Raw genomic sequence first — 57,671 nt, 5'->3', positions numbered from 1 at the left:
TGAATAAATATACTGGCTGGATGGAACATTGTAATACGCATCGATATCAGGAAAATAGTAATAGTCCACATGGTCGTAACCTATAGGTCCCCAGACTGGTTGTGAGCCGATGTTGATACTTAAGTTAACCTGTGCTTTTGCATTGTTTATGCTGAATAATGAAACCATCAGAACCGCAGCAAATAATACTAACTTTTTCATAACTTTTTAAATTTAGGGTTTCTTTTGTGTGTTGATTATTGAAATAGACGGAAGCATTACATAGTAGTTTAATTGTGGCAATTCGTTTTAACATTCTTTAACTATATTTGCCAAAGCAATACATAAAAGGCACAATTTTAATATGGGTTTAGGTACAAACCAAAGCAATTACGAACTCGTTTCAGGACTGGAGATACACGTTCAGTTAAATACCAATACGAAAATATTCTCTTCAGATAGTGCTTCTTTTGGGGCTTTGCCTAACCAAAATATTTCAACCGTCTCGCTGGCTCTGCCCGGTGCGTTGCCAAAACTAAATAAAGAAGTTGTGGCAAAAGCCGTTAGGATTGGCCTTGCCTTGAACTGTACAATTAACCAAATCAATCATTTCGATAGGAAAAATTATTTCTATGCTGATTTACCAAAGGGATACCAAATTACGCAGGATAATCAACCCATTTGTGTGAATGGCTTTCTTGAAGTGGAAGTATCTGATGGTTCTACGAAGAAAATTGGTATCAACAGAATCCATTTAGAAGAAGACGCTGGCAAGAGTATTCATGACCAGGATGATCATTATTCATTAGTAGATTTAAACCGTGCCGGTGTTCCGTTAATTGAGATTGTTACCGAACCCGATATTCGCAGTGCTGAAGAAGCATCAGCTTTGCTGAGCGAAATTAGAAAACTGGTGCGCCATTTAAATGTAAGCGATGGAAACATGGAAGAGGGTAGTTTGCGTTGTGATGCAAATATTTCTATTCGCCCAAATGGTTCAACAGAATTTGGTACCCGTTGTGAAGTGAAAAACCTAAACTCTATGCGTAACGTACGTAGAGCAATGGATTTCGAATTTGGCAGACAAGTGGAAGTAATTTCAAACGGCGGAACAATTATTCAAAGTACACTGAATTTTGACGCTGATAGAGGGACAACCTCGCCAATGCGAACCAAAGAAGAAGCTAACGATTACCGTTATTTTTCTGATCCTGATTTGCAGCCAATTTATATTTCTGATGATTGGTTAGCAGAAATCACATCGGCTATGCCTGCTTTACCAAATGAAATTTCGAAGCAAATGGTTACAGAATTCGGTATTAGCAAAGCTGATGCAACGCTATTTGCAGAGGATTTAGATTTATTAGATTATTTCAATCAGGCTTTGCCATTGGTTAATACCAGGAAAACTTTAATTAACTGGCTAATTGGACCCATTAGAGCCGTACTGAGTGAAAAAGGTGTCGTTATTGCTGATTACAAAGTTAAACCTGAACAGTTAGCCGCCGCGATTAATTTGGTTGATGATAAAAAAATCACCCAGCAAATTGCTATTCAACAGTTATTGCCAGCAGTTGAAGGTACCGCAAATGCAGATGTTGTAAGCTTGGCACAATCATTAAACCTGTTAATTTCCGAAAATAGCGATGAATTAGGCGGTTTTATTGATGAGGTGTTAAACAAGTTTCCGGCACAGGTAGAAGCCTATAAAAAAGGTAAAAAGGGTGTATTGGGTTTATTTGTAGGTGAAGTGATGAAGCTGGCAAAAGGTAAGGCTGATGCCAAAAAATTAAATGAATTGATACTTGAAAAACTAAAATAATAATGAAATTAAAAAACTTAAGCCTGATCTTACTGATCGCAGTTGCGTTTACTGCCTGTAAACCAAAAGACAGCTTTAACATTGATGGAACTTTTAAAAATCCAGGTGCCGATAAGAAAGTTTATCTGTACGGAATGCAAAGTAGCCAGATGGTCGCTATTGATTCTACCAATTTATCTGAAAAAGGCGAGTTTAAATTTATTCGTAAAACACCATCTGTAGACTTTTTTAGGGTTTCCATTGGTAATCATGAATTTATGTTAATCGCCAAAAATGGCGATGATATTAAGCTGGAAGCTGATTTAGCTGATAAAACAATGGCTTATAAAATATCTGGCGCCAATGAAGTTGAAAAGTTATCAGAGCTAAATACAATCAGAAATAACTTCGCGAAGCAGGCAGAAAAACTGCAAGCCGATTTTGAAGCAAAGGTAGCGGAGCAACCTCAGAACAGGGCGCAGATTCTGGAAGATATGAGACCTCAGTATCAATCCTATATCAATCAGCTGAATACGCAGATTATCAAATTTGCAAAGGACAATAAAGGAACCTTGGCGAGTTTTTATGCAATGAACACGCTAAGTCCGCAAGAGTACGAGGCGGAATTGGTAAAGTTTGCCGATGAAGTTAAAGAGGAGATTAAAGGAAATGCTACCGTAGATACTTTTGTAAAGCAAATGGCTTTATTAAAAACAGTTCAGGTTGGGCAAGTTGCGTCTGATTTTACCATGAATACTGCAGATGGAAAAGCAATCAGCTTATCTGATTATAAAGGAAAGTATGTGTTGTTGGATTTTTGGGCATCCTGGTGCCAGCCTTGCCGTCAAGAAAACCCAAATGTGGTTAAAGCTTATAATCAGTACAAAACAAAGAATTTTGATATTTTAGGAATTTCTTTAGATACCGATAAAGCAGCCTGGTTGGGCGCAATAAAAGCTGATGGTTTAACGTGGTCGCACGTTTCGGAGCTGAAAGATTTCAACGGAGAAACCGTAAAAAAATACCAGGTTCAGGCTATCCCAACTTCTTATATTATCGATCCTAATGGTAAGATAGCAGCTAAAAATCTCCGTGGGGCAGAATTGGAAGCATTTTTAGCAAAAACGTTACGTTAAAAGAAACTCAATGTTAAACTAATTTAAGTCGTTAACAATTTCTTAACTTAGTCTTAACTAATAGTTACTTCAGAGACAGTACTTTCGTAACAAATATTTAACTATGAATAACGCAGGTCAGAAAATATTAATTGTTGATGATGAACCAGATATTCTGGAACTGATTGAGTATAATCTGAAAAAAGAAGGTTATCAGGTCTTTACCGCTTCTAACGGCCAGGAAGGGATTACGGTTGCTAAAAAAGTTCATCCGGATTTGATTATCCTTGACATCATGATGCCAAAGATGGATGGGATTGAGGCTTGTAGATTGATGAGAGCTATTCCTGAGTTCAAAAATACATTTATGGTTTTCTTAACGGCAAGAAGTGAAGAATACTCTGAAATCGCTGGTTTTAATGTAGGCGCTGATGATTACATTGCGAAGCCAATTAAGCCACGTGCTCTAGTTAGCCGTATCAATGCGATTTTAAGACGAAATACCGGAACGGAAGAAGTATCAGAAAACAAGTTAGAAATTGGTGATCTGGTGATCGATCGTGAAGCTTATTTGGTATTCCAGGGTGGAAACAAAGTGGTTTTGGCAAAAAAAGAATTTGAATTATTATATCTTTTAGCCTCAAAACCTGGCAAGGTTTATACTCGTGAATCTATCCTTAAAAACATTTGGGAAGATTCAGTTGTGGTGACTAACCGCACCATTGATGTACACATTCGTAAACTCCGCGAAAAGCTTGGCGAAACTTATGTATCAACCGTAAAAGGTGTGGGTTATAAGTTCGAGCTTTCTTAATAAAATATTAGCCTCATTTAAACACAGATTAACATAGCTTTTAGCTGTTGATTAATCTGTGTTTTTTTTTTCGCATCTGTAGTGAAGTCCTTAGGCTGTCCCGGATTTTCAGATCAACACTTTCAAGATAATAAGATCCCGAAATAAATTCAGGGTGACTTCACCCTTCAAAAATAAAAATCCGTATTTTTGTGCTTCATAAATAATTCTACAGTTTGAAGTACCCAAATTTTAAAGACCTTATCCTTTTCGAAGACAACGATTTTATCGTGATCAACAAACCTCCGTTTTTAGCTTCACTTGATGAAAGAGGCGGTTCTGGAGAAACCAATGTATTACGTTTGGCTAAACAATACAGTGATGATGCACAGGTTTGTCACCGATTAGATAAGGAAACATCTGGTGCTTTAATTATTGCGAAAAACCCAGAAGCTTACCGCCATGCCTCAATGCAATTTGAGCGCAGAAAGGTAAATAAAACCTACCATGCTGTAGTAGATGGACATGTCATCTTTGATCATTTACTGGTAGATTTACCTATCCTTAACGATGGAAACAAGAATGTAACCATTGACAGGGCAGAAGGCAAAAGAGCTGAGACCATTTTCGACTCATTAAAATACTACAAGCATTACACGCTGGTTGAATGTAAGCCAATAACCGGTAGAATGCACCAAATTCGGATCCACCTTGCTACTCAACGTGCTGCCATTGTTGGTGATGAAATGTATAAAGGAAAGCCTGTTTTCCTTTCTTCGATTAAACGTGGTTACAGATTATCAAAAGGAGAGGAAGAGCAACCGATTATGAAGCGTTTTGCTCTTCATGCAAAGCATTTGGTTTTTAAAGGATTAAATGATCAGGATATTGTAATCGACGCACCTTATCCTAAAGATTTTGCAACGTTGATTAAACAACTCGATAAGTTTGATGCTTAAATAAAAGCTTAATACCCATCGCCCTCAAGCTTTTTTATTACTTTTGGAATATTCGCCCTCTATTAAATTAAAATAGAATGTATATCCGTTTTGTAAATTACCTTGATACGATTAACCGCTACCGGAAATCGAAGATATCAAACCGTAATTTCCTGATTATTCTTGCAGTAGTTGTTGGAGTCTTAGCGGGCCTAGCTGCAGCTGCATTAAAGAGTTTAACACATCATATCGAAGAATTCCTCCAGTCAGATTGGCAATGGAAATACAAGTATTATCTATACCTGCTTTTCCCGATGATTGGAATATTTTTAACGGTACTTTACATCAAGTTTTTCATTCGGAAAAGTAAATTTGAAACAGGCCTAACACCGCTATTATATGCCATTTCAAAAAAATCGAGCAGGGTAGAGCCACACAATATTTATTCTCAGATCATTACTGCGGCAATTACCGTAGGTTTCGGTGGCTCAACCGGTTTGGAAGCGCCTATTGTAACCAGTGGTTCGGCTATTGGATCCAATCTGGGGCGATTTTTAGGTTTGTCTTATCGAGAAATTACCATGTTGGTAGCTTGTGGCGCAGCCGCTGGTATTGCTGGCGCATTTAACAGTCCTGTTGCCGGAATTGTATTTGCAATTGAAATTTTATTGCCAGAATTTACTATTCCAGCATTTATTCCGCTTTTGCTTTCTGCTGCAACTGCAGCGGTGGTAGCCAGGCTATTTTACACGCAACAATTATTCTTTCTGGTAACCGAAGGATGGAAAATAAATGCGCTTTTCTATTATGTGATCCTGGCATTACTAATTGGATTGTTTTCGATCTATTTTACAAAAGCAAATTATGCAGTAAAGGGCTTTTTTTACAAAATCAAGCATCCTTACACCAAAATAGTTGTTGGCGGATTGATGCTGGGTGCATTGGTGTTCCTTTTTCCTACACTTTACGGCGAAGGTTATATCACCATAAAAGGCCTGTTAAAAGGTGATTACTTAGCTGTAATCAACAACAGTATATTTTCTGATTACAGCACTGTTCCTGCTCTGGTAATACTGTTTACCGTGGTTACCATTTTTATGAAATCAATTGCTACTTTGGTTACCCTGGGAGCGGGAGGAAATGGCGGTACCTTTGCGCCCAGTTTAATTATGGGTGGATTGATCGGTTTTATTTTCGCCTATGTAGTTAATCTTTCCGGCATTACACACCTGGATGTTGCTAACTTTATCGTTGCAGGTATGGCTGCTGCCTTGGGTGCCATTATGCATGCGCCTTTAACGGGTATTTTTCTAATTGCCGAAATTACCGGGGGCTATATCCTGATGGTTCCTTTAATGATAACTACTGCCATTTCTTACGCGGTGAATAGAAGTGCGCAAAAGCATTCTATTTATACAAAGGTGCTTGCCGATAAAGGAGAATTGCTTTCACACGAAGACAAAGACACAACGGTATTAAGTCAGATGAAATTGAAATATTTAATCGAGAAAAACTATCCGACACTAGTGATGAATGATTTGATTTCCCAAAGAATGAATGAAATTGTTCAATCTCATAAAAACATCTGTGCCGTAACGGATGAACTTGGAGATTTTAAAGGCGTAATCTATGTTGAAGAAATTTTCAACGAGTTAATGCAAAACGAAAATAAAGATTTATTAATTGCATCGCACTTAGTTCAGCAGGCGCCAAATACCATTAATGAAAGCGATGATTTAAAATTAGTGCTGAAAAAGATGGAGCAAGAAAATGCCTGGATTCTACCGGTTATCAATAATGAAAACCAATACACAGGTTTCGTTTCGAAAACCGCTATTTTTAATAAATATAGGGCTTTGCTGATGAGGCAGAACGATTATATGGGGTAAGCCCCCCAACCCCCTAAAGGGGGCTTTGACTTTCAAGCGGTAATACAAAGCTTAGATGTATTACGCTGAACCAAGAAGTTGGAGCGAATCAAGGTAAACTTTTACGCTCCAACTTCTAAAATTAAAAAATAATAACTTTGGTATTAAAGCATCGCTTTTAATTCCCCGTTCAGGGGGCTAGGGGGTTATTCCGCTCTCTTCAACCCAAACTTCTCAATCTTACTGTATAAATGACTGCGTTGGATATCGATTTCATCAGCGGTTTTCGAAACGTTCCAATTATTTTTCTCGAGTTTGAATTTAATAAACTCTTTTTCTGCATGATCTTTATAATCCTGGAAGTTGTTAAAACTATCGAAAGATGATGACATGCCTGAACCTCCGGATGCGCCAGCAATTTGTGTGCTCGTTGCAGCGCCAATGTTTGTTCCGCCGCCTGGGTTGGCGAAGGCACGAACATCATTCTCAGTGATTACCTTATCACTTAAAATAATCAATCGCTCAATCATATTATGCAGCTCCCGAACGTTACCTGTCCAAGGTAGTGCTTGTAAAGCCGCCATCCCGCCATCGTTTATTTTTTTAACCGGCATGCCGTAATCGTTACAAATGCTTTCTAAAAAGTTTTGTGCGATTACCGGAATATCATCCGTACGCTCTGTTAAATGAGGAACGTGAATATTGATTACATTTAGTCGGTGGTACAAATCCATACGGAAATTACCATCTTCAATCTCTTTTAATAAATCCTTATTGGTCGCGGCCAAAACACGAACATTAACTTCAATTTCCTTTTCGCCACCAACACGTGATATTTTGTGCTCTTGCAAAGCACGAAGTACTTTTGCCTGGGCAGAAAGACTCATGTCGCCAATCTCATCTAAAAATAAAGTTCCGCCATTTGCCAATTCAAATTTACCAATGCGTTGTTTTACGGCTGATGTAAAGGAACCTTTTTCGTGACCAAATAATTCACTTTCAATTAATTCTGAAGGAATTGCTGCACAGTTCACCTCGATTAGAGGACTGTCTGCCCGGTTAGATTTTTCGTGTAACCAACGGGCTACCAACTCTTTACCGCTACCATTTGCACCTGTAATTAATACTCTGGCTTCAGTAGGGGCAACTCTTTCAATCGTTTCTTTAATTTTAGAAATACTTTCCGATTCACCCAAGATTTCGCGGGTTTTACTCGCTTTGCGCTTTAGAACCTTTGTTTCGGTAACTAAATTACCACGGTCTAAACCATTGCGAACGGTAATCAGCAAGCGGTTTAAATCTGGTGGTTTTGAGATAAAATCGAAAGCACCTTTTTTGCTGGCCTCAATTGCGGTTTCAACAGTACCATGACCAGAAATCATGATGAATGGTAAATCAGGCTTAATGATCTGTGCTTGTTCAAGCACCTCCATACCATCCATCTTATTCATCTTAATATCACAAAGAACAAGGTCGAAATTACCTTTTTTAATCATTTCGAGTCCATCGATACCATTGTCGATATCTTCAACATCATAGTTCTCGTATTCTAAGATTTCGCGTAGGGTACTTCTAATCGCCCGCTCGTCATCAATAATTAATAGTTTGGCCATTTAGTATTTGTTTATGCTTATTTGATATGCGAATATATTGTTTTTAAATTAATGTATAGTTTTTTATACAACGATTTCAGGCTATAAACGGGAAATCAACGAAAAGGTTTTATGAGATTTGAAATAATACAAGGGTTGGGCGCTAAGTTTATTTGTACAGGCATTTTTTTAATAAACCTGATGTGAACGGTATACTTTTTTGTTTGCAGCAACCTCGAATAGAATGTCATTCTGAGGCACGAAGAATCTGTTCCATAGGTTGCAGATGCTTTATACCTCAGCATGACAGCAATCGCAAAAAAAAGATATAGTAAGCAGCAGGGCTGAAATCAGCTAAGTATTACTGTTTTAGCTTTTCAAGAAAAGAAAAAAATGCAGGTCTATAAGCCGGGTTCTGTTTTCTAATTGCTTAGAACTTCTATCATTAATCCACTGCAAATGTTGCCATTTACCTCTAACGACCTACCCACTAACATCGGACGGGCAGCCCTACATGCGTTAGCCTATTTGGTCTTTCAACTCCCGGGGTTTACAAACCACTACAGTCGCCTGCAATGCTCGTGTGCTCTTACCACACGTTTTCACCCTTTCCCAACTTGCGTTAGGTGGTATATTTTCTGTTGCACTAATCCGTAATTCAGGTTTTCAATCCTAAATTCCTTTCCGTTAGAAAGCGAGATGCCCTGCGTTGCCCGGACTTTCCTCTCTCCCGATAATCGGGACAGCGATAGAACAACCTGCATTTTGCGCAAAGATGGATTTTTTTAACCACAAAAGACAAAAAACTGGGAGTTTTTTCTGCCTATTTGCAATTCTGCAGCTGAGTAGAAACTTTTGAATAGGGTACAAATCCCTGATGGTTTCCGAAGGAGTTGGTTACGAAAACCATCACCTGAGCAACATCAATATCAGCCAATTCAGGAAATCCAGGCATTTTCTCCTGATATGTTTTGCCGTGGATTACAATTTTTTCACTCGTTCCGTTTTTAATGATACAAGCTAAATTTTCTTGGTTGGTTTTTAAGAAAACAGAATCGGTTAGCGGAGGAGCAAGCTGACCTAAGCCTTCGCCGTTTTCGCCGTGGCAATTCTGGCATTTAGCTTTGTAAATATCTTTTCCGTTCGACATGTAATTTTGCAAATCAATCGTTTCCTGATTTTGACAGGAAATGATTACGGCTATAACTGAAAGAAGGAAAATAGAATTGATGATGTATTTGCGCATTGATGTGTTGCATTAAAGTATCGTCATTTCGAGCGGAATAAAATGGAGCCGAGAAATCTTTTTAGTTGGTTCAAAGATTTCTCCACTTCGGTCGAAATGACGATAATAATTAGTTTACTTTTTATACTCTGCCAATAAAACCGGAATATCTTTTTTTAATTGCTCTACCTGGTCTTCTTTTGTGCCATCATAAGCACCACGAATCCTTCTATCTTTATCAATTAAAACCAAATAACCCTGGTGGATGTAGCCATCTTTCGCTGTACTGTCCTCGCCAACGGCAACCAGATAATTCTTTTCGGCCAATGTATATACACTGTCTTTACTGCCATAAAGAAATTGCCATTTACCATTATCAACACCCAACTTTTGAGCATATTTTTTTAATACGGATGGTTTATCATACTTAAAATCGATCGTGTGCGAAACGAACATCACATCAGGATTAGTTTTAAAATCGTTGTAAACCGTCATTAAATTACGGTGCATGGTTGGGCAGATGGTGCTGCAAGATGTAAAGAAAAAATCGGCAACGTAAACTTTTCCATCTGTTGCCTTGTTGGTTGTTACCACACTATCCTGATTCAGGAATGACCAGTTTGGGATGGTTTGATAAACGGTATCAACTTTTTCAACACCAGCTGCGTCTTTTACGGTTTCTGCATAACGCTCGCCATAAAATGGAAGTTTTCTTTCTTGTTTACAGGCTGAAAATATGGTTACGGATAACATGCAAATTGCTATCGAAGAAATAATTTTATTCATGATTTTGTATTAAAGTGTAAATATACAACCTCTGTTTTGCAGATGGCAATTTTTAAGCTTTTATTGTTTTGATTAAATTTGGTTCCTGCAGATTGCACAGATTTTCGCTGATCTTTATTGTTACTCTGCGGAAATCTGCGAAATCAGCGGGGTAAACTACATGATCTAACGTTTATGGTGCATCATTTCCATTTTATCGGATGGCTTTACGTTGTAAATTCTCAAAACGGAATCTGAAGCTCTGGTTACTTTGATGTAGTCATCTTCAACAGCTCTGATTTTTACCATTTCCGATTTAAAATAATTCAGGTTTTCTTCTTCATTTTTACCATTGAAATCATTTTTGAAGGCATGCATCCAGTCCATCATGTTTTCATCAGCTTGATTTAGGCTAAGCACTAAATCTGCAATTTTTGCAGAATCATCAACAGATTTGATCTGACCAGATCTCAATATAGCGTCTAATTTTATTCTGTTATTGACTACCCTGGCTCCATCAATCATCAATTTATCATGAATATTGAGCACTTCTTTTTTTACTGCTTTAGCATCAGGTTCGGTTTTGCAGGCGCCAAGAAGAAATACGGTTAGGCAAAATGCAATTGTTATTATCTTTTTCATATTTGTTGTTTTAAAAATTATAAGTAATTCCGAGATAAACCTTTCCCGCACTCATGGGATGGTCGGTTTCAGCTTCCCAGATGTTCTTTTGAATTCCTGCGTTAAGTGCTACATTTTTATAAAAGATATCGGCACCAACGCCGCCCATCAAATTATTCATCACATGCTCGCCCGTTTTAATACCATTGTATTTTTCTCCGGCAGAATACTCGTAGAAAAATTGTGCTGATGGCATCATTTGAAGGTCTTTGCCGATGCTTTGCGTGTAAAAGATATTAAGGAAACTGGTGGTGCTGTTTGCGATTCCTTCATTACGATTGTTGGTGCCGTTAAATTTATATGAGGTATTTAAACTGGCGCCAAACTTGCCAAGGCCAACCATGTAATTCAGGTAAACAAAGCCATCGGTACTGCCGGTTCCTGCCTGCATTAATGAGGAATAACGAATGCCCTCGGTATTCTTGAAATCATTTTTCCCTGTAGCAACTTTAATTCCTGCGCCGGCAATAAGTTGTTGCCTGAAATTATCTTCCAGTTTTCTGAACAGATGGTAGCCTGCGTATACATTAATATCACCAACACCAGAAATTGATGAGGTGTATCCATTATAACGTTCGCTATTCGAAACGTAAGGAAGGATTGCATTGATCTCCAGCTTGTTGGTGATGAAATACTTTCCTCTTACTTCCAAAGAGCGATAAAGCTCATAATCTTCCGGGTTTCCGGCATGCCCGGTTATAGGGGCATTCTGTCTTCTTGCCGGAATGAAAAACTTTCCGCCATTTGGAAATAAAGAATGTGATTGACCTGCATAACCATTAAACGAACGGTAGCGATACAAAACACTGATGTTATTTCTGTTAAAATAAGGCGTTATTCCCATGAAGCATCCGCAAATATCACAGGCGAAAGTATTGCTACTGAGTATTACAAGTAACAACACCAAACACTTACGATTCACTAAATAATTTATTTTTGATAAACTCATTGTCTGTTAATGTTTTTAAAAATGATTTGATTTGCTCTTTTTCTATTGGGCTCAAAGGAATTTCATTTTTTAGTTGGGGATCTAAATTTGCTGATGCTTTTACACCAGAATTATAGTGTTCTAAAACTTCATCTAAACTGTAAAAGCGACCATCATGCATGTAAGGCCCGGTGTATTCGATATTACGTAATGTTGGTACTCGGAAAGTTCCAAAATCTGTTCCCACACCTGTAATGTGCGAACGGCCTTCATCAACACTAACTAAATCTAAACCATTGCTTCGGTAAGTAAAATCAGTAAAAAAGGGTTCTGTATGGCAGGAACTGCATTTATCTTTAAATAGTTTGTAACCAGCAAGTTCTGTTGCCGTAAATGAAACCCCGTTTTCCTTTCTTATAACCTGATCGTATTTTGAATTACCCGAAACCAGCACACCCATAAATTGTGTGATTGATTTTAGGATTTTTTGAGAATTGATTTCCGTTGAACCGAAGGCACTTTTGAAGAGTTCAGGATAGGGAGCCGTGCTTTTTAAAAGCGCAACAACTGTCTCCAGGTCAGTTCTCATTTCGCAGGCATCTGTAAAGGCATTGAGTGGCGATGTTTCGAGGTTTTTTACGCCGCCATCCCAGAAGAAAGCCTTTTGCCAGGCAAGATTAAAAAGCGGGGGTGCATTGCGCTTTCCCTGACAATTATCTACACCGTGACTCACCTTATGGTCTAGGTTCGCAAATGCTGCAAATTGTTGGTGGCAGCTGCCACATGAAACGCTTTTGTCTGCAGACAGGCGGGCATCGTAAAACAGCTTTTTTCCTAAAGCAAAACCTGCGTTAGTGAGTTTATTTTCTTCGAAATTGTATGCAGGTGCCGGGAAATTCGCCGGAATGGAGAAAGTAATATTTGTTTCCTCAGGCTTCAGTTCAGTTTCCTCTTTACTACAGGCATACATTAATGCAATGCTTAAAAAAAGCATTGCAAAAACGATTGATTTTCTCCGCATATTAGTTATGGATATGATCTAATCGGAATAAGCCTTTAGCATAGTTATTGGCTACAATTACTGAATTTGCACCACCCATCGTAAAATTCAACGAAGCAAAGCTTACATCACTTACGCCTGTAAATAGTGCGGCAGCATTAACAATAAAATGCATGTTGGGCTTGGCATCAGTTCTAATTCTCAAAGGATTAGCAGCGTTGATCTCCGTAGCATATGTTCTGATGGTATTATTCGGATCCACTACGCCGCCAATATGAAACGTCAAAAGGTTATTTGCCGCTGTAGATTGCGGTGAGGTTCCTTCCAGTTTCACAAAAATATAACCACTGTTCCATGTCCAGAACATTCCATTTATGGGGTCTAATGCGCCAGTTTGTGCGCCTGCAAAATTCCTCGCATAGTCCACGCCGATTGTGTATTCAATTTTGGTGTAATCACCTGTCGGAACATCATTTATGGTAACCAGTTTCGAGGCACTTTTTGATTCATCAATCAGAAAATAACTTTCGGGAATGAGATAGGTTGTACCATCAGCCTTGCTTAATTTGATATTGCTGACGTAATATTTGAAAACATTGATTTTAAAATCCTCACCTTTTGCGTTTTTGTAAGTTGCTGTATTCAAGGCTAAAGCAGCACCATTAACCTGATGTTCAAATTCCAAGGTGAAACTAGATTTTGTATTTGCAGAGATTTCATCTGCATCTTTTTTGCATGATGTGAAGAATATGATAGGGCACAGGAATGCCATTAAGTATTGTGATATTTTCATTTTTTTAAATCGAATAAGTGAAAAATTTTAGCTTCCAGCCATGGTTCGTATCTGCACGAAACATTTATAATTTCGTTTTCTGAAGAAACGAACCGTGGCATAGAAATGACTTGACCTGTCATTCTGAATGCAATGAAGAATCTGCAACCGAAAAGCACTGTCTAAATTAACCTCACTCATTCGCATGTGTGAAAATTTAAAATCAGTAATTAATAGTTTGGAGATTCGCTATGTTCTGAATGACAAAAAGCATCAAAGACTCTGAAACAGTTCAAAGTGACGAGTCGTAAATAAATAAAATTTACTTAAACCGTTTTCGGTGGATGAAAAATAGATACAGAAAGATCTTTTACGGGTTTTTCGAGATAACCGCTTTCTGATTTGATGATAAAGTAAGGGATGTAATGATTAATTGAGGCGATCTGAAATTTTGGTTCAGCTTCTACAATTCGTTTTAGATTTTCCTGTACCTGTTTGTTCTTACTGTCGAGGTCTTTTAGTTTTTTGGCTAAAAAACACTGTCCATCGCAATGCAGTTCAGGATGTTCTTTATTAATACAGAATACGCTGGTAATGTATTCTTTGTTCATTTTGTAGCCAGAATACACCACAAGTTGCATTGCTCCGTTTGAAATTGAGCAAATCACTAAAATATATATCAGTACTTTCTTGAACATTGTATTTGCTGCAAATGTACAAACGAAATTGATTGAAGCAAAGAAAAAGGATCTTTAAAACGGTTGATTGAAATCAACGGGAATAAATACTGAGCAGGATTGAATAAATGAAAATCGAGAAAGTCTCTGCGAATTGCTACTTTATTCATTGCCATCAATTTCAATTCACGAAATATTTATGACAAAAAAAATCCAGATGCGTAACTGCATCTGGATTCATCTTATTTAATCTTTAATCTGTGGCTAAAAAACATTAAGCCTGCAAATCAGCCATTACAGCTTTAATTTTCTCGCCTAATTCTTCATTAACTTTAGCAAAATCAGCACGATCTGCTAAAGGTGCATTAACGCTGCAATAAAACTTAATTTTCGGTTCTGTACCACTCGGACGAGCAGAAACGATACTTCCATCTTCAGTAATAAATTGCAAAACATCCGAAGTTGGATAATCTAATTTCATTACTTTTCCGGTTGCTAAATCAGTTTCCTGGCTCAGTTCATAATCTTTTAATACAGAAACTTTTGATCCGCCTAGCGTTGCAGGTGGGTTTTCGCGGAATTTCACCATCATCGCTTTAATTTCTTCAGCACCGGTTTTTCCTTTTTTAGTTAAAGAAACTAAGTCTTCCTTGTATAAACCGTACTCCACATACATATCCAGCAAGGCATTATATAAACTTGCGCCTTTATCTTTATAGTAAGCTGTCATCTCAGAAATAAAAGCAGCAGAAACTACCGCATCCTTATCACGAACTAAATCGCCAATTAAGTAGCCGTAACTTTCTTCTCCACCGCCAATAAAATATTTTTTACCTTCTAATTCAGTCATTAACTGACCAATGTATTTAAATCCTGTTAAGGTATTATAATAGGTAACATTTTTCTTTTTAGCAATTTCTTCAATCAGGTTTGATGTTACAATCGTTTTCACAATAAACTGATTTCCATCTAGTTTACCACTTTCTTCCCAGGCAGATAGAAGATAATTGATTAACAAACTTCCAGTTTGGTTACCGTTTAACAGCACCCACTCGCCGTTATTATCTTTCACGGCGATACCCACGCGGTCAGCATCAGGGTCAGTTGCCAAAACTAAATCAGCATCAATTTCTTTCGCTTTATTCATGGCTAAAGTCAATGCATCTTTTTCTTCCGGATTTGGATAAACAACCGTTGGGAAGTTTCCGTCAGGTTTACTTTGTTCCTCTACAATGGTTACATTGGTAAAGCCAAATTGCTCAAGCGCCTTCGGTACCAAAGTAATTCCCGTTCCGTGGATTGGAGAGTACACAATTTTTAAATCGTGTTGTCTTTTGATCGCATCTGGCGAGATCGACAGTGCTGTGATGCCATCTAAATAAAGTTTATCAACGGCTTCGCCAATTAACTCAACGTTTGCATCAACTCGATCAAACTTTACTTCGTCAATACTTTGAATTTTATTTACCTCATCAATCACCAGCTTATCATCGGGAGAAGTAAACTGGCCGCCATCGGCACCGTATGCTTTGTAACCGTTATATTCTTTTGGATTGTGTGATGCCGTTAACATTACACCACTTTTACAACCAAAATGGCGAACCGCAAAAGATAACTCTGGCGTTGGTCTTAATGCTTCAAAAAAGTAAACATGGATACCATTTGCCGAAAAAACATCAGCAGTAATTTTTGCAAAGTAATCCGAATTGTTTCTGCTGTCATGCGCAATCGCCACACTGATTTTTTCTCCCGGATATTTGTTGTTTAAATAATTGGCTAAGCCTTGTGTGGCAGTACCAATAGTATATTTATTAATACGGTTGGAACCCGCACCCATAATTCCGCGTAAACCACCTGTACCAAACTCTAAGCTTTTATAAAAAGCATCAGTAAGTTCGGTAGTCGAATTGTTATCTACTAAAGATTGGATTTCTGACTTCGTTTTTTCGTCGTAATTTCCGTTTAACCACTGATTTATTGTGGCTTGTGTCGATTGATCAATTGATTGCATTGAGCTGTATTTTTAATTTAATATCTGGTGTTGAACAAAATTTAATTCATCAAGTTTGGTTAAATTGAAATAATTTCAATCTCGCCCAAATTTTATTTTGTTGAGGATGTTGCTTTTAACTTGCTTTTGCTTATTTTCACGCCCCGATACAATAATAAAGAAAATCCAGTATTAAAAATTAGAGAATCACATTTTTATATTCTGGTCGGCATAATGAAAGGTGTGTTCTTTTTATTGTAGCTAGAAAAATAATTTAATTAGATGAAACCATTATGTTTTTAAGCCGCGTAATCGGCGAAAACTGATTGCTTCATCACAATTGAAAACAAACTATAACTTGATGAAAATTTTAAAATTTGGGGGTACTTCAGTAGGTAGTCCCGAGCGCATGACGAAGTTGTTGGATATCATTAATCCAAATGAAGAGCAGATTGTGGTTTTATCAGCAGTGTCTGGTACTACGAATAGCTTAGTGGAAATTTCAAATTATTTTTTAGCTGGAGATAAGAAGAAGGGAAGCGAGTGCGTCGAAAACCTATATCAAAAATATAAAGATTTTGTTGTTGAACTTTTGCCAGCTGCTGATTTTCAGGAAATGGGAAATGAGGTGATTGATTATCATTTCAGTTTCTTAGCCGTTCTTACAAACGATATTTTTACTTCAATTGAAGAAAAAGTGGTTTTGGCGCAAGGCGAATTGTTGTCCACCACATTATATCATATCTATTTAAAATCTATCGGTGTAGAGTCAGTTCTGTTGCCAGCCCTGGATTTCATGAAAACCGATGAAGATAATGAGCCAGACATCCCATTTACAACGAAACATTTAACACCATTATTAGATCAGCATAAAGGAAATAAGTTATTCATCACGCAGGGTTTTATTTGCCGCAATAGCTTTGGCGAGGTAGATAATTTACGTCGTGGAGGAAGTGACTATACTGCATCATTATTAGGCGCTGCAATTTTGGCCGAAGAAGTTCAGATTTGGACGGATATTGATGGGATGCATAATAATGATCCCCGTATTGTTAAGGGAACTAAACCAATTGCCCAATTATCATTCGATGAAGCGGCAGAGTTGGCATATTTCGGTGCTAAAATTTTACACCCTCAATCCGTTTTTCCAGCTCAGAAATATAAAATTCCGGTTCGTTTATTAAATACAATGGAGCCAACGGCTGCAGGAACTTTAATTACGCACAATAGCGAAAAAGGTAAGATTAAGTCTATTGCTGCTAAAGATGGCATCACCGCAATTCGTATTCAATCGAGCCGGATGTTATTGGCCTATGGTTTCTTGCGTCGTGTTTTTGAAGTTTTCGAACGTTATAAAACACCAATTGATATGATTACCACTTCAGAAGTGGCTGTATCATTAACCATTGATGAAACTGGAAATCTTCCGAAAATTATTGAGGAATTGGAAAGTTTTGGAACAGTTGAAGTGGACACGAATCACAGTATAGTTTGTGTAGTTGGTGATTTCGGTTCAGAAAAACATGGCTTTGCAAGCAGGGTTTTAGAGGGATTAAAGCATATTCCAATCCGCATGATTTCTTATGGTGGAAGTAATTATAATGTTTCACTTTTGATCCTTAGCGAATACAAAACCGAGGCACTAAGAAGTTTGCATAACCGATTATTCGAATAGCAGATAAAATGCGCCCAGGATTACCAGCAGGCCAATAATAAAATGAAAAGCTAAAAAGCTTGATGGTAACAACTCATTTTTATATTTCTTGTAGGAATTAAACAAACCCAAAGTGATAATCAAAATGATAAAAATGGCAGCTATTATTTTCATTTTCGTATAAATAAAAGGAATAATACAATTAGGAGCAGTACGATCGAAAATCGGATTTTTCCGTTGTATTGTTTTCGGGTAATTCTTCCATGCTTCAAATCAAGATAATTGCCCCAATAAATTAGCCCAAAGAATAAAATTAAAAATATAATAAGGAATTTGAACATGTTCGCCGATAAAGATATAGCAAAGTTTGACAATATAGAAACGCCTTTTTATTATTACGATACGGACTTATTGCAGAAAACTTTAAGCACTTGTGCCGAAGCTGCAAAACCATATCAATTTCACATTCACTATGCACTGAAAGCAAATTTTAACTCGGTTTTGCTTGAGCAGATCAAACAAATTGGCTTCGGAGCAGACTGCGTGAGCGCAGGAGAAGTACGAAGAGCAGTTGAAGTTGGTTTCGACAATAAGAAAATTGTTTTTGCCGGTGTTGGTAAATCTGATAAAGAAATAAACGAAGCTTTGGATTTTGATATTTTCTGCTTCAATGTAGAATCTATACAGGAATTGGAAGTTTTGAACGAGCTGGCAGCTGCCAAAGGCAAGATTGCACAGGTTGCCATTCGCATTAACCCAAACGTTGATGCGCATACGCATCATAACATTACTACGGGTTTAGATGAAAATAAATTCGGTATCAATTCATGGGATTTACCAGAGTGTGCCGAAGCTTTGAAAGCCTCTAAAAATTTAAAATTTATAGGAATTCACTTTCATATCGGCTCGCAGATTACCAATCTTGATGTTTACAAAAACCTTTGTGTTCGCGTAAACGAATTTTGTACCTGGTTTGAAGATAAAGGCTTTGTTGTTGAGGTTTTAAACGTAGGTGGAGGCCTAGGTATTGATTACCATCACCCAGACAACCAAATCCCTGACTTCGAATCTTATTTCAAAATATTTAAAGATTTTCTGGATGTAAAACCAAAACAAGAAGTTCATTTTGAGTTGGGAAGAGCATTGGTTGGGCAGTCAGCATCATTGATTACCAGAGCCTTGTATATCAAAAAGGGTAAAAAGAAAAATTTTGTGGTTCTAGATGCAGGAATGACTGAATTGATGCGCCCGGCTTTGTATCAGGCTTACCATAAAATAGAAAATTTAAGTCAACCCAAAATCGAAAACGGTAAATCCGAAATGGTTAAGTATGATATTGTTGGGCCAATTTGCGAAAGTACAGATTGCTTTGGTAAGGAAGTAGAGCAGCCAGAAACATTTAGGGGAGATATTTTTGCCATTCGCAGTGCCGGTGCTTATGGTGAAGTAATGGCTTCGAAATATAATTTAAGAGATGCCATCAGATCGGTATACAGTTCTGAAATCTAATTTTTTGAACAAACTAATAAAACCCGTAAGCGATTTATCACTTACGGGTTTTTAGTATTTGCCTTACTTTTTTCTAGATGTTATCAAAATTGGTCGCTGTTGCTAACGCTTTCCAATCTTGCATATCTTTCTGTACTGCTGTGATTTTTTCATTTGCCACGTGGTAAGCATCCGGACCTAAAAACAAATGTAATGGAGCATGATCACTCTCCGCTGCTGCGATAATTACATCAATGGCTTTCGCCGGATCTCCGGGCTGTTGATTATTAATTTCGTTCTGGTGTGCAGCTTGCGACTCACGTACTTCTTTGTAAGCTTCAATAGGATTTTTTGGAACAGCCAATGAACCTGAAGTAAGAAACTCCGTTCTGAAATAACCAGGCTCTACCACTGTAGCTTTGATACCAAGCGATTTTACCTCTGCAGCCAATGATTCGGTGAAACCCACCACAGCAAATTTGGTTGCGCAGTAAATTCCAAATCCAGGAAAGTTTCCAGAAAAACCACCAATAGAGGAGATATTAAAAATGTGTCCAGACTGTTGTTTTCTCATTTGTGGCAGAGCTTTTCTAATCACATTTAATGAGCCGAAAACATTCACATCAAAATTTTCACGAGATTCTTTATCGCTCAATTCTTCTAATGCACCAAGCATTCCATAACCGGCATTGTTTACCAAAACATCTAACTGTCCGAATTTACTGATGGTCTGACTTACGGCATTTTCAACGCTATCTTCACTCATCAAATCAACTGACAGCGGTAAGAAGTTTTCAAAGTTGCCAACGGCACTCGATAAGTCGTTTAAACTTCTGGAAGTAGCAGCGACGTTATAACCTTTGTTTAATAATTTTTTTACTAATGTTAGTCCAAGGCCTTTTGAAGCTCCTGTAACAAACCATACTTTTTTATTTTCCATGTGTTTTGATTTTTAATTGTTTTATACTATTCGTCATTGCGAGTTACTAACCAATCCTACAACAATCGCTTTAATATTGCTCGGTATTTTTGCAATGACGATTTTTTAATAGTCAGTCGAAATTGTGATCGCTTTCCAATCCTGATATTCCTTTGTAAGCGCATCGGTTTTTGATGTAGCCCTTTGCAAAGCATCATTTCCCAATAATAAATGAATAGGAGGATTCGGCATACTCACCAAAGAAATCATTGCTGCAGCAGCTTTTTCCGGGTCGCCAGCCTGAGCGCCATCCATTTTTAGGTACTTAGCATGTACTGCCCGAACATCTTCATAAGCAGCGATCGGATTTTGTGCCAGTACCAGAGATTCTGGCGTTAAAAAACTAGTTCTGAAAGCGCCTGGTGCAACAACCGTTACTTTAATTCCAAAAGCTTTTACATCTTCTGCTAAAACTTCTGATAGTGCAATTACAGCTGCTTTTGCTGCAGAATAAACCGCCCATCCGGTAGCGCCAACGATGCCTGCAATTGATGCGATATTGATGATGTGTCCTGAACGCTGTGCCCTTAAATGCGGACTAGCTTTTCTAATTACATTTAAAGTCCCGAAAACATTTACTTCGAAAGCACTTCTGGTTTCTTCATCTGTTAATTCTTCAATGCTGCCGCCGATGCCATAACCTGCATTATTTATCACTACATCAATTTTTCCAAACTGTGCAATGGTTGCGTTTATAGCTTGCTCAACACTTATCTCATCGCCTAAATCAACGGCTAGTGGAAGAAAATTTTCAGAATTGGAGTTTACGGCTGCGATTAAATCATTTACATTTCTGGATGTTGCTGCAACAGATTGACCTGCCTTTAATAACTGGTTTACTAAACTTAGTCCTAATCCTTTGGATGCACCAGTTACAAACCAAACTTTTTTAAGTCCCATATTTTTATCCTTTTTGTTAAGACAAAATTACATCGGGAATTAAAATATGATATTACGCCAATCAAACTGATGATTACGAAATTCAAACAATACGATAGGAGCTAGGGGTGTGGTTGGTTAATTTCTTAAAAAAGTTGTTAAAATGGGTTGGTTCCTCGAAGCCTAAACAGTAGCCGATCTCCGAAATATTCCAGTCTGTGTGTTTAAGTAACGCCATCGCTTCACTTAATAAACGTTCGGTAATGTAGTGTGTGGTGGTTTTTCCTGTGGTTTCTTTTATCGCTCGGTTTAGGTGGTTAACATGTACAGAAAGCTGTGTAGCATAATCTTTTGCCGAGCGCATGGTAAATCTTTGCGATGGATTTTCTATTGGGAATTGCCTTTCCAGCAATTCGGTAAATACGGAGGTTATTCTGGAGTTTGCATCAGGATGTTTATACAAAACTTCTGAAGGTTCAGTTTTCAAGGCAAAGTGTGTAATTTCGGTAGTGTAGTTTCTTAATAGGTCATATTTGTACATATAATCACCATTTATTTCTTCGAGCATTTTTTCGAAAATTGCCGAAACATGAGCGTCCTGTTTTTCATTTAATACATAGGCGGGTTTGCCGCCAACAGCGAACATAGGTAAGTCACCGATATTTCCCCTCACTTTTTCTGTGAAAAATGCCTCTGTGAAAATGTAGAAAAAACCTCTCACATCACTCATTTTTCCGCTTGCCAGTTCCCAGGTATAGGGCACTTGCGGATTAAAAAACATTAGGGCTGTTCCATTAATCTCCACGCTCTTATCAGCATAATGATAAATGTTATGGCCACGATTTAAAGCAACCTTATAGTAGTCTCGTCTGCTGTAATTCATTGGAGGTTTATCATCTCCAATGCAATCTTCCATTCTGAAGACATTGAAATGCCCAATATCTTTTTGCAGGTTATCTGGTAAAAAATCAAATTTTTTCTGATAAAACTCTTCTATAGATTCTGACTTGCTCATGAATCAAAGTTACAAAATTCAAACTTATTCTGTATAACAAATAGTCATGGTGTCATTATGAGCGGAACGAAGAACCGGTATCTGATTAATACTGCAATAATTAAACACAACGCTACAGTACGATTATTTTAACGTACCTTTCTATCGCTTTAAGTAAAGGGCAAGGAACATTTATTCATGTGTTATGTAATTTGTTACATATCAAATAGTACATTCCAATGATAAATTAAGTTGTAAGTAATATACCAATCGGTATATATTTGTATCGTCAAATAAATCAACATGACTAAAGCAGAAAAAACCAGAGATTTTATTGTGGAGCGAACAGCACCTATATTTAATATGAAGGGTTATGCTGGTACTTCTTTAAACGATATTACAGCTGCGACTGGCTTAACCAAGGGCAGTATTTATGGAAATTTTGCTAATAAAGATGAAGTTGCTTTGGCTGCGTTTGACCACAATTTACATCATAATGTTTCTCAAATTGAGGCTGAATTGAATAATCATTCTTCAATCAAGGGAAAACTTTTGGCGTATGTAAGTGTGTATCAAAGTTTTTTTGTTGGAAAAATCTCAACGGGTGGTTGCCCGATTCTAAATACTGCTATTGATGCAGATGACACGCATCCAGCATTGCGAGAAAAGGCTTTGAAAGCTGTGTTATCATGGAAAAAAAGAATAATCACCTTGGTAGAAGAAGGCATTCTAAATAAGGAAATTAAAGCAGACTACAATCCGGAGCAAGTTGCATTAACGGTTATCGCAATGATTGAGGGTGGTATCATGATTTCCCGGTTAACCAATAAAGTAGAGAACTGGAATCTTATCATGGATTCCTTAAAAAAATACATCAACAATTTAGGTTAAAAAATTTTAAATTAAAATATACCGATCGGTATAAAGTTAAAGTCGTAAATATGAAAACTTCACAAAACACAGTATTAATCATTGGCGGTACAGCTGGTATCGGTTTAGAAATTGTTAAACAATTAATCGCTCTAAATAACCATGTTATCGTAACAGGTAGAAACAAGGAACGTTTGCAAACTGCGTTAAATGGATTACAAAACGTTACTCCAATTTCTTTTGATGTAAGTAAAGCTAATGAGGTTGATAGCCTGGTTGAAAGGATTGGTAAGAATTTCCCCAATCTAAACATGGTAATTAATAATGCGGGTAGAGCAATTGTTTATAATTTGGCAGATGAAAACAACGATTCTTTCGCAAATGCTGAAGATGAAATGTTAACCAATTATTTATCAATTGTAAGGTTAAATCAAAAACTACTACCAATTCTAAAAGAGCAGGCTGAAGCTGCAATTGTAAACGTTTCATCAGTTGTTGCTTTTGTTCCAGGCATAACGTTGCCAACTTATGCGGCAAGTAAAGCGGCTTTGCATTCTTACACAACATCTTTACGGTTAAGTCTGGAAAATACTTCAGTTAAGGTTTTCGAGTTGATGCCACCTTTGGTTGATACTGAATTTTCGAAAGAAATTGGCGGACATAATGGAATTAAACCATTGGTTGTTGCCGATGAATTTATTGCGGCATTGGCAAAAGATGAGTATGAAATTAGGGTAGGTGATACTGCGAAAATTTATGATTTGTTTCGCCAATCGCCTATTGATGCATTGAACATTATGAATGCGAACAGAAAAGCATGGTTAGAAACGTCTAATTAGTTTAAACATCAACATGAAAAAGAAAGTAACTTTTGCCTTTATTATGGCAATTTTCACAACAGGAATTGTCACCTTTGCGGCGATAAGCGTAAACTTAGGTTTTAGTGCAAGTTTTTTACAGGTTTGGCTAAAGTCGTGGAGCATTTCGTACATCGTAGCAGTTCCTGCTATTTTGATTATTGCACCAAAAGTGGAAGCTTTCGTTAATTACCTGTACGCAGGGAGAAAATAAAAACTGATAAAATGAAACGAGTAGTTGTAACTGGATTAGGCGCTATAACGCCTCTTGGAAACACTGTAGAAAGCTTTTGGAAGAATATTTTAGATGGTAAAAGCGGCGTTGGTCCGATTACTAAATTCGATACTTCTAAATTTAAAACACATTTTGCTGCTGAAGTAAAAGATTTCAATCCCGAATCTTTCTTAGATAAAAAGGAAGCTAGAAAATTTGATACGTTTACACAATATGCCATCGCATCAAGCGACCAGGCAATTACAGGTGCAGGTTTGGATTTCAAAGCCATGACTGACGACCAATTGGCAGAGGTTGGTGTGATCTGGGCAACAGGAAATGGCGGGATATCGACTTTCGAAGAACAATTGGCGGAATTTCATCAGGGCGATGGAACACCAAGGTTTAGTCCGTTTTTTATTCCAAAGATGATTGTTGATATCGCCGCAGGTGCAATTTCTATTCGCCACAAACTCCGCGGACCGAATTATTGTACGGTTTCTGCCTGTGCATCATCTAACACAGCAATTATAAATGCTTTTGACACCATTCGTTTGGGTAAGGCAAATGTGATGATAGCAGGTGGTTCTGAAGCGGCAATTACCGAGGCTTCGGTTGGCGGTTTTAGTGCTGCGCAAGCTTTATCTAAAAGAAATGATAGCCCGGAAACGGCATCTAGGCCATTTGATGAAAGTCGTGATGGTTTTGTAATGGGCGAGGGTGCCGGAGCGTTAATTTTAGAAGAGTTAGAACATGCATTAAATCGTGGTGCACATATTTACGCTGAAATTATTGGTGGTGGAATGGCTGCCGATGCGTATCATTTAACCGGAACACCTCCTGATGGAATTGGTGCTACTTTAGGCATGAAAAAAGCTTTAAATGATGCGAATATTTCTGCTGATAAAATCGATTACATTAATGCTCACGCAACTTCGACAGGTTTAGGAGATATCAGCGAACTCGTTGCCGTTAAAAATGTTTTTGGCGATTTACCGGTGGTAATCGGTGCATCCAAATCTATGACCGGCCACTTACTTGGAGCAGCCGGTGCAGTAGAAAGTTTAATCAGTATTTTGGCTATACGAGATGGAATTATCCCTCCAACTATTAATACAGAGAAGCTGGATGAGAAAATTCCTCACGGATTGAACATTGTATTGGCAGAGCCGATTAAGAAGGAAATCAACTATGTGCTAAACAATACGTTTGGTTTCGGTGGGCACGTGGCAAGCACTATCTTTAAGAAATACGAAGCTTAATTATTTATCCATCAGTAAATTCACAAGTTCTTTTAATTCTTCGAGTTCTTGTTCCAACTTTGCAATACGATTTTCCAGTGCTTCATTGGGCTGGAAAATTGTTGTTTGTTGAGGTTCCTGCTCTGCTTCCTGAACTTCGTTTTGCTCACCCAGCAAATGGATAAATCTCGCCTCTTTTTGCCCTGCCTTTTTAGGTAAAAGCTTCACAAACGCAGGCGACTCTTCCGAAAGTTTTTGCAATTGCGCTAGAATTTCTTCAATGCTATCGAATTCGTAAAGTCTGCCCGAATTGCTGTTGATTTCGCCAGGCGTTAACGGACCACGCAAAAGCAGCAAACATAATATAGAAAGTTCTGAAGGCAATAGAGGATAAACGATGCCTAGATTATGCTTGTATTTAATTACCCTGCTCGAACCTCCTGTAGCAGTGGATATTAATCCTTTTACTTTTAGTGAATTTAATGTGAGTGTAACAGTCTCTTCATCATAATTTACAACAGGGTTTCTCGAACTTTTTTGATTACAAGCTGCTGTCAAGCTGTTTAAGGTCATTGGATAGTAATCGGGAGTTGTCCGGCTTTTTTCTATTAGTGATCCTAAAACGCGTTGTTCTTCTGCTGATAAATCGGGTAGTGGCTTAATTTCTTCCATCTGATAAAAATAAAAATTGAGTTGACATTCCTAAAATTATTTTTTGATAACCCGATGTTGCCACCCTGAATTCATTTCAGCGGTTTCATGCGAGAAAGCTACCGATCCGAAATTTCGGGAGAGAAATCTTTGAAATTGCCTCTTTCGAAGTGCAAAGATTTCTCCACTTCGGTCGAAATGACAATAAAATTTTAACCTTATTAGAATTATTCTAAATTTCGAAATGTGCACTTTTTGCAGTTTAGATTGTCGAACTTTAGAAAACAACAACATCTCAAAACATATTTTATGCAATCATCTGATCAGGAACCAAATCATGGCGATTCGAGGAGAGATTTTTTAAAGAAAAGCTCCTTGATTACAGCCATCGCCTTAACACCATCAGTAGCAGTTAAAGCTGCAGAAAATCAAGCTGATGAGCGTTTCGCTGAACTTTTCGAAAAAATACCACTCAATCTCACTGTAAATAATAAAAACTACAAAAGCGCTGTAGAGCCTAGAATTACCCTTTTGGATTACTTACGTGAAGAACTTCATTTAACAGGCACAAAGAAAGGTTGCGATCATGGTCAGTGTGGTGCGTGTACGGTTCACGTTGATGGTGAAAGGGTGAATTCATGTCTGAGTTTAGCGGTAATGAATGAAGGCAAAAAAATAACAACCATTGAAGGTTTAGCAAATGGGGAAGCACTTCATCCGATGCAGGCCGCTTTTATTAAACATGATGGTTTTCAATGTGGCTATTGTACGCCAGGACAAATTATGTCGGCGGTGGCTTGTGTTAACGAAGGTCATACAAGCTCAAGGGCAGAAATTAGCGAATATATGAGCGGAAATATTTGCAGATGTGGGGCTTATCCAAACATTGTTGATGCAATTGTTGAGGTTTCGAAAGGAGGACAAAAAGCATGATCAACTTTCAATACTTAAGAACAACTTCCGCAAAATCAGCCTTAGCTTTATTAGTAAAAGATAAAAACTCAAAGTTTCTGGCCGGCGGAACCAACCTGATTGATTTAATGAAAAGAGGCGTTACAGCACCTGAAAAATTAATCGACATCAATCATGTTCCTTTAAAAAACATCGAGCAAATTGGTGATAAAATCATTATTGGTGCATTGGCTTCAAACACAGCTGTTGCAGAAAATCCGATAGTTAAAGAAAAGATTCCGTTGCTGGCAATGGCATTAAATGCTGGTGCTTCGGCTCAGTTGAGAAATGTAGCGACAGTTGGTGGTAATATGATGCAACGAACGCGTTGCGGTTATTTTTACGATACCGAAATGCCTTGCAACAAACGCCAGCCAGGTTCTGGTTGCGGTGCCATTGGTGGATTTAACCGCATGCATGCTATTTTTGGCACTTCAGAAAAATGCATTGCGGTGCATCCAAGCGATATGTGCGTGGCGCTAACTGCTTTAGATGCTATCGTTGTGCTCGCAAGTGCTAAAGGTGAGCGAAAGGTTTTATTTAAAGATTTCCATCGCCTGGCGGGAGATACGCCACAGTTAGACAATAACTTAAAGGCAGATGAAATGATTCTTCGATTGGAAATTCCAGTAAATAATCTAGCCAAAAATTCATATTATTTAAAAGTAAGAGATAGAGCTTCTTACGCTTTTGCCTTAGTTTCTGTTGCCGCTGGAATGGAAATATCGAATAATAAAATTACAGATATCCGATTGGCGATGGGTGGCGTGGCACACAAGCCCTGGCGTTTAACAGCATCAGAAAATTTCTTAAAAGGAAAGGAACCATCTTTGGGAAATTTTGAGCAGGCTGCAAAATTAGCCATGACAGATGCTAAAGGATTTGGAGAAAATGATTTCAAGCTTCAAATGGCTCCTAACTCAATCATCGAAGCGTTAACCGTTGCAAAATCTAAAGCATAATCATGGAAAAAAGAGTTTTAAAAGATGCAAACGACCGTGTCGATGGAATTCACAAGGTTACAGGGAAGGCCAAATATTTTGCTGAATACGAATTGCCAGGATTAACTTATGGCGTTTTAGTAACCAGTACCATCACAAAAGGCAAAATTACCACACTTGATACCAAAGCTGCAGAAAAAGCACCTGGTGTAATTTCGGTAATTTCTCATTTAAATAAACCATCAGCGCCAGCATATGAACAAGAAGGCGGTTCGCCATTTAAAATATTCTATACCGATAAAATTTTCTTTAACGGACAACCCATAGCCATAGTTGTCGCAAATACTTTTGAAAGAGCAACTTATGCAGCGTCATTAGTCAAAGCAACATACGCTAAAGAAGATTTTAATACGGATTTTGAGAAAGCTATCAGCGATGCGAAGGCAAAGAAACTGCAAGGCCAGCCGGATTATAAACGAGGTGTAGAGAATGCTTATAAAACTGCGGATGTAAAAATTGAAGCAAAGTATCACCTCCCAATTGAAACGCATAATCCAATGGAATTACATGGGATTATAGCTGACTGGCGCCCGAATAATCAGGTAACGGTTTACGCGAAAACACAAGGGGTAAAAGCTACGCAAGGTACTATTGCCAATGTTTTTAAAATCCCGATTGAAAATATTCAGGTAAATTCTGAGTTTGTAGGTGGTGGTTTTGGTATGGCTTTAAGAACGTGGCCATTGGAAATTGCTACCGTAATGGCTTCAAAACACATTGCCAAGCCAGTTAAACTGGTAATTACCCGAATGCAAATGTTTACCATGGTGGGTAATCGTCCGGCTGCAGTTCAAACCATTGGTTTAGGCGCAAATAAGGATGGCACTTTAACGGGAATTACACACCGGGCGTTTGGCGAAACTTCGGCTTATGAAAATTTTACCGAAGGAGTAGTGAACATGGCTAAGTTCATGTATCAGTGCGATAATGTAAATACGCAGTATACTGTTGTGCCAGTTGATTTAGGGGTACCCATCTGGATGCGTGGACCCGGTGAAGCAACCGGTGCTTTCGCTTTAGAAAGCGCAATTGATGAAATGGCGCATGCTTTAGACATGGACCCATTAGAATTCAGAATCAAGAATGACCCGGAAAAAGACCAGCAACGGAATAAACCTTTTTCAGATAAAAATATAAAAGAAGCTTACCGCGTAGGTGCTCAGAAAATTGGATGGAGCGAACGCAAAAACAAACCTGGAAGTTTGGTTGACGGCCAATGGAAATATGGTTACGGCGTAAGCATTGGCGTTTTCAATGCAAACAGAGGAAGAGCTAGCGTAAAAGGTATTTTAAAGGCCGATGGAACTTTGGTTTTGCAAAGTGCAACCAGCGATATCGGACCAGGTACCGGAACGGGTATGACTTTAATTGCCAGCAAACTATTAGGAATTTCCGGCGATAAAATCAAATTTGAACTGGGCGATTCTTCCTTGCCTCCGGCACCGAGTCAGGGTGGCTCAGCAACGCTTTCCACAGTGGGTTCGGCAGTAAATGATGTTTGTGTCAGCTTGAAATCGACTATCGCAGAGTTGGCCGCTAATTCAAATATGGATGCAACTTCTAATTTTGTAGATGTGCTTAAGAAGAATAATCTCCCACAAATCGAAGTGACTAAACAAAGTCAGGCCGGTAAGGAGCGGGAAGATTATTCGATGTACTCCTTTTCTATCCACTTTGTGAAAGTAAAAGTTCACAGTTTAACCGGCGTAGTAAAGGTTGATAAAATAGTTTCCGTTGGCGATTCAGGTTCCATTGTAAGTCCGAAAACAGCCCGCAGCCAAATGGTTGGAGGTGCAGTGGGTGGTGTGGGTATGGCTTTGCATGAGGAATCCATTATCGACCACCGTTATGGAAGATACATCAACAATAATTTTGCAGATTATCATGTTCCTGTGAATGCAGATATTCCTGAAATTGAGGTTCATTTTATAAATAAACCCGACCCTTATATCAATCCAATGGGGGCTAAAGGAATGGGCGAAATTGCTTTAATTGGTTTCTCTGCTGCTGTGGCCAATGCTGTTTTCAATGCCACAGGGAAAAGAATCAGAACTTTGCCGATTACTCCTGATAAGATTTTAGCGGGTTAACAAAAGCTACTAAATGAATTGGGCGTATTTTCGCCGATATTCTTTGTGTTATCAATCACAAAAAAAGGAACATAAAAAAAGGCGAGCCAAATTTTCGGCTCGCCTTTTTGCTAGAATATATCCTGCAATTATTTTGCAGCAGTTTTTCCGCCATAAGTGGCAGCTAACTTTAATGCTTCGTAAGCATTTACGATACCCCCACTAATGCATAAATCAGAAAAAGGAACTGATACAGATTCTGCATTTTCATCATCACCTTTTTTATAAGAAACATTGTGGTTTACCTTGGTAACCGATTTTACAATGATTTCTTTTACCTGCGCAGCAGATAGTTTTGGATAATATGAGCGAATTAATCCGGCTAAACCAGCCACAACAGGAGAGGCCATACTTGTTCCGTTCAAGTTCTTGTATTTAGAACCTGGTACCGTAGAATAAATTTGAACACCTGGTGCAAAAACATCTACCTGAGTTTTGCCGAAATTAGAGAAACTTGCTTTTAAAGTTTCATCGTCTTTCGGACCAGAAGCACCTACAGTAATCCATGATGCGATGGTTTTTTCATCTAAATCTTTGTGGTTAGGAAAATTATTTTCTGTATCAATGTCTTTATTTTCGTTACCAGCAGCCTGAACAATTAAAACATCTTTTGATGCAGCATACTTCATGGCTTCATTCACTACTGCTTTATCCCAGCTATATGCTTTACCAAAACTCATGTTAATTACTTTTGCGCCATTATCTACCGCATAACGGATACCGTTAGCAACATCTTTATCACGCTCATCGCCGTTAGGTGTACAACGAACACCCATAATTGCAACATTATCAGCAACGCCCATGATACCTAGCTTATTTGTTCTATCGGCAGCAATGATACCAGCCACATGAGAACCATGCATGGCGTCAGGTCCAGCAACATCATTATTACCGTAAAATTTCTCTTTCGAATCATTTGGATTATCTCCTACGATGGCACGAGGATCGTAATCAACATTTAGGTTGTACTCTGCCTGACGGGTGTAATAATCGAAACCTTCTTTAATCTGATCCTCATAAAAATCTTTAAAGCTTCCTTTTTCCAGTTGCTGAACCATCACACCCTGAATACGTGTTTCAGGATCAGTTGTTGGTTTGAAGTTTTTGAAATCCTCCAGCGTAGGATTTTCTTTGCCGATTTTCTTTACAACTGCATCTAAAGCATTCTTAAAACCGGAGATTCCAGCCAATCCTTGTTTCGCTTCTGCCAATTGTTTTTCCAGATCAGCTCTTCTGGCTTTAAATGACTCATAATCTGCTTTATCCTTTTCTGTTACATTTGCATCAGTTGTGTTTGCAAAACGAGTTTGATCGCGACGAACTAAACGGGTTAATTCAAGGGTTTCAAAATTGATGGATTCCTTTGGCCCGCCAATAAAATTCCATCCGTGAATATCATCGGCATATCCGTTTTTATCATCATCCTTTCCATTACCAGCAATTTCCTTCGCATTCACCCACATGATTCTCTTTAAATCTTCATGTGTAGCTTCAACGCCACCATCGTTTACCGCAACAATAACTTTGGTCGATTTTTTACCTTTTAAAAGTTCTTTATATGCTTTTTCAGTACTGATACCAAATGTCGAATCAGTTTTTAGATCCAGGTTTTGCCAATTTGCTTTCTGCGCATTTGCGATAAATGGAAATGCACTCACTACAGCAACGCTTAGCAGCGCTTTAAAAATATTACTCTTATTCATTTACTTATTTTTGTATTAAACGTCGAAAGTTAATTTTAATTTTTTTCATTCCCATAAAATGTATTAAAAATGATGCTTTTAACACATTTTCTAAAATAAAAATCCTGATCAATTTCATGATCAGGATTTATTTTATATTTCTAGAAGGAATTATTTTAGGCTTTTGGCTATTTCTTTGGCAGCAACATCATGCCCTTCAATAACTTTTAAAGTTTTAGTTGCCCAACTCTTTAATGATGCATCACGGTTTTGAGCGCCTTCTTGAAAAAGTGTTATCGTTTTCCCATGATCAGTAACCATCATGTCGATATAATGTTTATCAAACGAAGCACCTGTCATTTTTTTCATTTCGTCAAGATGGATCTGATCTTCGGCAGGCAAAGCATCAGGAGTAATAACTTTTTTCTCTACCGCAAGTGCTTTAAGTTCAGTATTGGCTTTGGTATGATCGGCCAGCATTTGTGAAGCAAATTCCTTTACCTTTTGATTGGATGAATTTTCAATAGCAATATTTGCGGCTTCAACTTCCATAATGCCACCAACCGCCGCTTTTCTTAAAAACGTAGCCCCGGCCTCATCCAGTCCCGATTGTGTACTTTCAGCACCAGTAACGTGGTTGCCATTTACCATATTTGTATCGCCCGCGACACTGTCTTTTGTGGTTGCCGATTTTTTATCTGCAACTTGACAGGCCTGAAAACTTACCGTAAATGCAATTGCTGTGGATAGCAGAAATATCTTTTTCATGTGGATTCAATGTTTTAATGTGTATTGAAAACACCTAAGCCAGAAAAAGGTTTTTGAATTAATCTTCCGCTACAGTGGAGTAAGCATGAGGAATAACGATTCCCATTTGCCTTTCTGGATTTTGAATAGCTTCAAAACCAAACTGTTCATACAACCCATGGGCATCCAGTGTGGCCAGTTGGTAACGCCGCAAACCTTGCAAGTCAGGGTGAAAAATCATAAATGAAATTAACTTTTTTGATAATCCCTGGCCACGATAATCGCTTTCAATATAAACATCGCAAAGCCAGCCGAAGGTGGCTTTATCTGTTATCCAACGGGCAAAGCCAATCTGATAGTTATCTTTATATATACCAAAGCACAGCGAATTTTCGATGGATCGCCTTACCACTTCTAATGGAATATTTTTCGCCCAGTAAGACTCCTGGCTAAGGTACTGGTGAATCGCATCAATTTGAAGCAATTCTTTGCTGTCAGAAAATATAAATCCGTTTTCGCGTATTTCCATCTTTTCGCTGATTGAAACTGATAAGCTGTTAAATTATTTATCAAAAGCTTATCAATCTGATATTTAGTTGCGCATGTTAATGAACTGTAAAGGTTGATCAAAATCTTCGCCACGGCATAAAGAAATTACTGCCTGTAGGTCGTCAATCTTTTTTGCAGTTACACGCACCTGATCATCCATAATTGATGGCTGCACTTTTAAACCGCTGGCTTTAATTTTAGCAACCACTTTCTTCGCAGCTTCTTTATCAAGTCCTTCTTTGATGGTAATTTCTTTGCGGATCATGTTGCCTGAAGCAATGGTCTCTTTTCCAAAATCCAGACTTTTTGGGTCTAAATTTTGTTTCATCATTCTGGAAATAATCGAACCTTCAATGGCTTTCAAACGCATATCATCTTCTGTAACGATGGTTACCACATTTGTTTTTTTATCCAAATCGACGGTACTTTTTGAGCCGTTAAAATCAAATCTGTTTAAGATCTCTTTTTTGGCATTGTTAATCGCATTATCAAGTGTTTGCGCATCAACTTTACTTACAATATCAAAAGAAGGCATGTTTCTAGCTTTAAATTAAAAAATTAAGTAGATTTAGTTGAAAATAAATCTCTCACACAAAAAAACGAAAAATAATATGAAAACCACTAAAGCGAAGTCTCAAAAAAAAGCCACCAAAAAAGAAGCTGCAAAACAACTAGAGCAATCGATTACAGCACAATTTTTAGATGTAATAAAAAGTTTAGGGCATGACGCCTCAGAGATTAGTACCGAGGTGGCCAGGGCAAGCAAACGTGTTGCGAAAAAATTAACGAAAAAATTTACTGTAATTAAAGCTGATGTTGGACATAAAATTGATGATTTATTAAAATCCTCAAAATCGAAAGCCAAGGAGGCGAAAAAACCTGTAGTTAAAACCATAGACAAGGCGGAGAAATCTGCTGCGAAAGTGGTTAAAAAGGCTGTTTCGAAAGCAAAGCCAATAGTTCAAAGTGTTAAGGTTGCAGCCATTGCTTCCGAAGATAAAGTAGAAAAAGTACTGGCTAAACCAGTTGAAAAGATTAAGGAAACGGCGGCGAAAGCAGAATCTGCAGTTAAATCTAAAGTTGTTGCGGTAAAAGATAATGTTGCGGCGAAAGCAAATTCAGTAGCTAAAGCTCCGGTAAAAAGAACAGTTGCCAAAACGGCTTCAGCAGTTAAGGCTAAAACACCAGCTGTTAAAGCGGTGGAAGCCAAGGCTACGCAAGCAAAAGATGATATAAGTAAAGTCGCGGCTAAAACAGATCTACCTGCTAATAAATCTAAAAGTATTAAAAGCTCACCTAAAAAACTGCTTTAACTATTTTAACAGGTGTAGATAATGAAACAATTTGTTAACGTGAAAACCGTCATTTGTTAACATCAATTTAACAAATTAATTCGCAGATTTGAACATCCCTGTAACGCAGGGATTTTTATTTTTTTTAATGAGCAAGAAGAAAATTCCATTTTTAAACAGAGAGATAAGTTGGTTGTATTTCAATGATCGGGTTTTGCAGGAAGCAGCCGATGAAAGCGTTCCACTCATTGAAAGGATTAAGTTTTTATCTATATTTTCTTCAAACCTGGAAGAGTTTTATCGCGTAAGGGTAGCTACCATGTCGAGGCTTACCAATCTAAATGATAAAGCTAAAGCGCTATTAGGTTATAATCCGAAAAAGATCCTTAATGAAATTAAAAATATAGTTGTTAAGCAGGAGCGAAAGTTCGATTTATTGTTTCAGGCTACGTTAATAAATGAACTGGCTCAAAACAGGATTTTCATTTTAAATGACACGCAATTAAACGTAAGCAGGGGTGAATTTGTAAAAAATCACTTTCGGGATAAAATTTTATCTAACCTGGTTCCGATTATGCTGGATATGGATAAGCCTTTTCCGGAGCTAAAAGACCGTTACCTATATTTCTTTGTGAAGTTATCAAAAAAAGATACGAAGCTTAGAGAGAAATATGCGTTGATAGAAATTCCGCCAAACTTGCCTCGTTTTCTTGTTTTACCAGAAACCAACGATTTAAAATTTATCATCTTAGCAGAAGATATTATCCGTTACTGCCTTGATGATATCTTCTATGTTTTTACCTATGATCATTTAGAAGCTTATTCCATTCAGCTTACCCGCGATGCTGAATTGGATATTGATAAAAACATCGACGATAAATTTATCGAGGACCTTAAAAGCAGTCTGGAAAAACGTAAGAAGGGAAAGCCAATGCGCCTACTTTACGATTCTGCAATGCCTCTAAACATGCTTACGTTATTGGTGAATAAGCTAAAATTAGATGCTGATAGTTTAATTCCAGGCAATAGCTACCATAAATTTGGAGATTTTATTGCCTTTCCAAATGTGGGGAAGAAAGAACTGGAATATGCTCCAAATATTCCGTTGAAAGTACATGATTTACCGAGAACGCAAAGTGTTTTTAGCCGGATTGCCCGTCGCGATTACCTGGTAAACCTTCCTTATCAATCCTATGATTACATTATCCTGTTTTTACGCGAAGCAGCGATTGATCCTAAAGTGACGGAAATCCAAATTACATTATATAGGCTTGCAGAAAACTCAAAAGTAATTAACGCCTTAATTAATGCTGCTAAAAATGGAAAATCCGTATCAGTGGTATTGGAATTAAAAGCCAGGTTTGATGAGCAGGCGAATATTTACTGGACCAGTCGTTTAATGGAAGAAGGTGTTAAGGTAAATTACGGTTTAACCGATTATAAAGTGCATTCGAAAATTTGTCTGGTTAAACGGATGGAGAAAGAAAAACCTGTGTACTATGCTAATTTAGCTACTGGTAACTTTAATGAGAAAACGGCAGGTTTATATTGCGATCATAGCATTTTTACAGCGAGGAAAGAAATTACCAATGATTTGGTAAAGTTGTTTGATGCGTTAAGCAAGCGAACTGTAACCAAAGGATTTAAGCATTTAATTGTTTCTCCGCTGGAAAGTCGCTCGAAACTCATCAATTTTATTAACCGCGAAATTAGAAATGCCAAAGCCGGAAAACTGGCTTACATCATGCTGAAAGTAAATAGTTTAGCAGATGAAGGCATCATTTCTAAATTATACGATGCGAGTAATGCAGGTGTTAAAATTCAGCTGATTGTTCGTGGTATTTGCTGTCTGGTGCCGGGAGTTAAAGGCTTTAGTGAAAACATTACGGCCATTAGCATCATCGATAAATTTTTAGAGCATGCCCGGGTTTACATTTTCAGCAACAATGGCAAAAACGATATGTATCTCTCTTCTGCCGATTTAATGAGCCGCAATTTTGAGCATAGGGTAGAAGTGGGCTTTCCGGTACTAGACCCGGAGGTGAAGCAGGAGATTCAGGATATCATCGATTTACAGCTGCAGGATAATACCAAGTCTCGGCAAATTAACGCAACAAACAATAACAAATACCATAAAAACAGGCTCAGCAAAAAAATACGGGCACAGGTAGACATTTACAACTATTTAAAAACCAAGCACCAATCATAATGTTAAGATACGCAGCGATAGATGTGGGTTCGAATGCAGTTAGGCTGCTCATAGCCGACATCAGCAAACGGGATGGAAAATATAAATATAAAAAAAATACTTTAATCAGGGTTCCACTTCGTTTAGGCGACGATGCCTTCTTAGATCATCATATTTCTGAACGGAAAGCAGGTGATTTGATTAAAACCATGTCGGCTTTTAAGAGTTTGATGGATGTTTACCATGTTTCTGAATATTTGGCTTGCGCTACTTCTGCCATGAGAGAGGCCGGTAACGGACAGGATATTGTAAAACAAATTAAAGCACAAACGGATTTAACACTCGAAATTATTGAAGGTCAGCGTGAAGCCAATATCATATACGCTAACCACATCGAAGAAGATCTGGACGAAAACAAAACCTATTTGTATATTGATGTAGGTGGTGGTAGCACCGAACTTTCCGTTTTTGTTAAAGGCGTACCGGAAGCATCAAGATCATTTAATATTGGAACCATCAGGATGCTCGACAACCAGGACAAGGAAGAAACCTGGGATGAAATGAAAGAATGGGTAAAGGAACATACTAAATCGCAAAAGCATTTGGCTGCGATTGGAACCGGCGGCAACATCAATAAGCTTTTTAGAATGAGCGATGAGAAAGAAGGGGCGCCGATGTCTATTCAAAAACTCAACGCACTTTACAATAGGCTCACCAGCTATTCTTTAAAAGAACGTATTCACGAACTTGGCTTAAACCCCGACCGTGCTGATGTAATTATTCCCGCCAGTGAAATTTATTTAACCTTAATGAAATGGACGGGTATAAAGCAAATTTTTGTACCAAAGGTTGGTATGGCAGATGGTATTATTAAACTGCTCATCGAAGAGAAGCTGGATCAGGCATGATGATTTCCTTCGTAAGCGAGCTTTAAAAAATACATCACTTCATCGTTAAAATCTTCGGTATAGTAAATTCTGAGGTGATGATTAAACTGGTTAGTTCCTGGAACATTTGCAATCTTGCTGAAGCTTAACTGATTGTCAAAAGCCTGATTGAAAGGTAATACGATATGAATAAAGTTCTTACCCAATTGCGTAACATAAGCAAACGGAACTGTTGATTGCAATACGATCATTGTTTTTGTGGCTTTAATCTCAAATACTCCAAAAGTATTCAGTTCATCAATAAAAAAACGGAATAAACCTAAAGTATATTCCGTTTTTCCGATTAAAAATTCTTTTAACTGATCAGCCATTTTACTCTTCCAACAATCTCGTTGCGGCTTCATCGGTAAAAAAGGTAAGCTTTCCGTCGATGGGATCAATTAACTGAGATGGATATTGATCAAAGTCTTTGTGTTCGTCGCCAATTACATGTTTAATGGCTTCCGCTTTGTTTTCACCAAAAACCAGGAAAGCCACGTTTTCAGCTTTATTAATCAGAGGTGCAGTAAAGCTGATGCGATAAGTATTTAATTTTTCTACAAAAACTGAAGCCACGTTCACTTCTTCATCCTTTACTAAAGTAGTATGAGGGAAAATAGAAGCCGTGTGTGCATCATCACCCATGCCTAATAGAATAAGGTCGAAAACAATATCTTCTCCCTTAAAATGTTTATCGATTGATTTTTTATATTCAATCGCTGCTTTTTCAGGTGCCAGGGTAGTATTCACATAAAATATGTGGTCATCTTTGATATTCAATGGATCAAGCAAAGTTTTCTTCGCCATTAAGCCATTATAATTTTCATCATCAGCAGCCACATTACGCTCATCGCCAAAAAAGAAATAAACTTTTTCCCAGTCGATTCTGTGCTCACACTTCTCTGCTAAAAACTGGTAAAGTGCTTTTGGCGAGCCTCCACCAGTTAAAACGAAATTGAAGCGGTCGTTTTCTTCGATGGAAAATTCTGCAATCTTAATAATATAATCAGCAAGATCTTCAGTAAGTTCGTCGAGCGTTTTGTAAATTAATAAATTCATTATTATGATATTGGATGTCATGTTGAGCTTGTCGAAACATCATGAAGTTCTTCGACAGGCTCAGAATGACAATTGGATTAACTATTCTTTATTTTTCAGTGGCAAATTAAACCAGTGGAAACCGTCTCTCGCAATAAGCGCTTCGGCTTCTTCCGGACCCCAACTATCAGCAGGGTAGTTCGGGAAGTTGATTGATTTTTTACTTTCCCAGGTATTTAATATTGGCATCACCAGTTCCCAGGCAGCTTCTACCTGATCGCCACGCATAAATAACGTTTGATCGCCCATCATGGCATCAAGCAATAAGGTTTCGTAAGCTTCAGGTGTGTCACCTTCGTAAGTTCCTTTATAGTCAAAAACCATATCAACCGGATTTAAAACCATATCTAAACCTGGTCTTTTCGCCTGTACCTGCATACGAATGCTCATTTCTGGCTGGATGCTGATAACCAATCGGTTTTGTTGCCAGTTTTCAGTTACACCTGATGAAAAAATCTGATGTGGAACATCTCTGAATTGGATGGTAATTAACGACGAAGTTTGATTTAAACGTTTTCCCGTTCTTAAATAAAACGGAATGCCTTGCCATCTCCAGTTATCGATATGGAATTTCACCGCAGCAAATGTTTCTGTATTGGAATGAGGATCTACGCCTTTTTCCTGGCGATAACCCGGAACTTCTTTTCCTTCAACCCAACCTTTGCTGTATTGGCCGCGAACGGTATGGAAACGAATATCTTCTGCAGAGAAAGGACGCATTGCCCTTAAAACTTCTACTTTACGGTTTCTGATTTCATCGGCGTCAAAATTGATAGGGGCCTCCATGCCAATTAAACATAAAAGCTGCAGCAGGTGATTTTGAATCATATCGCGTAATGCGCCAGCGCCTTCATAATAACCGCCACGATCGGCAACACCCAATTGCTCCGTAACAGATATTTGCACATGGTCGATATATGATCGGTTCCATAGTGGCTCAAATAAAGCATTCGCAAAACGGAAAGCCATCATGTTTTGAACGGTTTCTTTACCTAGGTAATGATCAATACGGTAAATCTGCTTCTCTGTGAAAATTGTACTTAGCAGGGCATTAAGTTCTTTTGCTGAATCTAAATCATGGCCAAAAGGTTTTTCAATTACAATTCTGCTGTTATCATCTGTTTGCGTGATTTTATATTTTTGCAAACACTCCGCAATAATCGGGAAGAAATTAGGTGCTACAGCCAGGTAAAAGATAACCTGCGTTTCTTTACCGTATTCTTTTTTATATTGATCTACCGAAGCTTTTAAATTCTCGAAAGTTTTTGGGTGGGCAAAATCAGTAGGGCAATAGTGAATGGTATTTCCAAAATCGTCCCATTTATCTTTTTTTACCTTCCCTGTTCTCGAAAATTCATTAACAGCGTCTTCTAAAGCACTTTTGTAGGTTTCATCTGTAAACTCCGTTCTACCTGTTCCAATAATAGCAAATTGCTCAGGCATGTAACCCTCAATAAATAAGTTGTATAAAGCAGGAGCTAATTTTCTTTTGTTCAAATCACCTGTACCCCCAAATATTACAAATACTGTTGGGTTTAATGCGGTTTTGGTTTTCATTTTATATTGAAATTCTTAATCAAATTTATTATGATAATTTATTCCAGTCAGCATGGAAAACGCCATCTTTATCTATGCGTTCAAAAGTATGTGCACCAAAGAAATCTCTTTGTGCCTGAATGAGGTTAGAAGGCATTCTAGCCGTGGTAATGGTATCAAAGTACGTTAGGGTAGAAGCAAAAGCTGGAATACCAATGCCTGCATTGATACATGCTGAGATGGTTTTTCGGGTGCCGTTGAGGGTAGATTTGATGATGTCTTGAATTCCGCCATCACCAAATAAATGTTCCAATGAATTGTTTTTATCGTAAGCCTGATAAATATCTTCTAAAAATTTAGCCCTGATGATACAGCCACCACGCCAGATTTTAGCAATTTCCTGCAATTGAAGATCATATTGATATTCTTTAGATGCCTGAACCAACAGGTGCATGCCTTGAGCATATGCACTGATCATCGAGAAATAAAAAGCATTTTCCAGGTCATCAACAGAAACATCAATTTTGTTCTCTTTTTTGCCAAACGCTTCTTCTAAAGAAACTCTTAAGGCTTTAAATTTTGATAAATCGCGGTTAGAAACGGCTTCGTTAATGGTTGGCACAGGTAATTGTAGCTCCATAGAAACTTCCGATGTCCATTTTCCAGTTCCTTTCGAACGTGCTTCGTCTTTAATCTGATCTAATAAGTCGTTCTGTGTTTCAGTATCTTTAAACAGGAAGATTTCTGCTGTAATTTCCAAAAGGAAAGATTGCAGGCGGCCTTCATTCCATTTTTTAAACACCTGATATATCTCCGAGTTTGAATAACCTAAACCATTTTTTAACACGCCATAAACTTCGGCAATAAGCTCCATGATGGCATATTCAATACCATTGTGTACCATTTTTACAAAATGGCCGGAAGCACCAGGACCAATATAAGTTACACATGGATCACTGCCCACTTTCGCTGCAACGGCATCGAAAACTTCTTTAACTACGTTGTAAGCCTGTTTATCGCCACCTGGCATCATACTAGGGCCAAAACGGGCACCTTCTTCACCACCAGAAATACCCATTCCGAAGAAATGTAAGCCTTCTTTTTCCAGCTCATCAACTCTACGATTGGTATCGGTAAAGTGTGAATTTCCACTATCAATGATGATATCTCCTTTGCTTAACAATGGTTTTAATTCGGCAATAACGCTATCTACAATTGGTCCGGCAGGAACTAATAAAATTAACGTTCGTGGAGTTTGTAAACTGCTGATAAACGCCTGGATGTCATCATAACCTTTTAAATTATGCGCTTTTCCCTCTTCTTCAAGTTTGGCAATCATTTTATGATCTTTATCGTAACCTGTTACAGAGAAACCTTTATCGGCCATGTTTAATAATAGGTTGCGGCCCATGGTGCCTAGCCCTATCATTCCCAATTTGTAATTTTTAGACTCGTTATTTGACATTTTTTGCTTTTTTGCTTGTAACCCAAAATTAGGGTTTACATTTTAATATTAGAGATGCTGTTGTTAAATGATTGTAATAAAAAACCATCAATAGTGTAGTTTTTACACTTTCGGATTAACCGTAAAGATATTGTATTTGTCGGCTAATTTCCAAAGCTTCGCACCGCCCTTTATTCCATCTCTGTTGGTTACCAGCTTAATATTATCATCCAGTTTAAAATCGATTTGTTTTGAATTGCCACCACCGATATAAAGGAAATCGTAATTAAAAACTGTTTTGTAGGTTTCAATTACCTTTTTTAAGCGTTTGTTCCACCGCTCGCCACCGATTTTTTCAAAAGCCTTATTGCCGATATAGTCGTCGTAATCTTCATCTTTGTTTAACGGAAAATGAGCCAGTTCTAAATGGGGCAGAAGCTCTCCATCAAATAAAAGTGCCGTACCAAAACCTGTTCCAACGGTAAAAACAATTTCAAAACCTTTTCCTTCAACCACGCCTAAGCCCTGTTGATCGGCATCATTTACCAATCGTACCGGTTTGTTTAAAGCATCTGCAACACGCTGGGCCAAATCAACATCAGCCCATTTATTTTTAGCCAAATTAGGCGCTGTTTTCACAATTCCGTTTTTTACATAACCAGGAAAACCGATGGAAACTCTGTTGAAGGTATTTGGAATAGGCTTAATGAGTGCTTCGATTCCAGTAACAATGTCCTTTGGCGTAGCACCTTCAGGTGTTTTGCTTTTCAAATATTCTGATAACATGTTTCCATTTTCATCAAGTAATACGGTTTTGATACTGGTTCCGCCAATGTCTATAGATAGGATGTTCGTTTGCTCGGTGCTGTTTTGTGCCGCCATATATATTTTATTATGCTGTAACTGATTTTTACAAATTAATAGAATCAAAAAACATAAAACGAATAGAATGGAAGATAATTTAAAATAGTAAACTACAAAATCTATGTAATTAGTAGAATATTATTAAGTTTGTAGCGTTATCTTCAAAACAGAAAATTAAAGATTATGGGCTTAAACTACCTCGCATTTGCTATTCCTGCTTTTTTCATTTTTGTTTACATCGAATATAAGATAGCCCAAAATCAAAAAAGAGCAAAGGTTTTTAAATACGAAAGCACTGTAGCAAATTTCAGTATCGGGATTGCAGAGCGATTGCTTAACCTGTTTATTGCGGCCAGTTTTTATCAGCTATATGATTGGATTTATCGCAATTATGCACTCTTTGATATTTCTACAGCATGGTATGTATGGGTTTTGATCCTGCTGGCGACTGATTTTGTTTGGTACTGGTATCACCGCTTAGGCCACGAAATCAATTTTTTATGGGCAGCGCATATTGTTCATCATCAAAGTGAAGAGTTTAATTTATCTGCTGCCGCGAGAATTACAACCTTCCAGGCCTTATTCAGAAATATTTTCTGGTGTGTATTGCCATTTATAGGTTTCCACCCAACGATGATTATTACGATTTTGTTGGTTCATGGTGCGTATTCGTTTTTTACACATACCCAGTTGGTTGGCAAGTTGGGCTGGCTGGAGCATGTATTTATCACGCCCTCTTTGCACGGTGTTCATCATGCCAGTGATGAAAAATACCTTGATAAAAATTATGGTGATGTATTTGTTTTTTGGGATAAACTTTTCGGAACTTTTCAAACAGAAGAAGAGCCACCCAAATTCGGGTTGACACATCCGTTAAAAAGCTACAGTTTTTTGTGGCAGCATTTCCATTACTACCTCGAAATAGGCGAGGCTTACAAGCGTGCGAACGGCTTCAAGGCAAAATGGAATGCCCTGTTTGGTAGCCCTGCGCTCATGGACCAGAATATCAGACCCATTTTGGAACGGAGGTTTAGGCAGGATAAAATTAAACAACAATCGAAACCTCGTTTTAAACTTTATTTGAATGCACAACTCATTATTGTTGTGGCAATGCTTACCGGCTTAACCTTATATTTTAACCTGATGAGTCTTACAGATCAGATTGCTATATTACTTTTCATCATCATTACACTGATTAATATCGGAGCTTTATTGGAACAACGTAAGTGGATCTATTATTTAGAGTGCTTTCGTTTGATACTTCTACTAAGTTATTTATTTTACAGTTTCGATATTTTTAGCCTGGTTGTTTTCCCAATAGCGGCATTGATTATTCTTGAGCGAACAATTTCTTTAAGTAAAATTTACGCAAAATACGTATTTGCTTATCAAAGTATTAAGTAACTATGTTTCTTTAGCTTTCGATTATGTAGGAACATAAATGTTACTTTAAAAGTTTCATTATATTTAATAAGCTTAAATTGTGTTTAAAATTGATTTAAATATTTTAAATGTAATTAAAATATTACTTTCCATTATCGCGTGGTAAAATAATAGTTCCGCAGTTCTTTTTATAAACTATTAGCGGTTTAATTGCCTATTATGATCGTTTTAAGCTAATCAATATTTTGATAAACGTCATTATTAATCTTTCAATATCCCACAAACCCATCTTCAAAAACTGAAATAATTTTTCAGTTTTTCGTAAATTGTTTTTAGTTTCGATTTGTTTTACTAGATTTAATTATCGAAACCATTAAAAATGGTAAAACCAACAATTCGTAATTTTATGAGCGTTACTATCGTTTTTTAACAGCTGCTTAACATGCCCTTAATCTACAGGGCCTTACTTTGCCGCTAATCCGAACACGAAACAAAACGAAAATTACCAATTATTGAAACCTAATAACCGGATATAATATGAACAAACTTTTTACTAGAACAAGTTCCATGTTTTGGCGTGGAATAAAAGCTGGCGATGCAATCCCTAAGCATCTTCAGACAGATGAAAAGAAATCGTTCCTTCAGGTAACGAGCCATTCCTTTTCATTTTACATCAAAATTTTTCTACTTGGTATTTTTCTTTCATCAACCTTAAGCGTGCTTGCGCAACAGCCTGCACAACGCTTTGTAGTGAAAGGAAAAGTGCTGGATGATGAAGATGGACAACCACTTGTGGGAACTACCATTAGTGATGGCGTTAAAAAGGTATTAGGGGTTACCAACGATAACGGAGATTTTTCTGTTACGCTTCAGGGAGCAGGATCAATTTCATTTAATATGGTTGGTTATACGGTTGTAACAAGAAGCATAAGCTCAAACCAGAATGGATTAACTATCCGCTTAAAATCATCTAACAGCCAATTGAATGAGGTAGTGGTAACTGCTTTAGGTATTAAGAGAGATGAAAAGGCACTGGGTTATGCAACTACAACTGTTGATAGTACGCAATTGACCGAAGCGGTAGCCACGAACTGGACTGATGCCCTTTCGGGTAAGGTTGCTGGTTTAAACCTGGTAAGATCAAACAGTGGCCCTGGTGGTTCGAACAAAATTATATTACGTGGTGAAAATAACTTAACGGGCGATAATGAAGCCCTAGTTGTTGTAGATGGGGTTGTAGTAAGTAGCAGTGGCGGTCGCCGTACTGCAGCAACATCTGGTGGAGTTTATGGAACTGGAAGTGATAACATGCCTGCAGATTACGGAAGCACAATTAACGATATCAATCCGGAAGATATTGAAAGTGTAACTGTATTAAAAGGACCTGGTGCATCGGCTTTATATGGGCAGCGTGGTGCAAACGGTGCGATTATCATTACTACAAAATCTGGGAATTCGAAACGTAAATCATTAGGGATTAAATTTACTTCAAATGGTTCATTTGAGGAGGTTAACCGTTGGCCTGACCTACAATATGAGTATGGACAAGGATTAGACGGGGCTTCATATTATTCTTATGGGGCAAGTGCTGATGGTGCCAGTACCAGCGGAACGAGTTCTGCTTATGGTCCACGTTTTGATCCGAGCTTAAGCTTTTTTCAATATGACGGCACACGACAAAATGTAGGCTTAACGCGGACACCATGGGTACCTTATACCAATCAAATCAGAGAGTTCTTCAGTAAAGGGGAGAACTTAACAAATACTTTAAGTGTAGATGGAAAACTTGGAAAAACAACAAATTTCCGTACATCTATTTCTAACCAAAGCAATACCTGGATCATTCCACTTTCTGGAGTGGAACGTACGAACGCTTCATTATCTATTAACTCTGACATCACCAAGAAGCTGAAGTTAATGGCGAAGGTTAATTATGGTAACAGGTATAGTGATAACCTGCCAGGTAATGGTTACGGAAATCAATCGATTATGTATTGGTTTATTTTCTGGCAGCCAAACGCTGATTTGGAATCAATTAGAAATTATTGGGTAAATGGTCAGGAGAACCGTTTAATTAAATATCCGTATAGCTCATTTCCTGAAAATCCATATGCAGTTGTTAATGAATTTAAAAATAAACAACGCCGAAACAACGTTACCGGTAGCATTCAGTTAAGCTATCAATTTACTAAAGAGTTAAGTTTATTGGTAAGAACCAGCGTTGATTATGCAAAACAAAAACAAATGCAGGAACGTCCTTATGATGCAGGAAGTAAATTGATATTCGGGTCTTACCGGGAGCAAAACAGCCATTCATCAGAAACCAACAGCGACTTCTTAATCAGATATGACAAAAAAGTAAGCAACGATTTTAGTTTCAATTTATCTGCAGGTGGTAGCCAGTTAAAAAACAGATATGACAGATCAGATATCAGGGCTGATGGATTGAGAGTGCCAAACATTTATGAATTATCAAATAACTTATATCCTTTATTATCTATTCCTGATACTTCAAGATTAAACATCAACAGTTTTTACGGTATCTTATCAAATAGCTATAAAAACTTTTTATACCTTGATATCACAGCTCGTAAAGATTGGAACAGCGCTTTGGCTTCTTCAACAAGAACAGATAATGTTGGTTTCTTTTATCCATCTGCCAGTGCAAGTTTTGTAATGTCGGAGGTGGTTAAAATGCCTAAATTTGTTAACATGGCGAAGCTTAGGTTCTCAGCTTCACAAGTAGGTAGCGGCAGTTTAATTCCTTACCGAACCGCTTACACTTACGGTTTAGCTTTTAGTGGTTCTTATCCGGATAGCGCCCTGGTAAATCCAGGTTTGTTGGCCAACAGTAATTTGAAACCTTTAAGAACAACAACTTACGAGTTAGGTGCCGACATCCGTTTATTTAAAAACAGGTTGAATTTTGATATTGCAGTTTATGCTGGTAAAACAAATGATCAACATTTAACGCGTATCGTAGATAGGGCTACAGGTTATAATCAAATGCTGATTAACGCCGGTCAGGTGAATAATAAAGGTTTAGAAATATCAGTAAATGGAAGCCAGATTAAAAGTAAAAACGGTTTCAACTGGTCGACTTATATGACATTCTCTACCAACCAAAACAAAATTATTGATATGAACGGTGATAGTTCGGTGGTATTAAGAACCGGACCGGTTGCAGGTGGACAGATTGTTGCCAAAGTAGGTGGCAGTATGGGTGATTTATATGGTAGGGGTTATGTTCGTGATCCTCAAGGAAATGTTGTTTTTGATGCCACAACAGGCTTGGCTAAAATTACAAATGATGTGGTTTACCTGGGCAATACCATTCCAAGATTTAAAGGAAGTATTGGCAACAATTTCAGCTACAGACAGTTTAGCCTTAATTTGTTATTTGATGCGCAGATTGGTGCAGTAGCACACTCTTTACTAAACTATAAATTAGTAGAGCAAGGTAAACTTACCTCAACATTACCAGGAAGATACAGTGGTATTATTGGTAACGGAGTAGTGCAGAATGCTGATGGAACTTATCGTAAAAATGATGTAATCGCGACAGATATTGACGAATATTATCGTTCAAACATGGGTGCTGACAATGCTGAAGGAAGTACCTTTAGTACCGATTTTATCAAATTCAGAGAGGCAGCATTAACCTATAAATTTAAACCTAGTTTCCTGAAAAAAATTGGTTTGAATTCGGCTTCATTTGGAGTTTATGGACGTAACTTGTTCATTTGGTCGCCATGGCCAATGTTCGATCCTGAGTTTGGTACCATCAGTGGATCAGACATTGTTCAGGGTTTTGAAATAGGCCAGTTTCCATCAACCAGAACCTACGGATTTAACCTATCTATTGGCATATAACTAGAAAACATCATGAAAAATAATATAAAAAAGCTTGTTATTCTTTTAGTTGGCTCTAGCTTAACATTCAGCTCTTGCCAAAAGGATTTCATCGCAATCAATACAGATCCGATTAATATTATCGATACTACGCCTGATAAATTGATGGCTCCTGCATTGGTTAATTCACTGTCGTTAGGGATGTTTCGTAACCGAAACTTTAACAATGAATTGATGCAGGTTACCGTAAACCAGGACGATGGAGATGCAACAGTTTTCCGATATCAATACAGACGTACCTTTGCTGATTATCTTTATAATGGTTGGTATATTCAGTTAACCAATTTTAAAGATATGTACAACAAGGCTTCAGAGCCTGGTAAATTGAATAAATCGTATCAGGGTATTTCATTAGTGATGCAATCATGGCTTTACGCCGACCTTACCGATACTTATGGAGACATTCCTTTCAGCGAATCAAATAAGGGATCGGAAGTTACTGAGCCTAAATTTGATACACAAAAAGATGTGTACTTAGGTATTTTTAAAATGTTGGAAGAGGCAAATACCTTATTGAGCTCAGGAACCGCAATTGCCGCAATCAGCGATCCGGTTTATAAGGGTGATATCGCTAAATGGCGTAAATTCTCTAACTCTTTGTATTTAAGATTATTGCTTCGGGTTTCGGGTAAAGCAGATGTTTCTGCGCAAGTGATTGCAAAGATTAAAGAAATTGCCAATACCAATACCACTCAATATCCTATTATTGCCAATAATGGAGAATCGGCTAAATTGCTTTGGAATGGAGGAATCAACGTTTCTGATCCATACACTTCGCCATTGGTGAATGGTATTCGTGAACAGGATTACAGGGCACCAGCCATTGCCAGTTTCTTTATTGATCGTTTAGTGGCCTGGAAAGATCCGAGAATTGATATCTCTGCCGCCAAAGGTTATGCCAATGCAGGGATCAACCGGTGGGGAATTTCTCAAGGGCCTTCAGGATTTGCAGGAGTGCCAAGTGGTTATTTAGTTGGAGGGGGAGCACCGAAACAGGCTTACTTCTATTCATTTGCCCAAACGGTTTCAAGTGTAGCACTGAATGCTCGATCCTTACAAGCTAACCCACTTACAGGTATTTTTATGAACTATGCTGAGGTACAATTTATCTTATCAGAAGCAGCTTTAAAAGGATACATCACTGGTTCTGCAGAAGCCTATTATAACACTGGAATAGCAAATTCAATTAATTACTGGGTGCCGAGTTTTACCACTTCAACTACCGCAGCAGAATTTTTAGATTATATTAACGAAGCTGATATTGAATGGGGAACTTATAACACCGGACAATTCGTTGATAAATTGGAGCAAATTCATATGCAAAAATATTATGCTTTGTTTATGGTAGATATGCAACAATGGTATGAGTACCGCCGAACCGGACATCCTTATTTGCCTAAAGGTCCAGGACTTGCGAACGGTGGCGTGATGCCAGCCCGTATGACTTATCCGGTATATATTCAGTCTACCAACCCAACAAATTACCGTTTAGCTGTAGCATCTATGGGTGGCGACGAAATCAGTACACAAGTATGGTGGCAAAAACCGTAATCTGTAAACAGCTTTAAAATTATCAACATGAAAAAAATTATCATATATAGCTTTGTTTTAATCTCAATTTCCGTTTGGATGATTGGATGTAAAAAACAGAATTACCCTGGTGGAGAAGTAAGTCCTTATTTACCCATCTTCGATTTGAGAGGGCTTTACAAAGGATCGGATATCACTTTAAGTCCCGAAAATATGTACGGTTCCAGCAGCATCTCTGCAGTGGTTGTTTCAGATCATTCTGGAAAAAACCTTCCTGCCGGTTTACTAATTGTTCAGGATAAAAAACGTTTATCTCAACTAAGGGGTATTGCCATTCCAATTGGTGCTGATGCAGCCAAATACGTACCCGGCGATTCAGTTGTTATCAATGTTTCTGAAGGTGTATTGGGTCGTGTAGATGGAATTTTGCAAATTAAAGGCATTTCCCCTGGTGCGATAAACCGAGTAGCACAAAACAAACCTATCGCCAAAAACAGAGTGCCAAGTAGTTTTATCCTGGCAGACCCAAATAAGTATGAAAGTACGTTATTAGCGATTGTAAAAGGTGGGTTTAATCCACTTCCAACACCTACAGATGTATTATCGGGCGACAAAACGTTGAATGATGGATTTGCTGATATTACCTTGCATACCGAGGCAACAGCAACCTTCGCGAACAGCCCATTGCAATTCTCGGCAAATTATTACGGTATCTTATTTAACAAAGTAAGCTCAACCGGTACGCTTATTCCAGAACACCGGATGAGAACGGCAAGCGATGTTATTACTTTAAGTTCAACGCCTGAAATTCCGGATTTTATCATCTCCGGATGGATTCCTGATCCGAGAGGCACCAATGCGAATAACAACTACATTCAGTTTATTGCCACAAGAGATATTAATTTTGCCGTAACGCCATTCTCAGTAGTAACTACAAATAATGCTGGCGCTTCAACGCCTGCTGGTTTTCCTGCAAATGGTTGGGCAACAGGTGGTTTACGTACCTATAAATTTAACTTAACCAGTGGTTCAGTAAAAAAAGGTGGCTATTTTTATGTAGGTGGGACAGGTAGAACCATAAACAGTACAGGCTCAACTCCAATACCTACTGCTCAATATATCAGAGGAATAAATTATTCTACAACAGCTGGAGATGGATTTGGTGCCATAACCAATACTTTACTGGCAAATAGTGGTAATGCTTATGGTATTGCAGCGTTTGCGGGTACAACGGTTACCGCTACTACCAGACCAATTGATGTAGTTTTTGTGCATAATGGAGGTAGTTTATTTACTCCAGGACCGCCAGCACAAGGTTACCGCATTGCAAACAACGATTTTTACGATGTTTATGATCCATTGGAGGTTGATCCTGCTGATCCAAATAAAGGTTTTCAACCATTTTATTTACAAGGTACCAATACCATCAGGTTCAGTTACCATGATCTGACTGTCACTGATGTCGGATGGTTCTACAAAGCTGGTGGTATTTATAGTGTTACACTTGGTAAGTGGGTAAAGGCGAGAGATATGAAATACATTATCTTACCTAAAGATAATTCGCCGGCAAACATGTCAATAATTGAAGATGACAACATCGTGATCAGAACCAATGCCGCAACTGGCGTAGAAATTGGGCGTGACACTATTCCACCAACCAGAATTAGATAACAAGTCCTGAAGATGCCCAAAGCTTAAATATGTTTTGGGCATTTTTTAATCATCAATGTATTACTGAAAAGCATTTCGCTTTTAATTATAAAAAATCTTTACAACCATCCTTATTAACAATGAATAGAAGATCATTTATCCAAAAAACTGGATTATTAACCACCACTTTATTTGTTAGCTTAAAATCTTATTCTGCCTTATCTCTTTTAGATGCAGATGGGAAAATAGGTGGCCGAGTAACCAGTAAAGGAAAGGGCATTGCAAATGTTGTGGTTTCTGATGGATTCAGTGTGATCCAGACCGATAAAAATGGTGGTTACAACATTGAGGTTAATCCGTTAGCTACATTCATTTGGATCAGCACACCATCCGGATATGAGTTTACCACTGATAGCCACCTGGCAAAATATTACGAAAAACTTGATGCTAAAACCGCTCTGAATTTCGAGTTGAAGGAAATGAAGCAAAAAGATAACCGTCATAATTTTATTATTTGGGCCGATCCTCAGGTGAAAAATAAAACGGATGTAGAAAAAATGATGACGACTTCTGTTCCAGATACCAAAAAAGTAATCCAGTCGATGGGAAATATACCCGTTCATGGAATTACGGTTGGCGATATTGTTTGGGATAACCATGCCCTTTTTGCCGATTATAACCAGGCTGTGAAAGATATGGGTATTCCTTTTTTCCAGTGCCTGGGAAATCATGATATGGATTACAGGATGGGCGGCGATGAAACTTCAGACAAAACTTTCCAGGAACATTACGGACCAACTTATTACTCGTTCAATAGGGGTAAAGCACATTATGTTGTAATGGATGATGTTCGCTATTTAGGAGAAGATAGAAAATATGATGGTTTTATCAATCAGCGACAGCTGGATTGGTTGGCAAAAGATTTACAGTTTGTTGCGAAGGATGCGCTCGTAATCATCAATCTTCACATTCCAGTTCATAATTCAGTAAAAAATAATACCGATTTATACGCCATTTTAAATGGTTTTACGAATGTTCACATCATGTCTGGCCACACTCATTACAACAGAAATGTAATAACAGGTAACATTTTTGAGCATAACCATGGTGCAGTTTGTGGTGCCTGGTGGACTGGCCCTGTTTGTGAAGACGGTACGCCAAGAGGTTATGGCGTTTATGAGGTAGATGGCACCAATTTAAAATGGTAATATCAACCTACCGGATTAAGCAGAAAAGAACAGGTACATATTTATGTTGATGAGCTAACCAATCAGAAAAGGTTAATTGCCAACGTATGGAACTGGGATCCGAACTGGAAAGTTGAATATTTTCTTGATGGAAAGGCGATGGGCGCAATGGAAAACCAAAAAGGTTATGATCCGCAAACGGTAACATTATATAAAGGTGCAACCTTACCTGCGGGAAGAACTTTTCCTGAACCACATTCTACCGAACATTTATTTGTAGCGCATTTTGCTCCTTCGGTGAAAGTAATAAAGGTAGTGGCTACCGATCGGTTTGGCGAAAAGTTTGAGGCAGAATTTAAAGGTTAGGAAAATGAAATTACCAGCCATATTGTTGATTTTACTTGCTGGCACCACCTCATTTACCAACCGTTTTTTAGCTGATGCTACATATCCCGTTTTTAGTGCTGAAGCGCACCGTGGCGGCAGGGGGTTGATGCCAGAGAATACCATCCCGGCAATGCAATATGCACTGAAAAATAGCAAGGTTACTACCCTTGAAATGGATACTCACATCACTAAAGATCTTGAGGTAGTGGTTACACATGATGATTATTTGAGCAGGTCGTTCACGCTACAACCTGATGGAACTGAAATAACCAAAGAAGAAGCAAAAAAATATGTGGTATACAAAATGGACTACCCAACATTGAGTAAGTTTATTGTCGGTTCAAAAGACTATCCCGCTTTTCCTGAACAGAAAAAAGTTAAAAGCTACATACCACGGCTTGGTGATTTAATTGATTCTGTTCAGCGCTATATCAAAATCAATAAGCTCAAACAGTGTTTTTATGATATCGAAATCAAATCATCAGAAAAAGGAGACGATATCATGCATCCAAAACCTGAAAAGTTTGCAGATTTAGTTGTTGCCGTTATCCGAAAAAAGGGAATTACAAACTATACCATTATTCAGTCTTTTGATAAAAGGGCCCTTCAGATAGTTCACCAAAAATATCCGGAGATTAAACTTTCTTACCTGGCCAACAACGATAAAAGCTATGAACAGCATATCCATGATTTAGGCTTTAAACCTTTCATCATAGGTTCTTCATACAAAGGATTTAATCCTGACATCATCGCGAAAGCACATGCAGATGGTGTGAAGGTATTAACAGCCACGGTAAATGCCAAGGCAGAAATAGAAAAACTTAAAAAACTTAAAATAGATGGGATCATGACTGATTACCCGAACTTTTTTTAAACAACAATAAAACAAATATGAAATTTAAAGTAGCAGTTACATTATTTTGCGCCGCAACTACGTTTGCGTCAGTTTCCTATGCACAACAACCCAAGTTCCCAGCTTTCAGTGCAGAAGCGCATCGGGGAGGAAGAGGGCTTTATCCAGAAAATACCATCACGGCGATGTTGCAAACTATGAAAATTGATGGAATTACCACATTGGAAATGGATACGCACATTACTAAAGATGGCAAGATTGTGGTTACCCATGATGACTATCTAAGCCCTGCATTTATGCTTACGCCAGAAGGCAAAGAAATTCCTGCAACCGATGCAAAAAAATATCCGGTTTTTGGTATGGACTATAATGATTTGAAAGCCTTTGATCTGGGAAGCAAGTATTTCGATTCATTTCCGAAACAGCAAAAGTCCAAGCAATATATTCCATTGCTTGCATCGTTGATTGATTCAGTACAGGCCGAAACTAAAAAGGGCAAGCACAATCAATTTTTTTATAATATTGAGACGAAATCCAGTGAAAAAGGTGATGGTATCACAAATCCTGAACCTGAAGTTTTTGTTAAATTATTAATGGATGTGATCGAGAAGAAGAAAATTACGCCTTTTGTGGTCATCCAGTCATTTGACAAAAGAACGATCCAAATCATCAATAAAAAATATCCGAAAGTTAAAACTTCGTTTCTGGTTGCCAACAAAAAGTCATACGAGGAAAATATTGCTGATTTAGGCTATAAACCATTTATTTTAAGTCCTGTTTGGCAAATGGTGACAGAAGAATTGGTTAGCAAAGCACATGCTGATGGCGTAAAGGTAATTCCCTGGACCGCTAACACTGCTGAAGAGATTACAAAGCTCAGGGCACTAAAAGTAGACGGGATTATTTCTGATTATCCAGATGTTTTAGTTCAAACGAAATAGTATTTTAGTGTCTTAAAATTCATGACTATGAGAATAAATCTTTATAAACACCTAATTGTCGCGATTGTATGTTTGCTTCTTAATCTAGGCAATACATCAGCTCAAACGGTAAAATGGGACAGCACTTATCGTCCTGGTAAGTACGTTGAAATTGTAAATAAATTTAAAGCAGATCCCATATCTAAAAAGAACTTTGTGTTTTTGGGCAACAGCATTACCGCCGGAACAGACTGGGCAAAGTTGTTAGATCTTCCACAGGCAAAAAACCGTGGTATTTCAGGCGACATTACTTTTGGCGTATTGGAACGTTTGCAGGATATCATTGATGGAAAGCCGGCAAAGGTGTTTATCCTTATTGGTATTAACGATATTTCAAGAAATATTCCTGATAGTGTGATTTTAAGAAATTATAAAACCATGATTTCGAGAATTCGCAAGGGTTCAAAGAAAACTCAAATTTACTTTAACACACTTTTACCGGTTAACAGTTCTTTCGGTAAGTTTAAAAATCATTACAATAAAGATGAGCACATTTTATGGTTGAATGATGAGATTAAAAAGTTTTCAGCTAAAAATGTTACTGTTATTGATTTGTACTCAAACTTCACTGATCAGGATAAACACCTTCGTGCTGAATTAACAAAGGATGGACTTCATCTAATTCCGGAAGGCTATAAAGTTTGGGCTGATTTCTTAAATAAAACAGGCTACTTAAAATAAACGGCTCAAACTTAAATTCTACCATAAAAAAAAGCGTTCCAGTGAAAATTGGAACGCTTTTTATCGAATATTTAACCTTTAAAATCCTCTTAGCCTTGTGCTGGTGGATTTGAAACTACCGGAGCTTTATCTCTGTCTCTTCTGCCCATTCCTTTTCTCATTTTCTCACCTTTCTCTCTGGCTTCTGCTCTTACTGCTTCCAGTTTAGTTTTTTGTTCTGCTGTTAATACGGCATCAATTTTAGCTTTTTGAGCCTGCATTGTTGCTCTGCCTTCTTTCATCTTTTCTTTCCTGTCTGCCTGATCTATAGATCTAAAAGCATCAACCTTTTTAGCATTTTCTAATTCAATTGCATAAATCTTGGTTTTTTGATCAGCAGTTAAACTCAGTTCTTTTTCTAATCTCGCTGTTGCCCTTTCAGCCCGCTGTTCAGCAGTCATTTTTGGCATTTGTTTTCTAACTCTTTTTGTTGAGTCTTGAGCAAATGCAGCAGTTAAACCCATCACCGCAATTGCTATTGTTAAAATCGCTTTTTTCATGTCTATTTTTTTATGTGTTTGTTTTATTATAGATATGAATTGTGCAAAACAGTTTAATCGGGATAAGTTAAAAAGTGTTAATTTTTGTTAAGCTGCGAAATAGACTTTTGCATTTGCGCCATCATCTGTGTCAGGGTTTCCATTGTTGGATCGGGTGCCGGTTCAGGAAGTGAAGTAGAGATGTAAGCTTTTGCTCTCCAGATTTCAAGGATGTCATCAGCTGCAATAGTGTAAGGATCATACACCTTGTTATCAGATATAAGTTTCAAATCTTTATTCTCTTTAAAACGATTGCCCGCTCTTTTATACACAACGCCCTCGTTTTTACTGATTACTACATAGGTTTCACCGGTTTTCACTTCATTCCAGTTGTCGAGGTATTCACCAATAATTACACTTCCCGGTTGCACAGGTAACATACTATCACCCATAATTTCAAAAGCACGGAAAGTTCCCTGTCTTAATGCAGCTAACGGAAGTTGAAATTTTGGAAGATCACTTATATACTGTGGATCGGAGAAACCATTTAAGTAACCGGCACTGGCTTTAACCGGTACCAGTTCAATGTTCTCTTTATCATTTTGATCGACAGAAATACTAAGCACTCTTAAATTTGAACCAGAGCTTTTTGGCTTTGGTTTCCAGCTGTCACTAATCTTCTCGTTGATAAATTCATCGATAGTTAAATCAAAATATTCTGCTATTTTTTTTAGTAATTCATATTTCGGCTCTGCCCGGTCTTCTTCATAAGCACCAATTAGCGAACGCTTAATTTCCATAATATCAGCGAAATTCTGCTGTGTGTGACCTTTTTTCTTCCTGAGGTACTTTAAATTATTTGAAATATTCGACATAAAAATAAATTTTAAAATAAATTTGGAATTACTAAAATAGTTAGTAATTTTATGCTCATAAAGTTAGTAATATTATTTTGATTTGCAAGAAGGTATACTAAATAGTTTAGTTTTAATTTTAGATCCATTGATTATGAAAAAGTTTGTTTACATCGTTACCGACAGAAATCGCACCAGCATGCATGTAGGCATGAGTTCTGATTTAATTAAAACATTAGATTTTTATAAGCAGATGCCAAACTTATTCTTTGATAATGGAAAGCAATTAACCCGTTTAGTTTATTTCGAAGAATTTAAAACTGAAGCTCAGGCCTTGGCAAGGTTTAAAGTAATTAGCCGATTTACACGCATGCAAAAGGAAAGATTAGTTCGCTCATGCAATCCTGATTGGATTGATTTAACCATTGGTTTAGATTTCGAGAATATATTGTTGCATAGAAATATAACTAACCAGGTTACGTTGGCCTTTACGAGTTTGTCGTAAAAAGATATTGGGCTGATTTTGTTTGAACGAATGGTTTGTGCATTATTTATTATTGACGCTACTTCAAGTTGGTTTTACGAAAGTCGCTTTGGCGAGTTCCAATTTTTCATCGAAACATGGCAATCCCATTCAGGCAAATAATTTTACAGACGAGATTGCTTCAATGGATGAAAACTCAATTTCGCAATGGCGGGAAAAACTATTCTGAAGCTTTTTTCAGAAAACTCTTTTCCAATTCGTTAATCTTTTCAAAGTATTCGTTTTTATTCATGAAAGCTTTTGGGTTGTAAGCTGCACCATCTTTACGTTTATCATAAAGATTAAATTGGCTGGCGTGTGATGTTACCCAAAGATTGAAATCAATATTTTTCATTGCTTTGAAAGTTTGAACGTAATCTTGCTCAATATTTGGATAATCTTTAATCTCCGAAAACTTTCTGTCTACAATTACCGAAGGAAAATTAGCAATTAAAACTTTATAGCTTGAGGTTTCATCTTTTGTATTGAAAAGGAAACTGCAAGATCCTTTGGTGTGGCCAGGATGATGAAGCATAGTAATAATGGTATTTCCCAACTTGATTTGTCCTTTATCCTTTAACAAACGATCTGGAGTGACAGGTTTAAAGGTTACGCCATATTTCCCAAGCTCATAATCAGATTTACCACCTGTTTTAAGTTCATTTGCATCTTTTTCATCAACATAAAGTTTAGCGCCTGTTTCTTTTTTGATATCAGCCATAGCGCCCATGTGATCGAAATGCGCCTGGGTGAGCAACAGAATTTTGATGGCTTTATAATCAAACCCCAAACTTTTAATATTCTCTTTAATAATAGGCAATGAATTGGCTAATCCTGTATTGATTAAAATATTAC

General features: G+C 37.7%; 51 protein-coding genes, 1 other RNA gene and 1 pseudogene (2 of these 53 cut by a window edge). 26 read left to right on the top strand and 27 right to left on the bottom strand.

Annotated elements, in window-relative coordinates:
* Positions 1-201: the 5' portion of a hypothetical protein gene (locus tag R2Q70_RS16925; RefSeq protein ID WP_316808730.1), read on the bottom strand. It extends 414 nt beyond the left edge of the window; 201 of the gene's 615 nt are visible here — the first part of the coding sequence; it begins with the start codon at positions 199-201; the stop codon falls past the left edge of the window.
* A gap of 142 nt (positions 202-343) precedes the next feature.
* On the opposite strand from R2Q70_RS16925, the gene gatB reads away from it, so the two are divergent.
* The 5 genes from gatB to R2Q70_RS16900 all read left to right on the top strand — a co-directional run bounded on the left by gatB (position 344) and on the right by R2Q70_RS16900 (position 6,515).
* Positions 344-1,801: an Asp-tRNA(Asn)/Glu-tRNA(Gln) amidotransferase subunit GatB gene (gene gatB / locus R2Q70_RS16920; protein ID WP_316808729.1), complete on the top strand. Its 1,458-nt coding sequence runs from the start codon at positions 344-346 to the stop codon at positions 1,799-1,801.
* 2 nt (positions 1,802-1,803) lie between these two features.
* Positions 1,804-2,916 carry a TlpA disulfide reductase family protein gene (locus R2Q70_RS16915; protein WP_316808728.1) on the top strand — a complete coding sequence of 371 codons (1,113 nt, stop codon included), beginning with the start codon at positions 1,804-1,806 and terminating at the stop codon, positions 2,914-2,916.
* A 103-nt stretch (positions 2,917-3,019) separates the two neighbouring features.
* Positions 3,020-3,709 carry a response regulator transcription factor gene (locus R2Q70_RS16910; protein WP_316808727.1) on the top strand — a complete coding sequence of 230 codons (690 nt, stop codon included), beginning with the start codon at positions 3,020-3,022 and terminating at the stop codon, positions 3,707-3,709.
* A 215-nt stretch (positions 3,710-3,924) separates the two neighbouring features.
* The gene (locus tag R2Q70_RS16905; RefSeq protein WP_316808726.1) at positions 3,925-4,647 is read left to right on the top strand and encodes an RNA pseudouridine synthase; all 723 of its coding nucleotides are present in this window, start codon (positions 3,925-3,927) and stop codon (positions 4,645-4,647) included.
* A 77-nt stretch (positions 4,648-4,724) separates the two neighbouring features.
* Positions 4,725-6,515, top strand: coding sequence for a chloride channel protein (locus R2Q70_RS16900; protein WP_316808725.1), 1,791 nt, complete (start codon positions 4,725-4,727; stop codon positions 6,513-6,515).
* A gap of 185 nt (positions 6,516-6,700) precedes the next feature.
* Here R2Q70_RS16900 and R2Q70_RS16895 read toward each other — a convergent pair whose 3' ends face one another.
* The 10 genes from R2Q70_RS16895 to R2Q70_RS16850 all read right to left on the bottom strand — a co-directional run bounded on the left by R2Q70_RS16895 (position 6,701) and on the right by R2Q70_RS16850 (position 16,145).
* The gene (locus R2Q70_RS16895) at positions 6,701-8,107 is read right to left on the bottom strand and encodes a sigma-54-dependent transcriptional regulator (protein WP_124914446.1); all 1,407 of its coding nucleotides are present in this window, start codon (positions 8,105-8,107) and stop codon (positions 6,701-6,703) included.
* 367 nt (positions 8,108-8,474) lie between these two features.
* Positions 8,475-8,851: RNase P RNA component class A (rnpB, locus tag R2Q70_RS16890), an RNA gene on the bottom strand.
* A 58-nt stretch (positions 8,852-8,909) separates the two neighbouring features.
* Positions 8,910-9,332, bottom strand: a complete 423-nt coding sequence (locus R2Q70_RS16885) for a cytochrome c (protein ID WP_316808724.1) — start codon at positions 9,330-9,332, stop codon at positions 8,910-8,912.
* Positions 9,333-9,446: 114 nt separating this feature from the next.
* Positions 9,447-10,097 (bottom strand): SCO family protein, encoded by a 651-nt coding sequence (locus R2Q70_RS16880; protein ID WP_316808723.1) that lies wholly within the window; start codon positions 10,095-10,097, stop codon positions 9,447-9,449.
* 165 nt (positions 10,098-10,262) lie between these two features.
* Positions 10,263-10,718, bottom strand: coding sequence for a hypothetical protein (locus tag R2Q70_RS16875; protein ID WP_316808722.1), 456 nt, complete (start codon positions 10,716-10,718; stop codon positions 10,263-10,265).
* Between the two features lie 10 nt (positions 10,719-10,728).
* The gene (locus tag R2Q70_RS16870) at positions 10,729-11,601 is read right to left on the bottom strand and encodes a transporter (RefSeq protein ID WP_316808721.1); all 873 of its coding nucleotides are present in this window, start codon (positions 11,599-11,601) and stop codon (positions 10,729-10,731) included.
* Positions 11,602-11,668: 67 nt separating this feature from the next.
* Complete coding sequence (locus tag R2Q70_RS16865; protein ID WP_316808720.1) at positions 11,669-12,679, bottom strand: cytochrome-c peroxidase; 1,011 nt, start codon at positions 12,677-12,679, stop codon at positions 11,669-11,671.
* A gap of 28 nt (positions 12,680-12,707) precedes the next feature.
* Entirely contained in the window at positions 12,708-13,478 is a 771-nt protein-coding gene (locus R2Q70_RS16860; RefSeq protein WP_316808719.1) for an MbnP family protein, read from the bottom strand.
* A 305-nt stretch (positions 13,479-13,783) separates the two neighbouring features.
* Positions 13,784-14,155, bottom strand: a complete 372-nt coding sequence (locus R2Q70_RS16855; RefSeq protein WP_316808718.1) for a hypothetical protein — start codon at positions 14,153-14,155, stop codon at positions 13,784-13,786.
* 253 nt (positions 14,156-14,408) lie between these two features.
* Positions 14,409-16,145 carry a phospho-sugar mutase gene (locus R2Q70_RS16850; protein ID WP_316808717.1) on the bottom strand — a complete coding sequence of 579 codons (1,737 nt, stop codon included), beginning with the start codon at positions 16,143-16,145 and terminating at the stop codon, positions 14,409-14,411.
* A gap of 340 nt (positions 16,146-16,485) precedes the next feature.
* Here R2Q70_RS16850 and R2Q70_RS16845 point away from each other — a divergent pair, with 340 nt between their 5' ends.
* Both R2Q70_RS16845 and lysA read left to right on the top strand, forming a co-directional pair.
* Positions 16,486-17,799 carry an aspartate kinase gene (locus tag R2Q70_RS16845; protein ID WP_316808716.1) on the top strand — a complete coding sequence of 438 codons (1,314 nt, stop codon included), beginning with the start codon at positions 16,486-16,488 and terminating at the stop codon, positions 17,797-17,799.
* A 318-nt stretch (positions 17,800-18,117) separates the two neighbouring features.
* Positions 18,118-19,287: a diaminopimelate decarboxylase gene (gene lysA / locus R2Q70_RS16840; protein ID WP_316808715.1), complete on the top strand. Its 1,170-nt coding sequence runs from the start codon at positions 18,118-18,120 to the stop codon at positions 19,285-19,287.
* 73 nt (positions 19,288-19,360) lie between these two features.
* On the opposite strand, the gene R2Q70_RS16835 is transcribed toward lysA, so the two are convergent.
* From R2Q70_RS16835 to R2Q70_RS16825, 3 genes are all read right to left on the bottom strand, one after another.
* The gene (locus R2Q70_RS16835) at positions 19,361-20,206 is read right to left on the bottom strand and encodes an SDR family NAD(P)-dependent oxidoreductase (protein WP_316808714.1); all 846 of its coding nucleotides are present in this window, start codon (positions 20,204-20,206) and stop codon (positions 19,361-19,363) included.
* 105 nt (positions 20,207-20,311) lie between these two features.
* Positions 20,312-21,145 (bottom strand): SDR family NAD(P)-dependent oxidoreductase, encoded by an 834-nt coding sequence (locus tag R2Q70_RS16830; protein WP_316808713.1) that lies wholly within the window; start codon positions 21,143-21,145, stop codon positions 20,312-20,314.
* Between the two features lie 82 nt (positions 21,146-21,227).
* On the bottom strand, positions 21,228-22,139 hold the full coding sequence (locus R2Q70_RS16825) for a helix-turn-helix transcriptional regulator (RefSeq protein ID WP_316808712.1): 912 nt from the start codon (positions 22,137-22,139) through the stop codon (positions 21,228-21,230).
* A 282-nt stretch (positions 22,140-22,421) separates the two neighbouring features.
* Here R2Q70_RS16825 and R2Q70_RS16820 point away from each other — a divergent pair, with 282 nt between their 5' ends.
* The 4 genes from R2Q70_RS16820 to fabF are packed head-to-tail and all read left to right on the top strand — an operon-like array spanning position 22,422 to position 25,321.
* Positions 22,422-23,009, top strand: a complete 588-nt coding sequence (locus R2Q70_RS16820) for a TetR/AcrR family transcriptional regulator (RefSeq protein ID WP_316808711.1) — start codon at positions 22,422-22,424, stop codon at positions 23,007-23,009.
* Positions 23,010-23,059: 50 nt separating this feature from the next.
* Positions 23,060-23,827 carry an SDR family oxidoreductase gene (locus R2Q70_RS16815; protein WP_316808710.1) on the top strand — a complete coding sequence of 256 codons (768 nt, stop codon included), beginning with the start codon at positions 23,060-23,062 and terminating at the stop codon, positions 23,825-23,827.
* A 13-nt stretch (positions 23,828-23,840) separates the two neighbouring features.
* Entirely contained in the window at positions 23,841-24,059 is a 219-nt protein-coding gene (locus tag R2Q70_RS16810) for a DUF2798 domain-containing protein (RefSeq protein WP_316808709.1), read from the top strand.
* An 11-nt stretch (positions 24,060-24,070) separates the two neighbouring features.
* Positions 24,071-25,321: a beta-ketoacyl-ACP synthase II gene (gene fabF / locus R2Q70_RS16805; RefSeq protein ID WP_316808708.1), complete on the top strand. Its 1,251-nt coding sequence runs from the start codon at positions 24,071-24,073 to the stop codon at positions 25,319-25,321.
* Here the strand turns inward: fabF and R2Q70_RS16800 are convergent, their stop codons facing one another.
* Positions 25,322-25,972, bottom strand: a complete 651-nt coding sequence (locus R2Q70_RS16800; protein ID WP_316808707.1) for a YceH family protein — start codon at positions 25,970-25,972, stop codon at positions 25,322-25,324.
* Positions 25,973-26,260: 288 nt separating this feature from the next.
* Here R2Q70_RS16800 and R2Q70_RS16795 point away from each other — a divergent pair, with 288 nt between their 5' ends.
* The 3 genes from R2Q70_RS16795 to R2Q70_RS16785 are packed head-to-tail and all read left to right on the top strand — an operon-like array spanning position 26,261 to position 29,993.
* Positions 26,261-26,884: a (2Fe-2S)-binding protein gene (locus R2Q70_RS16795; protein WP_316808706.1), complete on the top strand. Its 624-nt coding sequence runs from the start codon at positions 26,261-26,263 to the stop codon at positions 26,882-26,884.
* Positions 26,881-27,864 (top strand): xanthine dehydrogenase family protein subunit M, encoded by a 984-nt coding sequence (locus R2Q70_RS16790; protein WP_316808705.1) that lies wholly within the window; start codon positions 26,881-26,883, stop codon positions 27,862-27,864. The genes R2Q70_RS16795 and R2Q70_RS16790 overlap by 4 nt, the downstream gene beginning before the upstream one ends.
* Before the next feature lie 2 nt (positions 27,865-27,866).
* Complete coding sequence (locus R2Q70_RS16785; RefSeq protein WP_316808704.1) at positions 27,867-29,993, top strand: xanthine dehydrogenase family protein molybdopterin-binding subunit; 2,127 nt, start codon at positions 27,867-27,869, stop codon at positions 29,991-29,993.
* Between the two features lie 128 nt (positions 29,994-30,121).
* On the opposite strand, the gene R2Q70_RS16780 is transcribed toward R2Q70_RS16785, so the two are convergent.
* The 4 genes from R2Q70_RS16780 to R2Q70_RS16765 all read right to left on the bottom strand — a co-directional run bounded on the left by R2Q70_RS16780 (position 30,122) and on the right by R2Q70_RS16765 (position 33,545).
* On the bottom strand, positions 30,122-31,735 hold the full coding sequence (locus R2Q70_RS16780; RefSeq protein ID WP_316808703.1) for a S8 family peptidase: 1,614 nt from the start codon (positions 31,733-31,735) through the stop codon (positions 30,122-30,124).
* A 150-nt stretch (positions 31,736-31,885) separates the two neighbouring features.
* The gene (locus R2Q70_RS16775) at positions 31,886-32,482 is read right to left on the bottom strand and encodes a DUF4142 domain-containing protein (protein ID WP_316808702.1); all 597 of its coding nucleotides are present in this window, start codon (positions 32,480-32,482) and stop codon (positions 31,886-31,888) included.
* Positions 32,483-32,540: 58 nt separating this feature from the next.
* The gene (locus tag R2Q70_RS16770; RefSeq protein ID WP_316808701.1) at positions 32,541-32,990 is read right to left on the bottom strand and encodes a GNAT family N-acetyltransferase; all 450 of its coding nucleotides are present in this window, start codon (positions 32,988-32,990) and stop codon (positions 32,541-32,543) included.
* A 63-nt stretch (positions 32,991-33,053) separates the two neighbouring features.
* Entirely contained in the window at positions 33,054-33,545 is a 492-nt protein-coding gene (locus tag R2Q70_RS16765; RefSeq protein WP_056849049.1) for a YajQ family cyclic di-GMP-binding protein, read from the bottom strand.
* Between the two features lie 76 nt (positions 33,546-33,621).
* On the opposite strand from R2Q70_RS16765, the gene R2Q70_RS16760 reads away from it, so the two are divergent.
* From R2Q70_RS16760 to R2Q70_RS16750, 3 genes are all read left to right on the top strand, one after another.
* Entirely contained in the window at positions 33,622-34,323 is a 702-nt protein-coding gene (locus R2Q70_RS16760; RefSeq protein WP_316808700.1) for a hypothetical protein, read from the top strand.
* Positions 34,324-34,450: 127 nt separating this feature from the next.
* Entirely contained in the window at positions 34,451-36,511 is a 2,061-nt protein-coding gene (ppk1, locus tag R2Q70_RS16755) for a polyphosphate kinase 1 (RefSeq protein WP_316808699.1), read from the top strand.
* Positions 36,511-37,398 carry an exopolyphosphatase gene (locus R2Q70_RS16750; protein ID WP_316808698.1) on the top strand — a complete coding sequence of 296 codons (888 nt, stop codon included), beginning with the start codon at positions 36,511-36,513 and terminating at the stop codon, positions 37,396-37,398. Before ppk1 ends, R2Q70_RS16750 begins: the two co-directional genes overlap by 1 nt.
* On the opposite strand, the gene R2Q70_RS16745 is transcribed toward R2Q70_RS16750, so the two are convergent.
* The 5 genes from R2Q70_RS16745 to R2Q70_RS16725 all read right to left on the bottom strand — a co-directional run bounded on the left by R2Q70_RS16745 (position 37,389) and on the right by R2Q70_RS16725 (position 42,376).
* Positions 37,389-37,748, bottom strand: a complete 360-nt coding sequence (locus tag R2Q70_RS16745; RefSeq protein WP_316808697.1) for a DUF5655 domain-containing protein — start codon at positions 37,746-37,748, stop codon at positions 37,389-37,391. The two genes, R2Q70_RS16750 and R2Q70_RS16745, sit on opposite strands and share 10 nt — an antisense overlap.
* Position 37,749: 1 nt before the next feature.
* A complete protein-coding gene (gene pgl / locus R2Q70_RS16740) occupies positions 37,750-38,475 on the bottom strand; it encodes a 6-phosphogluconolactonase (protein ID WP_316808696.1) in 726 nt (241 codons plus the stop codon).
* An 81-nt stretch (positions 38,476-38,556) separates the two neighbouring features.
* Complete coding sequence (zwf, locus tag R2Q70_RS16735) at positions 38,557-40,071, bottom strand: glucose-6-phosphate dehydrogenase (protein WP_316808695.1); 1,515 nt, start codon at positions 40,069-40,071, stop codon at positions 38,557-38,559.
* A gap of 28 nt (positions 40,072-40,099) precedes the next feature.
* The gene (gndA, locus tag R2Q70_RS16730) at positions 40,100-41,515 is read right to left on the bottom strand and encodes an NADP-dependent phosphogluconate dehydrogenase (protein WP_316808694.1); all 1,416 of its coding nucleotides are present in this window, start codon (positions 41,513-41,515) and stop codon (positions 40,100-40,102) included.
* Between the two features lie 102 nt (positions 41,516-41,617).
* Positions 41,618-42,376 (bottom strand): ROK family protein, encoded by a 759-nt coding sequence (locus R2Q70_RS16725; RefSeq protein ID WP_316808693.1) that lies wholly within the window; start codon positions 42,374-42,376, stop codon positions 41,618-41,620.
* Between the two features lie 165 nt (positions 42,377-42,541).
* On the opposite strand from R2Q70_RS16725, the gene R2Q70_RS16720 reads away from it, so the two are divergent.
* From R2Q70_RS16720 to R2Q70_RS16685, 8 genes and pseudogenes are all read left to right on the top strand, one after another.
* Entirely contained in the window at positions 42,542-43,762 is a 1,221-nt protein-coding gene (locus R2Q70_RS16720; RefSeq protein ID WP_316808692.1) for a sterol desaturase family protein, read from the top strand.
* Between the two features lie 516 nt (positions 43,763-44,278).
* The gene (locus R2Q70_RS16715; RefSeq protein WP_316808691.1) at positions 44,279-47,614 is read left to right on the top strand and encodes a SusC/RagA family TonB-linked outer membrane protein; all 3,336 of its coding nucleotides are present in this window, start codon (positions 44,279-44,281) and stop codon (positions 47,612-47,614) included.
* A gap of 12 nt (positions 47,615-47,626) precedes the next feature.
* Positions 47,627-49,204 carry a SusD/RagB family nutrient-binding outer membrane lipoprotein gene (locus R2Q70_RS16710; protein WP_316808690.1) on the top strand — a complete coding sequence of 526 codons (1,578 nt, stop codon included), beginning with the start codon at positions 47,627-47,629 and terminating at the stop codon, positions 49,202-49,204.
* A 27-nt stretch (positions 49,205-49,231) separates the two neighbouring features.
* The gene (locus R2Q70_RS16705; protein ID WP_316808689.1) at positions 49,232-50,854 is read left to right on the top strand and encodes a DUF5689 domain-containing protein; all 1,623 of its coding nucleotides are present in this window, start codon (positions 49,232-49,234) and stop codon (positions 50,852-50,854) included.
* A 29-nt stretch (positions 50,855-50,883) separates the two neighbouring features.
* Positions 50,884-52,386, top strand: a pseudogene (locus R2Q70_RS16700) (calcineurin-like phosphoesterase C-terminal domain-containing protein).
* Positions 52,387-52,390: 4 nt separating this feature from the next.
* Complete coding sequence (locus R2Q70_RS16695) at positions 52,391-53,281, top strand: glycerophosphodiester phosphodiesterase family protein (protein ID WP_316808688.1); 891 nt, start codon at positions 52,391-52,393, stop codon at positions 53,279-53,281.
* 17 nt (positions 53,282-53,298) lie between these two features.
* Positions 53,299-54,201, top strand: coding sequence for a glycerophosphodiester phosphodiesterase family protein (locus R2Q70_RS16690; RefSeq protein ID WP_316808687.1), 903 nt, complete (start codon positions 53,299-53,301; stop codon positions 54,199-54,201).
* Positions 54,202-54,228: 27 nt separating this feature from the next.
* Positions 54,229-54,921, top strand: coding sequence for a GDSL-type esterase/lipase family protein (locus tag R2Q70_RS16685; protein ID WP_316808686.1), 693 nt, complete (start codon positions 54,229-54,231; stop codon positions 54,919-54,921).
* Positions 54,922-55,010: 89 nt separating this feature from the next.
* Here R2Q70_RS16685 and R2Q70_RS16680 read toward each other — a convergent pair whose 3' ends face one another.
* On the bottom strand, positions 55,011-55,460 hold the full coding sequence (locus tag R2Q70_RS16680) for a hypothetical protein (protein WP_316808685.1): 450 nt from the start codon (positions 55,458-55,460) through the stop codon (positions 55,011-55,013).
* Positions 55,461-55,537: 77 nt separating this feature from the next.
* Complete coding sequence (locus R2Q70_RS16675; RefSeq protein ID WP_010603232.1) at positions 55,538-56,314, bottom strand: XRE family transcriptional regulator; 777 nt, start codon at positions 56,312-56,314, stop codon at positions 55,538-55,540.
* Between the two features lie 133 nt (positions 56,315-56,447).
* Here R2Q70_RS16675 and R2Q70_RS16670 point away from each other — a divergent pair, with 133 nt between their 5' ends.
* Positions 56,448-56,798: a GIY-YIG nuclease family protein gene (locus R2Q70_RS16670; protein WP_316808684.1), complete on the top strand. Its 351-nt coding sequence runs from the start codon at positions 56,448-56,450 to the stop codon at positions 56,796-56,798.
* Positions 56,799-56,997: 199 nt separating this feature from the next.
* Here R2Q70_RS16670 and bla read toward each other — a convergent pair whose 3' ends face one another.
* A protein-coding gene (bla, locus tag R2Q70_RS16665; protein ID WP_316808683.1) for a subclass B3 metallo-beta-lactamase crosses the window boundary here: on the bottom strand, positions 56,998-57,671 show its 3' portion. Its footprint extends 184 nt past the window's final position; the window shows 674 of its 858 coding nt (coding positions 185-858); its start codon lies beyond the right edge, outside the window; its stop codon occupies positions 56,998-57,000.

Source organism: Pedobacter agri, assembly GCF_032678665.1.
Taxonomy (GTDB): Bacteria; Bacteroidota; Bacteroidia; order Sphingobacteriales; family Sphingobacteriaceae; genus Pedobacter; species Pedobacter agri_A.
This window is presented reverse-complemented; position numbering and strand designations above follow the sequence as displayed.

What these genes read in the sequence shown, in the direction of transcription:
- gatB (WP_316808729.1), top strand. Translation starts at nt 344, where the DNA reads ATGGGTTTAGGTACAAACCAAAGCAATTACGAACTCGTTTCAGGACTG.
- R2Q70_RS16915 (WP_316808728.1), top strand. Translation starts at nt 1,804, where the DNA reads ATGAAATTAAAAAACTTAAGCCTGATCTTACTGATCGCAGTTGCGTTT.
- R2Q70_RS16910 (WP_316808727.1), top strand. Translation starts at nt 3,020, where the DNA reads ATGAATAACGCAGGTCAGAAAATATTAATTGTTGATGATGAACCAGAT.
- R2Q70_RS16900 (WP_316808725.1), top strand. Translation starts at nt 4,725, where the DNA reads ATGTATATCCGTTTTGTAAATTACCTTGATACGATTAACCGCTACCGG.
- R2Q70_RS16895 (WP_124914446.1), bottom strand. Translation starts at nt 8,107, where the DNA reads ATGGCCAAACTATTAATTATTGATGACGAGCGGGCGATTAGAAGTACC.
- R2Q70_RS16885 (WP_316808724.1), bottom strand. Translation starts at nt 9,332, where the DNA reads ATGCGCAAATACATCATCAATTCTATTTTCCTTCTTTCAGTTATAGCC.
- R2Q70_RS16880 (WP_316808723.1), bottom strand. Translation starts at nt 10,097, where the DNA reads ATGAATAAAATTATTTCTTCGATAGCAATTTGCATGTTATCCGTAACC.
- R2Q70_RS16875 (WP_316808722.1), bottom strand. Translation starts at nt 10,718, where the DNA reads ATGAAAAAGATAATAACAATTGCATTTTGCCTAACCGTATTTCTTCTT.
- R2Q70_RS16870 (WP_316808721.1), bottom strand. Translation starts at nt 11,601, where the DNA reads ATGGGAATAACGCCTTATTTTAACAGAAATAACATCAGTGTTTTGTAT.
- R2Q70_RS16865 (WP_316808720.1), bottom strand. Translation starts at nt 12,679, where the DNA reads ATGCTTTTTTTAAGCATTGCATTAATGTATGCCTGTAGTAAAGAGGAA.
- R2Q70_RS16860 (WP_316808719.1), bottom strand. Translation starts at nt 13,478, where the DNA reads ATGAAAATATCACAATACTTAATGGCATTCCTGTGCCCTATCATATTC.
- R2Q70_RS16855 (WP_316808718.1), bottom strand. Translation starts at nt 14,155, where the DNA reads ATGTTCAAGAAAGTACTGATATATATTTTAGTGATTTGCTCAATTTCA.
- R2Q70_RS16850 (WP_316808717.1), bottom strand. Translation starts at nt 16,145, where the DNA reads ATGCAATCAATTGATCAATCGACACAAGCCACAATAAATCAGTGGTTA.
- R2Q70_RS16845 (WP_316808716.1), top strand. Translation starts at nt 16,486, where the DNA reads ATGAAAATTTTAAAATTTGGGGGTACTTCAGTAGGTAGTCCCGAGCGC.
- lysA (WP_316808715.1), top strand. Translation starts at nt 18,118, where the DNA reads ATGTTCGCCGATAAAGATATAGCAAAGTTTGACAATATAGAAACGCCT.
- R2Q70_RS16835 (WP_316808714.1), bottom strand. Translation starts at nt 20,206, where the DNA reads ATGGAAAATAAAAAAGTATGGTTTGTTACAGGAGCTTCAAAAGGCCTT.
- R2Q70_RS16830 (WP_316808713.1), bottom strand. Translation starts at nt 21,145, where the DNA reads ATGGGACTTAAAAAAGTTTGGTTTGTAACTGGTGCATCCAAAGGATTA.
- R2Q70_RS16825 (WP_316808712.1), bottom strand. Translation starts at nt 22,139, where the DNA reads ATGAGCAAGTCAGAATCTATAGAAGAGTTTTATCAGAAAAAATTTGAT.
- R2Q70_RS16820 (WP_316808711.1), top strand. Translation starts at nt 22,422, where the DNA reads ATGACTAAAGCAGAAAAAACCAGAGATTTTATTGTGGAGCGAACAGCA.
- R2Q70_RS16815 (WP_316808710.1), top strand. Translation starts at nt 23,060, where the DNA reads ATGAAAACTTCACAAAACACAGTATTAATCATTGGCGGTACAGCTGGT.
- R2Q70_RS16810 (WP_316808709.1), top strand. Translation starts at nt 23,841, where the DNA reads ATGAAAAAGAAAGTAACTTTTGCCTTTATTATGGCAATTTTCACAACA.
- fabF (WP_316808708.1), top strand. Translation starts at nt 24,071, where the DNA reads ATGAAACGAGTAGTTGTAACTGGATTAGGCGCTATAACGCCTCTTGGA.
- R2Q70_RS16800 (WP_316808707.1), bottom strand. Translation starts at nt 25,972, where the DNA reads ATGGAAGAAATTAAGCCACTACCCGATTTATCAGCAGAAGAACAACGC.
- R2Q70_RS16795 (WP_316808706.1), top strand. Translation starts at nt 26,261, where the DNA reads ATGCAATCATCTGATCAGGAACCAAATCATGGCGATTCGAGGAGAGAT.
- R2Q70_RS16790 (WP_316808705.1), top strand. Translation starts at nt 26,881, where the DNA reads ATGATCAACTTTCAATACTTAAGAACAACTTCCGCAAAATCAGCCTTA.
- R2Q70_RS16785 (WP_316808704.1), top strand. Translation starts at nt 27,867, where the DNA reads ATGGAAAAAAGAGTTTTAAAAGATGCAAACGACCGTGTCGATGGAATT.
- R2Q70_RS16780 (WP_316808703.1), bottom strand. Translation starts at nt 31,735, where the DNA reads ATGAATAAGAGTAATATTTTTAAAGCGCTGCTAAGCGTTGCTGTAGTG.
- R2Q70_RS16775 (WP_316808702.1), bottom strand. Translation starts at nt 32,482, where the DNA reads ATGAAAAAGATATTTCTGCTATCCACAGCAATTGCATTTACGGTAAGT.
- R2Q70_RS16770 (WP_316808701.1), bottom strand. Translation starts at nt 32,990, where the DNA reads ATGGAAATACGCGAAAACGGATTTATATTTTCTGACAGCAAAGAATTG.
- R2Q70_RS16765 (WP_056849049.1), bottom strand. Translation starts at nt 33,545, where the DNA reads ATGCCTTCTTTTGATATTGTAAGTAAAGTTGATGCGCAAACACTTGAT.
- R2Q70_RS16760 (WP_316808700.1), top strand. Translation starts at nt 33,622, where the DNA reads ATGAAAACCACTAAAGCGAAGTCTCAAAAAAAAGCCACCAAAAAAGAA.
- ppk1 (WP_316808699.1), top strand. Translation starts at nt 34,451, where the DNA reads ATGAGCAAGAAGAAAATTCCATTTTTAAACAGAGAGATAAGTTGGTTG.
- R2Q70_RS16750 (WP_316808698.1), top strand. Translation starts at nt 36,511, where the DNA reads ATGTTAAGATACGCAGCGATAGATGTGGGTTCGAATGCAGTTAGGCTG.
- R2Q70_RS16745 (WP_316808697.1), bottom strand. Translation starts at nt 37,748, where the DNA reads ATGGCTGATCAGTTAAAAGAATTTTTAATCGGAAAAACGGAATATACT.
- pgl (WP_316808696.1), bottom strand. Translation starts at nt 38,475, where the DNA reads ATGAATTTATTAATTTACAAAACGCTCGACGAACTTACTGAAGATCTT.
- zwf (WP_316808695.1), bottom strand. Translation starts at nt 40,071, where the DNA reads ATGAAAACCAAAACCGCATTAAACCCAACAGTATTTGTAATATTTGGG.
- gndA (WP_316808694.1), bottom strand. Translation starts at nt 41,515, where the DNA reads ATGTCAAATAACGAGTCTAAAAATTACAAATTGGGAATGATAGGGCTA.
- R2Q70_RS16725 (WP_316808693.1), bottom strand. Translation starts at nt 42,376, where the DNA reads ATGGCGGCACAAAACAGCACCGAGCAAACGAACATCCTATCTATAGAC.
- R2Q70_RS16720 (WP_316808692.1), top strand. Translation starts at nt 42,542, where the DNA reads ATGGGCTTAAACTACCTCGCATTTGCTATTCCTGCTTTTTTCATTTTT.
- R2Q70_RS16715 (WP_316808691.1), top strand. Translation starts at nt 44,279, where the DNA reads ATGAACAAACTTTTTACTAGAACAAGTTCCATGTTTTGGCGTGGAATA.
- R2Q70_RS16710 (WP_316808690.1), top strand. Translation starts at nt 47,627, where the DNA reads ATGAAAAATAATATAAAAAAGCTTGTTATTCTTTTAGTTGGCTCTAGC.
- R2Q70_RS16705 (WP_316808689.1), top strand. Translation starts at nt 49,232, where the DNA reads ATGAAAAAAATTATCATATATAGCTTTGTTTTAATCTCAATTTCCGTT.
- R2Q70_RS16695 (WP_316808688.1), top strand. Translation starts at nt 52,391, where the DNA reads ATGAAATTACCAGCCATATTGTTGATTTTACTTGCTGGCACCACCTCA.
- R2Q70_RS16690 (WP_316808687.1), top strand. Translation starts at nt 53,299, where the DNA reads ATGAAATTTAAAGTAGCAGTTACATTATTTTGCGCCGCAACTACGTTT.
- R2Q70_RS16685 (WP_316808686.1), top strand. Translation starts at nt 54,229, where the DNA reads ATGAGAATAAATCTTTATAAACACCTAATTGTCGCGATTGTATGTTTG.
- R2Q70_RS16680 (WP_316808685.1), bottom strand. Translation starts at nt 55,460, where the DNA reads ATGAAAAAAGCGATTTTAACAATAGCAATTGCGGTGATGGGTTTAACT.
- R2Q70_RS16675 (WP_010603232.1), bottom strand. Translation starts at nt 56,314, where the DNA reads ATGTCGAATATTTCAAATAATTTAAAGTACCTCAGGAAGAAAAAAGGT.
- R2Q70_RS16670 (WP_316808684.1), top strand. Translation starts at nt 56,448, where the DNA reads ATGAAAAAGTTTGTTTACATCGTTACCGACAGAAATCGCACCAGCATG.